The sequence below is a fragment of the Rhizobacter sp. LjRoot28 genome, from assembly GCF_964253025.1.
GTDB lineage: Bacteria > Pseudomonadota > Gammaproteobacteria > Burkholderiales > Burkholderiaceae_C > Rhizobacter.
Genome location: NZ_CAXUQC020000001.1, coordinates 2351995 through 2407252, shown reverse-complemented (window position 1 = coordinate 2407252; position 55258 = coordinate 2351995). Strand labels below are relative to the sequence as shown.

Sequence of the window (55258 nt, the reverse complement as noted above, 5' to 3'; positions counted from 1 at the left end):
GGTCGGCATCGAGATGACCCAGTTCCAGAACCAGTCGTCGGTGGTCGCGGGCTCGGTCAACGAGTTCATCAAGGTGCTGATCGAGGCCGTGGTCATCGTGCTGGCCGTGAGCTTCGTCAGCCTGGGTTTGCACTTCAGGAAGCCCGGGTCATGGCGCTTCACCATCGACTGGCGCCCGGGCCTGGTGGTGGGCATCACCATTCCGCTCGTGCTGGCGATCACCTTCGTCGCGATGCTGTACTGGGGCGTCGGTCTGCACAAGATCTCGCTGGGCTCGCTCATCATCGCGCTCGGCCTGCTCGTCGACGACGCGATCATCGCGGTCGAAATGATGGTGCGCAAGCTGGAGGAGGGCTACGACAAGATGCGGGCCGCCACCTTCGCCTACGAGGCAACGGCGATGCCGATGCTCACGGGCACCTTGATCACCGCCGTGGGCTTCCTGCCCATCGGCCTGGCCAACTCGGCGGTCGGCGAGTACACCTTCGCCATCTTCGCGGTGACGACGGTCGCGCTGTTGATCTCCTGGATCGTCTCGGTCTTCTTCGTCCCCTACCTGGGCACGCTGCTGCTCAAGCGTCCACCGCATGCGGGTGAGGCAGGTGCGCCTCACGAGCTGTTCGACACGCCGTTCTACGAGCGATTCCGGCGCCTGGTGCACTGGTGCGTCGCCCACCGCTGGATCACCATCGGCCTGACCGTCGCCGCCATGGGCCTGGGCGTGTTCGGCATGAGCCGGGTGCAGAACCAGTTCTTCCCGGACTCCAGCCGCCTCGATCTTCTCGTCGACCTCTGGTACCCGGAGGGGACGAGCTTCGCGGCCAACGAGGAGACCACCCGCAAGGTGGAAGCTCGCCTGCTGAAGATGGAAGGCGTGTCACAGGTTGCCACGTGGGTGGGTAGCGGCGTGCCGCGCTTCGCCCTCGTGCTGGACCAGATCTTCCCCCAGAGCAACGTGAGCCAGCTCGTCGTGCTGCCCACGGACATCGCGGCGCGCGAGCGCCTGCGCGCCGCACTGCCCGAGGTGCTGGCGACCGAATTCCCTGAGGTTCGTGCCCGGCCGAAGCTGCTGCCCAACGGACCGCCGGTGCCGTATCCGGTGCAGTTCCGCGTCGTCGGGCCGGACGCCGCCAAGGTGCGCGCGTATGCCGACGAGGTCAAGGAGGCCATGCGCCCGAACACGCTGCTGCGCGGCCTCAACGACAACTGGAACGAATCGGTCAAGGTGCTGCGTCTCGATGTCGACCAGGACAAGGCACGCGCCCTCGGCGTGTCCAGCCAGTCGATCGCCCAGGCGGCTCGATCGGTCAGCAGTGGCACCACCATCGGTCAGTACCGCGACGGCGACAAGCTGATCGACATCGTCCTGCGCACGCCGAACGAGGAGCGGCTCGCCCTGACGGACCTGGCCAATGCATACGTGCCTTCCAATTCCGGTCGCAGCATCCCGCTGGGCCAGATCGCCCAGGCGTCTTTCATGTGGGAACCGGGGGTGATGTGGCGCGAGGGTCGGGACTATGCCGTCACCGTGCAGGCCGACATCGTGGACGGCGTGCAGGGCGCCACGGTCAGCGCGCAGCTCGACCCCCTCTTCGAGCCCATCCGGGCCAAGTTGCCGCCGGGTTACCGCATCGAGGTGGCAGGTGCGGTGGAGGAGAGCAGCAAGGGGCAGGGCTCCATCGCGGCCGGCGCACCCTTGATGCTCTTCATCATGTTCACCTTGCTCATGCTGCAGCTGCACAGCTTCAGCCGGGCGGTGCTCGTGTTCCTCACCGGGCCGCTCGGCCTGCCGGGCGTCGCTGCGGCGCTGCTGCTGCTGAACCGGCCCTTCGGGTTCGTCGCGCTGCTCGGCGTCATCGCGCTGATGGGCATGATCATGCGCAACTCCGTCATCCTCATCGACCAGATCGAGCAGGACCGGGCTGCAGGTGTCGCGACCTGGGATGCGATCGTCGAATCGGCGGTGCGACGCTGTCGCCCGATCGTGCTCACGGCAGCAGCAGCCGTGCTCGCCATGATTCCGCTGTCGCGCAGCGTCTTCTGGGGCCCGATGGCCGTGGCGATCATGGGCGGACTGATCGTCGCCACGGCCCTGACATTGCTGTCGTTGCCGGCGATGTACGCGGCCTGGTTCAGGGTCAAGCGGCCCGAGGATGAGGTCCGGGCGAGTGCCGATGGACCGGTGCCCGCGACTACCGGCTAAAATGTCGGGCTGACCGAATCGCGATAGGGGAAGTCCAGGCTTCCCCTTGTTATTTTCCAGGTGCTTGGCGCGGGTGGCGAAATTGGTAGACGCACCAGGTTTAGGTCCTGACGCCAGCAATGGTGTGGGGGTTCGAGTCCCCCCCCGCGCACCAGCAAACGAACGAAACCAGAGAGTCCGAACCATGGCTGTGAACGTAGAAACCCTCGAGAAGCTCGAACGCCGCATCACGCTGACGCTCGCCGCCGATACCATCAACAACGAGGTGACGAACCGCCTCAAGCGCCTGGCCCGCACGGTCAAGGCCGACGGCTTCCGCCCGGGCAAGGTGCCCATGAGCGTCGTGTCGCAGCGCTACGGCTACTCGGTGCAGTACGAAGTGATGAACGACAAGGTCGGCCAGGCGTTTGCCGAAGCCACGGCCGAGGCCAAGCTGCGTGTCGCTGGCGCTCCCCGCATCACGGAAAAGGAAAATCCGCCCGAGGGCCAGCTGGCGTTCGACGCCACCTTCGAGGTCTACCCCGAAGTGAAGCTGGGCGACCTGTCGACCGCTGAAGTGGAGCGCGTCTCCACTGACGTCACCGAAGCCGCGATCGACAAGACCGTCGAGATCCTGCGCAAGCAGCGCCGCACCTTCGCCCAGCGCCCGGCCGGCGAGCCCGCCAGCGAAGGCGACCGCGTGACCATCGACTTCGAAGGCAAGATCGACGGCGTGCCGTTCGACGGCGGCAAGGCCGAGGGCTTCCAGTTCCTGATCGGCGAAGGCCAGATGCTCGAGGCCTTCGAAAAGGCCGTGCGCGGCATGAAGACCGGCGAGTCGAAGACCTTCCCGCTGCAGTTCCCCGAGGACTACCAGGGCAAGGACGTCGCCGGCAAGGAAGCCGACTTCCTCGTCACGGTCAACAAGATCGAGTCGCAGAACCTGCCCGTGGTCGACGAGGCGTTCGCCAAGTCGCTCGGCATTGCGGACGGCACGGTGGAAGCCCTGCGCGCCGACATCAAGAAGAACCTCGAGCGCGAAGTGAAGTTCCGCGTGCTGGCCCGCAACAAGGCCGCCGTCATGGACGCCCTGGTGAAGGTGGCCGAGCTCGACCTGCCGACCGCCCTGGTGAACGGCGAGGTCGAGCGCATGGTCGAAGCGGCTCGCGCCGACCTGAAGAAGCGTGGCGTCAAGGACGCCGAATCGGCGCCGATCCCGGCCGAGGTCTTCAAGGACCAGGCCGAGCGCCGTGTGCGCCTGGGCCTGGTGGTGGGTGAACTGGTGCGTGCCAACAACCTGTCGGCCAAGCCCGAGCAGCTGCAGGCCCACATCGAGGAAATCGCCCAGAGCTACGAGAAGCCGGCCGACGTCGTTCGCTGGTACCTCAGCGATCGCCAGCGCATGGCCGAAGTCGAAGGCGTCGTCATCGAGAACAACGTCGCCGAGTTCGTCATGAGCAAGGCACGCGTGAGCGACAAGGCACTGCCGTTCGACGAGCTGATGGCCGGCTGACACCGCTTCGCCGCCACAGGAAAAGGGTGCCAGGCCGGAAGGTCGGCACCCTTTCTCGCTTCGATGTGTGGCCTCTCTCTTGTCGTTTCATAATCGACCCCAACCTGTCGCAACTAATCTCTCAAGGACACCACATGAGCGCGCTGGAAACTCAAGGTTTGGGCTTGGTGCCCATGGTCATCGAACAGTCGGGCCGCGGCGAACGGGCGTACGACATCTACAGCCGGCTGCTGCGCGAGCGGGTGATCTTCCTGGTGGGGCCGGTCAACGACCAATCGGCCAACCTCGTGGTGGCCCAGCTGCTGTTCCTGGAAAGCGAGAACCCCGACAAGGACATCTCGCTGTACATCAACTCCCCCGGGGGTTCGGTCAGCGCCGGCATGTCGATTTTCGACACGATGCAATTCATCAAGCCGGACGTCTCGACGCTCTGCATGGGCATCGCGGCCAGCATGGGTTCGTTCCTGCTGATGGCTGGTGCCAAGGGCAAGCGCTTTGCCTTGCCGAACTCGCGCGTCATGATCCACCAGCCGTCCGGCGGTGCGCAGGGCCAGGCCACGGACATCGAGATCCATGCCCGGGAGATCCTGAAGACCCGTGAGCAGCTCAACCGCATCTATGCCGAGCGCACCGGCCAGCCGCTGGAAAAGATCCGCAGCGACATGGAGCGCGACTTCTTCATGGACCCCGAGGAATCAAAGGCCTACGGCCTCATCGACAAGGTGATCAGCAAGCGTGATCACCCCATCAATCCCTGACTTGGTCGCCCGGACAAATAACCCTCCGAGGGTGTATCCGGGCCGGTAACTGCATCTGAAACGGGGCCTTATTCGATCCCAAGGCCCCGTTTTCTTTTGCTCTATCATTGACCTAGCCTTTCCCACCCCACAGCGCGTAGATCCATGGCCGACAAAAAAGGCTCCTCGAGCGAAAAAGTCCTCTATTGCTCCTTCTGCGGCAAGAGCCAGCACGAGGTCAAGAAACTGATCGCCGGGCCCTCCGTTTTCATCTGCGACGAGTGCATCGAGCTGTGCAACGACATCATCCGTGATGAAGTGCCCGCCGACACGGCCGAGTCCAAGGCTGCGAAGTCCGACCTGCCGGCACCCGCCGAAATCAAAGCCAGCCTCGACCAGTACGTGATCGGGCAGGACACCGCCAAGCGCACGCTGTCGGTGGCCGTGTACAACCACTACAAGCGGTTGAAGCACATGTCCACGTCGAAGGACGAGGTGGAGCTGGCCAAGAGCAACATCCTGCTGATCGGCCCGACGGGCTCGGGCAAGACGCTTCTCGCCCAGACGCTCGCCCGCTTGCTCAACGTGCCGTTCGTGATTGCCGACGCCACCACGCTCACCGAGGCGGGCTATGTGGGCGAGGACGTCGAGAACATCATCCAGAAGCTCCTGCAGAACTGCAACTACGACGTCGACAAGGCGCAGCGCGGCATCGTCTACATCGACGAGATCGACAAGATCTCGCGCAAGGCCGACAACCCGTCCATCACCCGCGACGTGTCGGGCGAGGGCGTGCAGCAGGCGCTGCTGAAGCTGGTCGAAGGCACGATGGCTTCGGTGCCGCCGCAGGGCGGGCGCAAGCACCCGAACCAGGATTTTCTGCAGATCGACACCACCAACATCCTCTTCATCTGCGGCGGTGCGTTCGACGGCCTGGAGAAGGTCATCCAGAACCGTTCCGAGAAGTCGGGCATCGGCTTCGGGGCGACCGTGCACACGAAGAGCGAACGTCGGGTGTCCGAGGTCTTCCGCGAAGTCGAGCCCGAAGACCTGATCAAGTTCGGTCTCATCCCCGAGCTGGTCGGTCGCTTGCCGGTCGTCGCGACCCTGGGTGAACTCACCGAGGACGCGCTGGTGCAGATCCTCACCGAGCCCAAGAACGCGCTGCTCAAGCAGTATCAGAAGCTCTTCGCCATGGATGCCGTGGAACTCGAGGTCCGTCCGTCGGCCCTGCAGGCGATCGCCCGCAAGGCACTGGCGCGCAAGACCGGCGCACGGGGGCTTCGCTCCATCATGGAGCTGTCGCTGAACGACACCATGTTCGACCTCCCCACGCTCGAGGGCGTGGCGAAGGTGGTGCTGGATGACCACACCATCGAAGAGAACGCGAAACCGCTGCTGGTCTATCACGAGACCAAGGCGAGTGCGTGACGCGCTCGACGGACCCAAGCCGGAGGCCGCGTGGCCGGGCCTCCAGGGGAGAGCCGTCGAGTGTTCTGAGTTGAGACAGGGATCCTGAGCGCCCGAGCGGCTCACGCCGCGACGGCTTCTTGCAATTGAACGCTCGAGCCCTACATGGGCTGGAGAAAGAGAGGTTCCAATGTCTGGACATCCTGTATTGCCCGCCGAACCGATCACGCTGCCGCTGCTGCCGCTGCGCGACGTGGTGGTCTTCCCCCACATGGTGATCCCGCTGTTCGTGGGACGCCCCAAGTCCATCAAGGCCCTCGAGGCCGCGATGGAAGCCGGCCGTCAGATCATGCTCGTGGCCCAGCGGGCCGCCGGCAAGGACGAGCCCAAGCCCGATGACATGTTCGAGGTGGGCTGCGTCTCGAGCATCCTGCAGATGCTCAAGCTGCCCGACGGCACGGTGAAGGTGCTGGTCGAAGGCATCCAGCGCGCCAACACGCATGGCATCACCGACAACGGCGAGCACTTCGTGGCCGAGGTCACGCCCGTGCCGCCCGAGGCCGACACCAAGCCCGAGATCGAGGCGCTGCGTCGCGCGGTCACGCAACAGTTCGACCAGTACGTCAAGCTCAACAAGAAGATCCCGCCGGAGATCCTCACCTCCATCGCCGGCATCGATGACGCCGGTCGCCTGGCCGACACAATCGCCGCCCATCTGCCGCTCAAGCTCGAGAACAAGCAGTCCGTGCTCGACCTGTTCGCGGTCGACAAGCGCCTGGAGAAGCTCCTCGAGCAGCTCGAGCACGAGGTCGACATCCTGCAGGTGGAAAAGCGCATCCGTGGCCGTGTCAAGCGCCAGATGGAAAAGAGCCAGCGCGAGTACTACCTGAACGAGCAGGTCAAGGCGATCCAGAAGGAGCTCGGCGACGGCGAGGACGGCGCCGACATGGAAGAGCTCGAGAAGAAGATCATTGCCGCGAAGATGCCGAAGGACGCGCGCAAGAAGGTCGATGCCGAGCTCAAGAAGCTGAAGCTGATGTCGCCCATGTCCGCCGAGGCGACCGTGGTGCGCAACTACATCGACACCCTGGTCAACCTGCCCTGGACCAAGAAGACGAAGATCCGGCACGACCTCCAGTACGCCGAGCAGGTGTTGAGCGAGGACCACTACGGCCTCGAGAAGGTCAAGGACCGCATCCTCGAGTACCTCGCGGTGCAGCAGCGCGTCGACAAGGTGAAGGCGCCGATCCTGTGCCTGGTCGGCCCTCCGGGCGTGGGCAAGACCTCGCTCGGCCAGAGCGTGGCGCGCGCCACGGGCCGCAAGTTCGTTCGCATGGCGCTGGGCGGCATGCGTGACGAGGCGGAGATCCGCGGGCACCGCCGCACCTACATCGGCTCGATGCCGGGCAAGGTGCTGCAAAGCCTGTCGAAGGTCGGCACGCGCAACCCGCTGTTCCTGCTGGACGAGATCGACAAGCTGGGCATGGACTTCCGTGGTGACCCTTCCAGCGCGCTGCTGGAAGTGCTCGACCCGGAGCAGAACCACACCTTCAGCGACCATTACGTCGAGGTCGACTTCGACCTGTCGGACACGATGTTCATCGCGACCTCCAACTCGATGAACATCCCGCCGGCGCTGCTGGACCGGATGGAAGTGATTCGCCTGTCGGGCTACACCGAGGACGAGAAGTTCCACATCGTCCAGAAGTACCTGCTGCCCAAGCAGGCGAAGAACAACGGCGTGAAGGACGAGGAGCTCGAGGTCACCGAGTCGGCGATCCGCGGGATCATCCGCTACTACACCCGTGAAGCCGGCGTGCGTTCGCTCGAGCGCGAGGTGTCGAAGATCTGCCGCAAGGTGGTCAAGGGCATCCAGCTCAAGCAGTACACCGAGAAGGTCATCGTCACCGAGGACAACCTCAACGACTTCCTGGGCGTGCGCAAGTACAACTACGGCCAGGCGGAAAAGCGCGACCAGGTCGGCCAGGTGGTGGGTCTCGCGTGGACCGAAGTCGGGGGCGATCTGCTCACGATCGAGGCCGCGGTCATGCCGGGCAAGGGCGTGATCATCCGCACGGGCTCGCTCGGCGACGTGATGAAGGAGTCCGTCGAGGCTGCACGCTCGGTGGTGCGCAGCCGCGCCGCTCGCCTGGGCATCAAGGACGAACTGTTCGAGAAGCGGGACATCCACATCCACGTGCCCGACGGTGCAACGCCGAAGGACGGGCCGAGCGCGGGCGCTGCGATGACGACGGCCTTCGTGTCGGCGCTCACCGGCATCCCGGTGCGTGCGGACGTGGCGATGACCGGCGAGATCACGCTGCGTGGCGAAGTCACGGCGATCGGCGGCCTGAAGGAAAAGCTGCTCGCGGCTCACCGCGGCGGCATCAAGACGGTGCTGATTCCCGAGGAGAACGCCAAGGACCTGCAGGACATCCCGGCGAACGTGAAGAACCAGCTCGAGATCGTGCCGGTGAAGTGGATCGACCAGGTGCTCGACGTGGCACTTGCGTCCAAGCCGCAACCGCTGGCCGATGAAGAGCCGCCGAAGGTGGAGCCCAAGGCCGAACCCGCGGCAGGGACGGGCGACTCGTTGAAGCACTGAGCGAGTCGGCAAAAAGTTGATGGGAATGTGAGTCGAAACGCTTGCGTGCCCGTCAACTTCCGTCATATACTCTTGTTCTCAGCTGATGTGACGCGAAAACGTTGATTCAGTCGAGACCATGCGGGAGTAGCTCAGTTGGTAGAGCGCAACCTTGCCAAGGTTGAGGTCGCGAGTTCGAGCCTCGTCTCCCGCTCCAAACAGTAAAAGGGAAGCTTCTAACAGGGCTTCCCTTTTTGCTAAGCTCTGCCGTCTCGCTCGACGATCGGCACGGCCCACGGCGCGATAGCAAAGCGGTTATGCAACGGATTGCAAATCCGTCTAGTCCGGTTCGACTCCGGATCGCGCCTCCAGACACACACGTCGCTCGACCTGAACGCCTCGGCCCTGCCGGGGCGTTTTCGTTCGTGCTGCACTTCCGCGCTCCGGGCCGCCCGGCGATCCCCTGCCAGCAGCTGCACTGGCTAGCCGGCACGCACAGCGAACACCGACACCGCTGAGTCGCGAGCGGTGCCGACGCTTGCCTGGCCTTCGGCCGGCTGCCACAGCCTGCCGGCCTTGGCTTACCCTTGCCGCAGTGCGACCGCCCTGACCAGCTCGCTCGCGGGCACCACCAGCGCTTCCAGCGAGTCGGGGCGCTCCTGCTCGATGGCCTCGAGCACCAACTCATGGATGCCGCCCACCACCGCCATCGCCAACGCTGGCGTGAAGGGCGCGCTGGCCGGCGTGGAGCTGGGGCGTGCCGCCACCTGCAGGATGAAGCCGGCGATCTCCTGGCTCATCGCACGGCGGATGGCGAGGCCCGGCGCGCCGAGGGCGAGGATGTCGATGAACAGGGTGCGCAGGAGTACCGGGCTCGATGCCAGGCAGCCGAGGTAGGCCCGCATCGCGCCTTCGAGCTGGCCTTGCCAGGACAGCGCCGGATCAATGGCGTCGGCAAGCACGCGCAGGGCTTGGTGGCTTGCCGCGTCGTAGAGGGCGATGAGGCAGTCGGACTTGGCCACGAAGTGCTCATAGAACGTGCGGCGCGACACGGCGGCCTCGCGGACGATGTCCGTGATGGTCGTGTCGGCGTAACCCTTTTGCGCGACGGCGCGGGCCATGCCCTCGAGCAGGCGGCGTCGGGCAGGCGAGTCGACGGAAGAGGGCGGCGCAGTCTCGGACATCGGGATGGCAGGGTTGACAGTGAGGTGGCTTGGCTGGAAGATCCGACTTCCTGGTACGAATCAGTACCATGCTTCATCCAGCAGGGAGTGAATGATGACCGATCTCGTGGTGCGACGGCTGTTGATCGACCTGGAACATCCGTTCTCGCGTCACTGGTGTGGCGGAGACGCGTTCCTGACTGCGTTCTTCAACGCCTTGTCGATGAGCTTTCCCGTGGGGGAGCAGTTCTTCATCGACTCGGTGCGCAACGCCCACAAGGCGCTTCCCCTCGACAAGCAAGAGGCCCTCAAGGCGGAGGTGCAAGGGTTCGTGGGCCAGGAGGCCACGCACCGTCGAATCCATGGGCTGTTCAACGATCACCTGGAGCGACAAGGCCTTGTGAATGCCTGGGGGCCGAAGGCGCTGGTTCGCAAGCAAGTGCTGGAGGGCCTCGATGTGCGGCACCCGCTTGCCATCACTGCGGCCAACGAGCATTTCACGGCCATCTTCGCCGACTGGCTTCTCGCGCATCCGGACGTGCTGGCGGGGGCCGAGCCCCGGCTGCGCACCCTGTGGCTCTGGCATGCGGCGGAGGAAACCGAGCACAAGAGCACCGCCTTCGACGTGTACCGCGCGCTCGGCGGTGACCACGCCTGGCGGGTGAAGTGGTTTCGCCGGGCCACGGTCGTCTTCCTCACCGATGCCATGGTTCAGACGGTGCGCAACCTGCGCCGTGACGGCACGCTGTGGCGCTGGTCCACCTGGCGAAGTGCCGCTCGGCACCTGCTGGGCAGGAACGGTCTGTTCCGGGAGAGCTTCGGCCCGTGGCGGGAGTACCTCCGGCGGGACTTTCATCCGTCGCAGTACGACAGCGGACGCGCGACGCGCTGGCTTGCGGAAAACAGCGCGCTGTTCCGCCCGGTCAGCGCCACCTGATCCGGCGCAGGACGTTGGTCAATTGAGCCCGTTCCGGTCGCTCGGTACCCTTCGGGCACCTCAGCAGACCGGAGCCGGCCCATGGGCACAAAGAAGTGGACCGCCGTCGAATACGACGCCGCCAAGTACCTGAAGTCGTCCATCGGGAGCAAGCTGCAGCGGGTCGAACTGCCGCGCACCATGCTTGTCCAGGTGATCATCGACCTGGACGACGCCCTCTACCTTCCGCTCTCGAAGAATCCGACCTGGCTCCAGAAGATCCAGACGGCGGCCGCCGCCAAGGCCCGCACTGCCATGGCGGACGTCGAGAAGAAGGTGCTCGATGCGGACGCCAAGGCGCAGAAGTTCGATCCCAAGGCCGCCGCCGCCTTCACCCGCGATGTGCAGGTGACGCTGGACAAGGGCGCGCAGGCCATCGGCGACGAAATGGCCGCCGCCTGCGACAAGCTCATCAAGGACTACCAGAAGGGGCAGAAGGAGCTTGCCAAGTTCCGCGCCCGTTGTGGCGCCAAGATCGCATTGACGGCGGTGGTGGTCACGGGCGGCGCAGTGGTGTCGGTGGTTTCGGCGGGCGCCTTGTCGCCCATCGGCATCTTCGGGGTTGTGAAGGGCGGTGCGGGCATCGTCCAGGAAATCCTGAAGCTCGCCCTCAAGGCCGACCAGGTCGCGAAGATCATCCAGGGAGAGCTCTGGGCGCTCAAGAAGCTCATGAGCGAAGAGAACGCGAAGGCGAAGAAGTCGGGGCGCGTGCTGCAGGGGAGCAAGGAGGTGGGGTTGAACCTCTTCAGCAAGGCGCTCGGCGTCGAGACGCCCAGCCTGCGCAACTGCGAAACGCACATCGGGGTGCACAAGGTCGACATCGCCAAGATCGAGAAGGAGTCGAAGAAGCTTTCCGAGAAGATCTACGAGGCGCTGGACGAGCAGACCAAGGTCGCCAAGGCGCTGGCCGTGGCGAAGAAGACGCTCCCGGCTCAGAAGGTCGGCAAGATCTCGATGTCCCTGGACAAGGTCGAGAAGGCACTCGACGCCGTCTTGAAGGCCACGGTGAAAGTCAATGAGTCGATCGACGCGGCCCAGGCGCGTCAGGTGCACTTCGAGAAGGCGCTCAAGGGCATGCAGGAGGGCATTCCGGGGTGGACCAAGTGGGTGGAGATTGCCGGTGGCGTGGCCCTGGACCTCGGCCTCGGCATCCACGACGCGGCCAGCACGCTGGAGAAAGCCGTGACCATCACTGGCACCGCGGTGCAGACCATCGGCAGCGAGTTGGTCGACGTGACGGCAAAGAAGTAATCCGCCGGGTAGTCAGCTCGAAGTTGCGCCCAGCAACTGGTGCAGTCGGGTGCTGGTGGTGGTGTACTGCAGCTGGATGCGCTGGTCCGGGTAGAGGCGGGCAGCGACGCCGAACGAAGCCAGTGCGGCTTCGTGGAAGGCCGACAGGATGAGGCGCTTCTTGCCGGGATAGGTGACCAGGTCGCCGATGGCGAAGACGCCAGGCACGTTCGTCTCGAAGGTACCGGGGTCGACGTTCACCTGCTTGCGTTCCATGGCGATGCCCCAATCGGCGATGGGCCCGAGCTTCGGGCTCAGGCCAAGGCACACCGCGAGGGCATCGAGAGGAAGGCGCATCGACTGCGCGTCGCCATGGGCGACCTGCAGGGCGCAGAGGTGGCCATCGTCGCTTGTCTCGAATCCGGTGGGTTGACCCGCGACGAAGGCGAGCCGGCCATCCGCCATGCGGGCCCGGACGGCGTCCACCGTCGCGGCCTCTGCCTGGAACACATCGCGTCGGTGCAGCAACGTCACCTGGCGCGGTTGTCCGATGCCTGGTTCGGTGAGGGCCAGTGCGGCCTCCAGGGCCTGGTCGATTCCCCCCGCCACAACGACCGCTCGTCCCGAGAATGCGCCAGCGCGTGGCATGCCGTGCACGAGGTCGGACGCGGGAAGACGATCGAGTCCTTCCAAAGGCAGGCGACGTGGCTGGAAGGCGCCGACACCGGCCGCGACGATCACGGCCTTCGCAGTGAAGACGGTGCCCGTGGAGGTCTCCACGCGCAGCCGGCCGTCGTCCAGGCGTGACAGGCCGTTCACCTCCTGACCGAGATGAAATGCCGGCTTGAAGGGCGCAGCCTGTCGAAGCAGGTTGTCGACAAGTTCACGCGCCGTGCAGCGGGGCACACCGGGAATGTCGTAGATGGGTTTGTCGGGGTACAGCTCGATGAGCTGACCGCCGGGAGCTGGCAAGGCGTCGACAACGTGCGCGCCAATTTCCAGCAGACCGAGCTCGAACACCTGGAACAGGCCGGCCGGGCCGGCCCCGATCACGACGGTGTCGGTCTCGATCACTGCGACGTCACTTGACGAGTTCGGACAGCTTTCCGGTGCGGTCTTTCCACTCGTCGGCGTCGGGCAGCGCCGCCTTGCGCTTGGTGATGCTGGGCCAGCCCTTGGCGAGGTCGGCGTTGATCTTGATCATGTGCTGCTGATCGCCAGGCACGTCTTCCTCCGGCATGATCGCGTTGACCGGGCACTCGGGAATGCACACGGCGCAGTCGATGCACTCGTCCGGGTCGATCGACAGGAAGTTGGGGCCCTCGCGGAAGCAGTCGACGGGGCACACGTCCACACAGTCGGTGTATTTGCAGCGGATGCAGGCTTCGGTGACGACGTGGGTCATGGCTGGAATGCAGAAGTTGGGTCTGTTGAGGTCCACCCCGAGGGTGAACCTGGAGATTTTAGCGGGTGCCCCCGGGGGTGGCACCTTGAGGGACGTCACGGGAAGGGTCGATCGCTCCGGCGCCTGCACCGACCACGACCACCGCAGGGCGGTCCGCATGCAGCGGCGTGGCGTCGTCGAGCGTGGCGACGGTGTGTTCGGTGTGCAAGCTGTCGGGCCAGCCCGCGCGCGACACCACGCTCACCGGCGTCGCGGCCGACCATCCCGCCGCAAGCAGACGGGCCGACAAGGCCGCCAGTTGCTTGGCCGCCATGTAGAACACCTCGGTGTCGGCGGTGCGGCTGCTGAGCACTTCTCCGGTGCGGGTCATGGCGGTGGTCAGGCTCAGGCTGCGACCGTTGCCGCGCCGGGTGAGCGGGCGACGCGTGGCCGCCGCCGCCGCGAGTGCCGACGTGACGCCTGGTACCACTTCGCTCGAGATGCCGGCGTGCGCCAGCGCTTCGAGTTCTTCCTCGAGCCGGCCGAAGATGCTGGGGTCGCCGCCTTTCAGCCGGACGACGACCGCATGCGCCAGGGCGTTCTCGACCAGAAGGCGGTTGATCTCGTCCTGGCCCATGCTGTCCGGCCTGAAGCCGCGCTTGCCGACGTGAATCCATCGGGCGTCGGGGGCCATCTCCTTCAGTGCCGGATCCGTGAGGGCGTCGTAAAGCACCACGTCGGCCTGCGCGAGGCGGGCCGCCCCGCGCAGCGTGATGAGGTCGGCTGCGCCAGGTCCGGCACCGATGAAGACGACGTGGCCCATGCGGCGTGCCGGGTCAGGCGGCGGCCTTGACGAGCAGGGCACCGCTCGTGCGGTTGCTGGCCGGGTCCACGATGATCAGCGCACCGCCCACGCGGTTCTGGCCGTAGGCTTCCACCGGCAGCGCCTGCTGGGTCTCGATGACCACGTGGCCGATTTCGTTGACCGCCAGTTCGTGCGCTTCAGTGGCCTCGAGCGTGTGAATGTCCAAGCGGCTTTCGATGCTGGCGATGCGGGCCTGAACCCAACGGTTGCCATGGCGCACCCAGTACTTGCGGCCCACGACCGCCGGCTCGGTGTCGAGCCAGGCCAGGGTCGCGGCGAAGCGCTGGGTTTCCTTGATGGTGCCCGGCGTGCCGATCCAGTCGCCACGCGAGACGTCGAGCTGCCGGTCGAGCACCACGCCGGCGGACTGGCCGGCCGACACGACGTCGACGGTGGAACCGGCCAGGCGCACTTCAGCAACGGTGGCCTGCTGGCCGCTCGGGAACAGCTGGATCGCGTCGCCTGCCTTCACCTGGCCGTGGGCGATGCGCCCCCAGAGCGTGCGCGGCTGGTTGCCGGTGCCTTCACCTTCGCGCGCGACGTATTGCACGGGCATGAGCAAGTCGCCGTCCTTGCGTTCCTGCAATGCCGGCAGGCTCTCGAGCACCTGCAGCAGCGACGGGCCGTCGTACCAGTCGGCGTCGAGCGGCTGGGTGACGTTGTCGCCGCGGAGGGCGGACACGGGAATGACACCGGCCACGGTGATGCCGGCATGTCTCGCGAAGGCCAGCAGGGCTTCGCGCACCGTCTCGAAGGCGAGCGCCGGATCGGCGACCGCGTCGAGCTTGTTGACCGCGAAGACGATGCTCGGCACACGCAGCAGGTGGGCGAGCAGCGCATGGCGGCGCGTCTGCGGCAGGAGGGCTACCGGCCGTGCGGCAATGTCGATCTTCGTGATGTCGACCAGTACCACGGCTGCATCGCTGCCCGCCGCGGCTGTGACCATGTTGCGCGTGTACTGCTCGTGGCCGGGCGCGTCGGCGATGATGAACTTGCGCTGCTTGGTCGCGAAGTAGCGGTAGGCCACGTCGATGGTGATGCCTTGCTCGCGCTCGGCTTCGAGCCCGTCCGTCAGCAGGGACAGGTCGATCGGTGCGCCGGCGGCACGCTTCTCCAGCGTGTCGAGCTGATCGGCGAGGATGGCGCGGCTGTCGTACAGCAGGCGGCCGATCAGGGTGCTCTTGCCGTCGTCCACGCTGCCCGCGGTGAGGAAGCGCAGGGCGCGGTGGTCCTTGACCACAGGGGCGGCGGAGCCGGAAACGGGGGCGGTCATCAGAAATATCCTTCTTTCTTGCGGCGTTCCATCGAGGCGTCGGAGGTGCGATCGTCCATGCGGGTCGCGCCGCGCTCGCTCACGGTCACCTTCAGGGTTTCGGCCACGATGTCGGTCGCGTTCGAGGCGGGGCTTTCCACCGGGCAGGTGCAGGTCATGTCGCCCACGGTGCGGAAGCGCACCAGGGCCGATTCGACGGTTTCGCCGGCCTCGGGCGGCGTCACGTCGGTGAGCGGGACCAGCAGGCCCTTGCGGCGGATCACCTGGCGCTCGTGCGCGAAGTACAAGCTCGGCAGGGGAATGTTCTCCCGGGCGAGGTACAGCCAGACGTCGAGCTCCGTCCAGTTGCTGATCGGGAAGGCACGCATGTGCTCGCCCGGCTTGATGCGCGTGTTGAAAAGCGTCCACAGTTCGGGGCGCTGCTCCTTGGGCTGCCATTGGCCGAAGCTGTCGCGGTGCGAGAAGATGCGCTCTTTCGCCCGCGCCTTTTCCTCGTCGCGGCGGGCGCCGCCAAGCAGCACGTCGAAGCGGTGCTCCTCGATCGCCTCGAGCAGCGCGACCGTCTGGTGACCGTTGCGCGACTCGAGCGGGTGCGACAGGCGAACGGTGCCACGACGAATGGAGTCCTCCAGGTGCCCGACGACCAGGCGCTCGCCCATCTCGGCGACGCGGCGGTCACGGAACTCGATCACCTCGGGAAAGTTGTGGCCGGTGTCCACGTGCAGCAACGGGAAGGGCAGGCGCCCCTTGAACTCGCCGTCGGCGCCGCGTGTCTTGAAGGCCTTCTCGGCCAGGCGCAACACCACGCAGGAGTCCTTGCCGCCGGAGAAGAGCAGGGCAGGGCGCTCGAAGGCCGCGACGGTCTCGCGCAGGATGAAGATGGCTTCCTCCTCGAGCCAGTCGAGGTGCGTGTGGTCGAGCTCGGGGAGCAGCTGCTCCACGGTCAGCGGGGCGTTCATGAACGGTCTCCAATCAGGGAAGAGACGGGCTCTGCAGCCGCGTCTTCGTGGACGTGCAGGCCGCACTCCTTGGCTTTCTCATCCTCCCACCACCACCGGCCTGCGCGGAAGTCCTCGCCGACGGCAATGGCACGGGTGCACGGCTCGCAGCCGATGCTGGGCATGAATTCGTCGTGCAGCGGGTTGTAGGGCACCTGGTGCAGCGCGATGTAGTGCCAGATGTCGTTCCAGGTCCAGTCCGCGAGCGGGTTGTATTTCGTGCGGCCCTTGTCATCGGCCTCGACGAAGGGAACGTCGCCACGGTTGTTCGACTGCTCACGGCGCAGGCCCGTCACCCAGGCGCTGCGGTCGGCCAGCATGCGGGACAGGGGCTCGAGCTTGCGGATGCCGCAGCAGCCCTTGCGCAGGTCGATGCTCTCGTACATTGCCCGTTCGCCGTGGGTCTTGACGAAGTGGATGACGGCATCGGCCTCGGGCCGGTACACCTCGACCGTCAAGCCGTAGCGCTGCTCGATGCGCGGAATGAGTGCGACGGTCTGCTCGTGCAGCTTGCCGGTCTCGAGCGTGCCGATGGCGATGGCGACGCCGTGCCGGGCAATGAGGTCGGTCAGCACCATGTCCTCGGCGCCGAGGCTCGTGGCCTGGACGACGCGGCCCGCATGGTCGCGCGCCGCCTCCTGCAACACGCTGACGGCGTGGGCGACGCGGCTGTCGAAGTCGGGCGTCAGCCGATCGTAGAGGGCGATGGCGGTCATGGTCAGCTCCGTGCGAAGACCGGGTGGTTGTCCTCGACGTCCCCTTGATAGTGGCCGGGGAAGAAGGACATGGCGCGTTCGGCGTCGGCGCGGATCTGGTCGCCGCGCAGCACCACCGCATCGAAGCCGGTGCGCTTGAGCAGGGGCATCATGTCGACCAGGACCTCGCCGGTCGCGCGGACTTCGCCCTGGAACCGGTAGCGCGAGCGCAGCAGGCGTGCCTGGCTGTAGGCGCGGCCGTCGACCCACTTCGGGAAGTGCAGCGCCACCAGCGAGAGCCGGGACAGGTCGGCCGCCAGCGATTCGATCTCGTCGTCATTCCCGATGGACACGCCGACGGGCATGCCTTCGGGCCAGTGGGCACGAACCGCATGCCACTGCATCAGCGTCAGCAGGCTGAACGGCGCAGGGGTGAGCGTTACCATGGGGCCGTCCTCGCCCGTGATGGTGTGCCATTGGTCGTGGTGGGTGTCGATGAACTTCATGGTCAGGCGGCCTTGGCGGTGCTGCGGCGGGCGGCGTTGGCGGCCGCCTTGAACGGGTCGAGCCCGACACGCTTGACCGTGTCGATGAACAGCTCGTTGGCGGCGCGCTGGTGGCGGTAGGTCTCGATGACGGCCTCGATCACATCGGGCACTTCGTCCGCGGCGAACGACGGCCCGATCACCTTGCCCGGTGCGGCATCGCCACTGATGCGTGAGCCGTCGGAGCCGCCGAGCGACACCTGGTACCACTCCATGCCGTCCTTGTCGACGCCGAGGATGCCGATGTGGCCGCTGTGGTGGTGGCCGCAGGAGTTGATGCAGCCGCTCATGTGCAGGTCGATGTCGCCGATGTCGTAGAGCTCGTCGAGGTCGGCGAAGCGCTCCGCGATGGCGGCCGCGATGGGAATGGAGCGGGCGTTCGCCAGCGCGCAGAAGTCACCGCCCGGGCAGTTGATCATGTCCGTCAGCAGGCCGATGTTCGGGGCGGCAAAGCTGGCGGCGCGAGCGGCCTCCCAGACGGCGAAGAGGTCTTCCTCGCGGATCCAGGGCAGGACGAGGTTCTGATCGTGCGAGACGCGGATCTCTCCGTGGCTGAAGCGGTCCGCCAGATCGGCGGCCTGGTCCAGCTGCGTGTCGGTGGCATCGCCGGGGGCCTGGCCGGGGCGCTTGAGCGACAGGGTGACGGCACGGTAGCCGCTCAGCCGATGGGCATGCACGTTGCGCTCGAGCCAGCGCTTGAACGACACGGGGGCATCGGCCGGCACGTAGAAGTCGGACGGGCGCGCTGCCACGCCTTCCGGGACGACAAAGCTGCGGGCTACGCGGTCGAGTTCGGCCTGGGGAATGAGGTGCGCCGGACCGTCGACATCGTGCTCCATGATGTTGAGGAACTCGCGCTCGACGTCGTCGACGAACTTCTGGCCCTCGGCCTTGACGAGAATCTTGATCCGCGCCTTGTACATGTTGTCGCGGCGGCCGTGCTGGTTGTACACGCGAACGATGGCTTCGATGTACACGAGGATCTGCTGCCAGGGCAGGAACTCCCGGATGACGGTGCCGACCACGGGGGTGCGCCCCATGCCACCGCCCACGAGGACCTTGAAGCCGACCTCACCCGCCTCGTTCTTCAGCAGGTGCAGGCCGATGTCATGCCAGGCCGTGGCCGCGCGGTCTTCCGCCGCGCCGGAGACGGCGATCTTGAACTTGCGCGGCAGGAAGGCGAACTCCGGGTGCAGCGTGCTCCACTGGCGGAGCACTTCGCAGTACGGGCGCGGATCGACGATCTCGTCGGGCGCGATGCCGGCGAAGCAGTCCGTGGTGGTGTTGCGGATGCAGTTGCCGCTCGTCTGGATGCCATGCATGTCCACCTCGGCCAGCGCGTCCATCACGTCCGCGCTGCGGTCGAGCGGAATCCAGTTGTACTGGACGTTCTGCCGGGTGGTCAGGTGGGCGTAGCCGCGGTCGTATTCCCGCGCGATGCGGGCGAGGCCCCGGATCTGACGGGACGTCAGGTCGCCATAGGGAACGGCCACGCGCAACATCGGCGCATGGCGCTGGATGTACCAGCCGTTCTGCAGCCGCAGGGGGCGGAACTCGTCGTCGCCAAGCGTGCCCGCCTGGTTGCGCTCGAGCTGGTCCCGATACTGGGCCGCTCGCTGCTTGACGAACTGGCGGTCGAAGGAGGTGTACTGGTACATCGTCTAGAAGTGCGTTGGTGTCAGGTGATGACCTTGAGGCCTGCGGTGACGAGCGAGATGCAGAGCAGGGCTCGCACCAGGCCGTCGGGCATTTTCTTCGTGAGCTGGGCTCCGATCCAGATGCCGGGCAGGGAGCCGACCAGCAGCGCGGCCAGCAGGCCCCAGTTCACATGCCCCATTGTCGCGTGTCCGATGCCCGCCACGAGCGTCAGCGGTACGGCATGTGCAATGTCGGTTCCCACCAGTCGCCTGGCATCGAGCCGCGGATACAGCAGAAGGATCAAGGTGGCGCCCACGGCGCCCGCCCCGATGGAGCTCAGCGTGACGAGCACCCCGAGCAGGACACCGGAGACGACCGTAAAGAACGGTTTGCGCGACGGCGGAATCCACCGCTCCAGCCGGAGGCCCACGCCATGCCAGACCCCGCGGAAGGCCACAGTCACCGCGGTGAGCAGCAAGGCGATGCCCAGCGAGAAGGTGAGGGCGCTTGCCCACCCCTTGGTGATGCCCGTGAAGTGCATCAATGCCAGCGTGGCCATGGCGGCCGGCAGGCTGCCCGCCAGAAGCAGCAGGGTGATGCGGCCGTCGACGTGCCCATGGCGCTGGTGCGCCACGGCACCCGACACCTTGGTGATCGCCGCGAACCAGAGGTCCGTACCGATCGCCACCGCCGGATTGAGCCGGAACACGGTGAGCAGCAGCGGCGTCATCAGTGAGCCGCCGCCCACGCCGGTCATCCCGACGATGGCGCCCACGCCGAACCCACTCAAGATTGCAATCGGATCCATCTGGTACTTTGTTCATCGCCAAGCCCGCCCACGGCATGCAGCAGCCCATGAACCAGTGGAGCAATGTAGCGAGCGCGCTTATGTCGAGGAAGTACTTTTTGGTTGATTGTTAATTCCTGTGGGGAATGAAGAGCCTGGACCCCGCCTTTTACAATCGCCCCATGATCCGATTCGTTACCCGCCATTGCCGTGCATGGCGATCCCTCGCTGCGCTCCTGCTTGCCATCTCGCTGGTCGCCTGCCAGACCGCACCGGTCGTGCCTCCGCCCGTGGAGCCGGCGGCGCCGGTGATTCCCGTGCCGGACCCTCTCGCCGTGCCGAAAGTGCCCAAGCCGCCCCGGATCGGCTTGGCGCTCGGCGGCGGTGCAGCTCGTGGCTTCGCCCACATCGGCATCATTCAGGTGCTGGAAGAAAACGGCATCAAGCCGGACCTCGTCGTCGGCACCTCGGCCGGCAGTTTGGTGGCGGCCCTCTATGCATCGGGCAAGGGCGGCGCCGCACTCGCTTCCACGGCGCAAACCATGGACGAATCGACGTTTGCCGACTGGGCCTTCCCGGGGCGCGGCCTGATCCGAGGTGAGGCGCTGGCCCGCTTCGTTCGGGACCAGACGGGCGGGCGCACCATCGAGGGCATGAAGCTGCCGCTGGGCATCGTGGCCACCGACCTCGACAGCGGGCAGCCCATCCTCTTCCAGCGCGGCGATCCGGGTGTCGCCGTCCGGGCGTCGAGTGCTGTGCCGGCCGTGTTCCAGCCGGTGCGGATCGGCGCTCGCGAGTACGTCGACGGTGGGCTCGTGTCGCCCGTGCCGGTGCGGTTCGCGCGGCAAATGGGTGCGGAGCTCATCATCGCGGTCGACATCTCGGCCGTGCCGGACGGCAACCCGACCAGCGACCCGATGCGCATGCTGCTGCAGACCTTCGCGATCATGGGACGCAGCATCAACCACTTCGAGCTTCGGGAGGCGGACGTCGTCATGCGGCCCAAGCTGGCCGGCGTGTCGGGGGCCGACTTCACCTCGCGCGCAAAGTCCATCCAGGCCGGGCGCGCGGCGGCCACGGCCGCCCTCGGTGACCTTCGCGCCCGGATCGCCGCCAAGACGCACTGACCGTCACCGTTCCGCCCAACGCGGTACAGCGGCCGGCATGGGCGGCGGCGGCGCCGCAGATCGCCGACGCGCTTCGCCGTCGTGCTGGTGGCGACGGATTCCATCGAGCGAAGGCGCAAGGCCCAAACAAAAAGGGCCCGGCGTTGCCGCCGGGCCCCAAGATACCGATCAGGTACCGAGAAGACAACCTTCAAAACACCCGCGAGGAGTCACCCGCGGCAATGGTGTGACAGGCCGCCTCGTGAAAAGTTCACTCTCGGCACCTTCAGCCCTCAGGCCGCGCGCTTGGGCTTGACCGTCGCGCTTTGGGAAGCCTTGACCGCGCTGGTGGTCATGGCCTGCAAGTTGGCTTCCGCGACATCGGCGGCCTGCTTGGCTGCCTTGTGCACGCTCTCGTAAGCGTTGTTGGCGGCGGCCACGGCCGACTTCACCAGGGCGACGGCGTTCTCGGTGCCGGCCGGCGCGTTCTTGACGGCGTTGTCGACGACGGACAGGAACTTCTGCTGGGCTTCGCTGGCTTGCACTTCGGCCGTCTTGCTCAGGTCGGCGTTCGTGGCGGCGGCGATGTCATAGAGGTGACGGCTGTAGGCAGCGGCTTTTTCGGCGGCGGGCTGCAGCAGGCTGGCTTGCAGAGCGAGCAGTTCCTGCGCGTCCTTGACCGACATGGCGGCCTTGGTCGTCTCGGCGACTTCGCCCAGCGCGGCCTTGGCCACTTGCAGGTTCAGTTCGACGAGCTTCTCGATGCCTTCGAATGCCTTGCCGGTGAGGCCGAAAAGGGTGTCGATGTTGGCCTTGTGAGCGGCAACCAGTTGTTCAGGGGTCAGCATGTTCAAAATCTCCATTGGTTCAGGGACTTGATACAGCCTTTGCTGCGCTGCACCATGACCGAAGTATTGCGCACTGCAGCGTGCATTTCAACCCCTAATTGCTGCGGCGCAGCACATTAGAGGCTGCGGTCTAATGGGCGCCTCGCAAACCGTCCCGCCCCATGTCTGAACGCCCCGCTCCCCAGCCTCGATCCGACTATCGCCAGTTCAGCACGCTGGACACCCGCTGGATGGACAACGACGCCTACGGTCACCTGAACAACGTCGTCTACTACAGCCTCTTCGACACGGCGGTGAACCGCTACCTCATCGAGGCCGGTGCGCTCGACATCCACCGGGGGGAGGTCATCGGCCTGGTGGTCGAGACGCACTGCAACTATTTCGCGCCGATCGAGTTTCCGCAGCGGGTGGACGCCGGCCTGCGGGTAGCCCATCGCGGCAGCTCGAGCGTGCGCTACGAGATCGGCCTGTTCGCCGCCGGGGAGCCGCTCACGGCGGCCCGCGGGCACTTCATTCACGTGTACGTCGACCGCGCGACGCGCCGGCCGACATCCCTTCCCGCCGCGCTCGTGCGCGCTCTCGAAGCCCTGGAAACGCCATGACCATTCGCCCCTCCGTCCTCGTGACCCGCGCCGTCTTCGACGATGTCCTCGAACGCCTCAGAGCCCATTTCGACGTCGAAACGAATGACCGCGACGAGGTGTATCCGCGTGCGGAACTCATCGCCCGGCTCGCCGGGAAGGACGGCGCCCTCACAACCGGCAGCGAGCGCATCGACGAGGAGGTGCTGGCCGCCAGCCCGCGCTTGCGTGTCGTGAGCAACATCGCCGTCGGCTACAACAACTTCGACATGGCCGCCTTCGACAAGCGGGGCGTGCTCGGCACCAATACGCCCGACGTGCTGACCGAAACCACGGCTGATTTCGGGTTCGCGCTGATGATGTCGGCAGCGCGCCGCATGGCCGAGTCGGAACACTTCCTGCGTCGCGGCGAATGGACCAAGTGGTCGCTGACCATGTTCGCCGGCACCGATGTCCACGGCGCCACGCTCGGCATCCTCGGCATGGGACGCATCGGGCAAGCCATCGCGAGGCGAGGGGCGCTCGGCTTCGGCATGCCCGTGATCTATCACAACCGCTCGCGGCTCGACCCGTCGATCGAAAAGGCGCTGAACGCCCGCTATGTCAGCAAGACCGAGCTGCTGCAGCAGGCCGACCACCTGGTGCTGGTGGTGCCGTACTCCCCGGCTTCGCACCATGCGATCGGTGCTCCCGAGCTCGGCCTGATGAAGCCGTCCGCCACCCTGACCAACATCGCGCGGGGCGGCGTGGTCGACGATGCGGCGCTCGCCCGGGCGTTGGCCGCCGGCCAGCTGGCGGCCGCGGGGCTGGACGTCTTCGAAGGCGAGCCGTCGGTCAATCCGGCCCTGCTGGGCCTTCCCAATGTGGTCCTGACACCGCACATCGCGAGCGCGACGCTGGCCACCCGGCGTGCCATGGCGCACCTGGCTTGCGACAACCTGATCGCCGGACTCGGCTGCGGACCCCATGCCGGACAGCCGCCGACGCCGATCAACCCGAGGGTGTTGTCACCCCGGCCGGACTGATACCGGGATCGTCCCGGCGCCGTTCAAACCAGCGCCGTGTCCATCACCATCATCAGACAGAAGCCGAGTGCGAGGCCCAGTGTGGCATCGGTCTCGTGGCCGTTGCGGTGCGATTCGGGAATCACCTCGTGGCTGACGGCGAAGAGCATCGCTCCGCCAGCGAGAGCCAATCCCCAGGGCAGGAGCGAACCGAAGGTGCCCACCGCCAATGCGGCGACTAGGGCGGCGGCGGGTTCCACGAGGCCTGACGCCATGCCCACGACGGCCGCCTTGCCGCGCCCGACCCCGGCACCGACCAGCGCCAAGGCGACCACGAGGCCCTCCGGTATGTCCTGGATGGCGATTCCCATGGCAAGGCCGCTCGCGCCAGGAGCGTGCGCCCCGGCCGCCACGCCAACGGCCATGCCTTCAGGAATGTTGTGAAGGACGATCGCGATCACGAAGAGGAACAGGCGGCCGGGCGACCGTCCTCGGGTGCTCTGCCCCGCGGCGTCGAAGTGGGCGTGCGGCCAGGCGCGGTCGAGCCAGAGCATGGCCAGCACGCCGCCGATCACGGCCGTACTGACCAACGCACCGGCTCCCCACTTCGTGTGGCCCAGGTCGCCGGCTGCCGAAAGCGCCGGGATGATGAGCGAGAAGGCCGTGGCCGCCAGCATCACCCCGGCCCCGAAGCCGAGCAGGGCGTCCGAGACGCGCTCCGGGATTCGTCGGGTGACGAGCACGGGCAGTGCTCCAAGCGCAGTGGCCAACGCGCCCAGCATGCCGCCCTCGAAGGCGCGGATCGCCTCCGGAGACAGGGCTTGGGTGAACCCGTCGAGCGCCTGCAGACCAAGGAGCGCGGCACCGAAGAGCACGACGATCGATCCCAGCACGCGACGGGGCGCGCGGGTGTCGAGGCGACGGACAGAGGCGATCAGTGTGGTCATCGTTGCTCCTTGGAACGGGTGCTTGGTCCATTCTCGATGCGAATCGTTCTCGTTTGTGGCGATTCTCGCTATGGGTGTCATAGCCGCGCCGCGCACGTCGGCTTTCTTGCTGGCAGACTGGCTTCATCGCAACCCTGGAGCCGCTGATGCACCGACTGCCTGCCCGCTACCTCGTGATGATCGACGCCGACGGCGCCCGCACGGCTCTGCTCTTCACCGAGCACCGCAAACCTGCAGGTGAGTTCGACGCGTCCTCGGAGGAGGTCTCCGTGATGATCAAGGGCCTGCGTCCGGAGCGCACGGCGGCCTCGGCGGAGTGGGATCAGGCGCTGGCCGGCAGCAGTCGCTCCGACCGGCTCGCCGCGGAGGTGTTCACGCTGGACGTCTGACAGGGGTCGCGGCGACGGGCAGTCCGGATGGGTCACAATGAGACCGTTTCCAACGCGGGCGATCCCTGTGCCGGGCGCGGCCGCGACGTCTTCAATCCGTCCCCCGGGAGATCCTTTGAGCTCGAACCTGCCGTCCCCCACCATCCTTGGCGAACCGCGCTGCTTGTGGGCCGCTGGCGCCACGCTGGGCGAAGGAACCCTGTGGTCCCCCAGCGAGCAAGCCCTCTACTGGGTCGACATCCTTGGTTGCACGCTCTACCGCTACGCACCGGCCAGCGGGGCCCGGGCACAGTGGCAGTTCGACGAGGAGATCTCGTCCCTTGCCGAGCGTCGCCATGCGCCCGGCTTGACCGTGACCTTGCGCAGCGGCTTTGCCCACTTCGACCCGGCCAGCGGCGCGCTCACGCGCCTGCATGACCCCGAAGCCGACCAGCCCGGCAACCGGTTCAATGACGGCAAGTGCGATGCGCTCGGCCGCTACTGGGCCGGCACCATGGATTTCGGCGCGACGCGACCCACCGGGGCGCTGTATCGCTTCGCGCCGGACGGCGGATGCGAGCGCATGGACACCGGCTACGCCGTATCGAACGGCCCGACCTGGTCGGCCGATGGCCGCACGCTGTTCTTCAACGATACCGTTCATCAGCGCGTCAACGCCTTCGACTTCGACCTGGCTTCGGGCACCCTTTCGAACAAGCGCCTGTGGCTGAAGCTTGCTTCCGGTGACGGGTACCCGGACGGCATGACCACCGACGCAGCCGGTCGGCTGTGGATCTGCCATTGGGGCGGCGCTTGCGTGACGTGCCACGATCCGCAGACGGGCGAGGAACTGGCCCGGGTGAAACTGCCGACGGCCCACATCACCAACGTGGCCTTCGGTGGCGAGGACATGCGCACCCTGTTCATCACCAGCGCACGCTACGAACTGAGTGCCGAGCAGCTCGCAGCCCAACCCTTGGCGGGCTCCCTGTTCGCTGTGCAGACCGACAGTCCGGGCGTCGCGGCGCATCAATTCGCCGGCTGAGCGGCCGGTCTCCGTGCGCTCGCTCGGGAAGGATGCACGCTATGGCCGGCCGTTCGGTGCACCGAACGGCCAAGGGCCGGGGAGACCTGCGAAAATGGCGGGTTCGACGACGGAAACCCATGCACGACTCTTCCTCCCGCGCGCCCGCCAGCCCTTCGATGCATCGCCTCAGTGTCGCCCCGATGCTCGACTGGACCGATCGGCATTGCCGCTATTTCCACCGGCAGCTGACGCGCCACGCACTCCTCTACACCGAGATGGTGACGACGGGCGCGCTCATTCACGGCAACCAGGCGCGCCACCTCGACTTCGATGCGGAAGAGCATCCGGTGGCCTTGCAGCTCGGCGGCAGCGAGCCAGCGGATCTGGCGCACTGCGCACGGCTGGCCGAGCGATGGGGCTATGACGAAGTCAACCTGAACTGCGGTTGTCCCAGCGAACGCGTGCAGCGCGGTGCCTTCGGCGCCTGCCTGATGGCCGAGCCGACCCTGGTGGCCGATGGCGTCAAGGCGATGCGTGACGCGGTGTCGATCCCGGTGACGGTGAAGCACCGGATCGGCATCGACCGCACGGAGGACTACGCCTTCGTGCGCGACTTCGTCGGCACCGTCGCGGAGGCCGGCTGCAACACCTTCATCGTGCACGCCCGCAACGCCTGGCTCAAGGGGCTCAGCCCCAAGGAGAACCGCGAGGTCCCGCCGCTGCGCTACGAGTTCGCCTACCGCCTCAAACACGATTTCCCCCTACTCACGATCGTCATCAACGGCGGGGTGACCACGAACGAACAGATCGCGGCGCACCTGGAGCAGGTGGACGGCGTGATGGTGGGCCGCGAGGCGTATCACAACCCATGGTTGATGCAGGCGTGGGATGCCCGCTTCTTTGGCGATGCCGAGAGCGAACTCACCCGCGAGGTGGTCGAGGACGCCATGCTCGAGTACATGGAGCGGGTGGCCGCCACCGGAGAGCCGTGGCAACACGTGTCCCGCCACATGCTCGGTCTCTGGAACGGCCTGCCCGGGGCGCGCCGCAGGCGCCAACTGTGGTCCGATCCGGTGCACCGCGCGGCAGGGCCGCGGGGCATCGCGGCCATGTCGCGCGGGCCCTTGACGGTCTAGCCGGTCGGGTTTCCCGCGGCATCCCCTTCAATCCGGAACCACGTCGTCTTGAGGTCGGTGTACTTGTCGAACGCGTGAAGTGACTTGTCACGGCCGTTGCCGCTCTGCTTCACGCCGCCGAAGGGCACCGTGATGTCGTCCTCGTCGTACTGGTTCACATGAACGGTGCCGGCACGCAGGGCGCGAGCCACACGGTGCGCGCGGTCGATGTGGCTCGTCCACACACTGGCCTGCAACCCGTAGGGGCTGTCGTTGGCGATCGCGATGGCGTCACGCTCGGTGTTGAACCGAATGACGCCGAGCACGGGCCCGAAGATCTCTTCCCGCGCGATGCGCATGTGGTTCTCGACCCCGTCGAACACGGTCGGCTCCACGAAGCAGCCACCACTGTCCACCCTTGCGGCATGGCCGCCCGCCAGCAGTCGTGCGCCCTCGTCCTCGCCAGCCTGCACATAGCTCAGCACCGTCTCCAGTTGTGAACGGTCGACGATGGCGCCCATCTCCGTCGCCGTGTCCAACGGATCGCCCGGTTGGAAAGAAGGCGCCTGGCGCACGACCTCGGCAGTGAATTCGGCAGCGACGCTTTCGTGGACGAGCACGCGCGTCGGGGCATTGCAGGACTCGCCCTGATTAAAGAACACGGAGGCGGCCACGGTACGGGCCGCCCGTGGCAGGTCGTCGGAGTCGGGGAAGACGACGAAGGCGGACTTGCCGCCCAGTTCGTTGAAGACGCGCTTGAGGTTGCTGCGTCCGGCGTATTCGAGCATCCTGCGGCCCACGCGAGTGGAGCCCGTGAAGCCGAGTGCGTCCACGTCCATGTGCAGCGCGAGCGCCTCACCCGCTTCAGTGCCGTGACCCGGGACCACGTTGAACACGCCCTCCGGCAGGCCGGCTTCCATCGCGAGTTCGGCCAGGCGCAGCGCGCTCAGCGGAGACTTCTCGCTCGGCTTGAGGACGACGCTGTTCCCCGCCGCCAAGGCCGGCCCCAGCTTCCAGGCCGACATGATCATCGGGTAGTTCCACGGAACGATGGCGGCCACGACGCCCACGGGCTCGCGCGTGATCAAGGCCACCGCGTCCGGACCGGTCGGCGCAATTTCCCCATAGACCTTGTCCACCGCTTCCGCATACCAGGCGATGCACCGGGCGGTGGCCGGTACGTCGACGCCGAGGCTGTGGCGAATGGGTTTGCCCATGTCGAGGGTTTCCGTGAGCGCCAGTTCGTCACCCGCGCCCAGGATGCCTTCTGCAAAGCGCTGCAGCACGCGCTTGCGGGCCGCGGGCGACTGGCGCGCCCATCGGCCGTCCTCGAAGGCGGCCCGCGCGGCCTGCACGGCAAGGTCGACGTCCGCGGCCTGACAGCGGGCCACTTGCGTGAGCACCCGCCCATTGAGCGGTGACGTGCAATCGAAGGTGCCGCCGTCGCGTGCTGCGACCCGGCGCCCACCGATGAAGGCGCGACCGTCGTGGCCCTGGAGCGCTGCGCGTGCGTGCCAGTCGATGGCGATGTCGTTCATGGCAAGGTCCTCCTCAAAGCCAGCCGCGGCCCTGCAGATCGCCGAGCGTGAGATCGAGACACCGGCGGATCAGCGCGCCCATCTCGTCGAGTTGATCGATGGTCATCACCAAGGGGGGCGCGACGATCATCCGGTCGCCCACGGCGCGCATGACCAGACCGTTGGCGAAGCAATGCGCCCGGCACACCATGCCCACCTCGTGCCGCGAGGGAAAGCGTTCATCGGTGGCCTTGTCGCGAACCAGGTGGAGAGCGCCCATCATTCCGCAGGTCTGCACCTCGCCCACCAGCGGATGGTCGGCCAGTTCGCCGAAGTGCCAGGCGAGGTGAGGGCCGAGCTCGTCGCGCACGCGTTCGACGATGCCCTCGCGCTGCAGCAGGCGGATGTTGGCGATGCCGACGGCGCAGCCCACCGGGTGGCCCGAGTAGGTGTAGCCGTGCTGGAACTCGCCGCCCTGGTCGATCATGACGCGCGCGATGCGCTCGCCGACCATGACGCCGCCGAGCGGGATGTAGCCCGAGGTCACGCCCTTGGCAAACGTCATCAGGTCCGGGCGGAAACCGAAGGTTTCGCAACCGAACCAGTTGCCCGTTCTCCCGAAGCCGCAGATCACCTCGTCGGAGACGAGCAGGATGCCGTGCCGGTCGCAGATGCGCTGCACCTCGGGCCAGTAGGTGGCGGGGGGAACGATGACCCCGCCGGCGCCCTGCACTGGCTCCCCGATGAAGGCGGCCACCTTGTCCGGACCGAGCGCCTGGATCTTGTCCTCGAGCCAACGCGCGGCCATCAGGCCGAACTCGTCGCGCGTGTAGCCCTGGCCATGGTCGAACCAGAACGGTTGCTCGATGTGGGCGATGCCCGGAATGGGCAGGCCGCCCTGCTCGTGCATGCCCCACATGCCGCCCAGTGACGCGCCCGCCATGGTGGAGCCGTGATACGCATTGTGTCGACTGATGATGATCTGCCGTTCGGGCTGCCCCATGAGGTCCCAGTAGCGGCGGACCAGGCGCACCACCGTGTCGTTGCCTTCGGATCCCGAGCCCGAGAAGAACACGTGGTTGAACTGCGGTGGCGTGACTTCCGCGAGCAGTTCGGCCAGTTCGATGGCCGGTTGGGTGGTCGTCTGGAAGAAGGAGTTGTAGAACGGCAGCGTTTCCAGCTGGTGCGTCGCAGCCTGCACGAGTTCCTTGCGGCCGTAGCCCACGTTGACACACCACAGTCCGGACATGCCGTCGAGGATGCGATGGCCTTCGCTGTCCCACAGGTAGATGTTGTCGCCGCGCACGATGATGCGGGAGCCGCGCTCGGCCAGCGACTTGAAGTCGGTGAAGGGGTGCAGGTGGTGAGCAGCGTCCGCTGCCTGCCATTGCCGGGTGGTTCTCGTCATGGGGTTGCTCCGGTCAGACATGCAGCAGCAGGTGTTCCCGCTCCCAGGGCGAGATGACCTGCATGAACTCGTTGTGCTCGATCTCCTTGACCTCCGAGTACACCGTGATGAAGTCCCGGCCGAGCACCTCGTGCAGGTCGGTCTCGTCCGCGAGCCACCCCAGCGCTTCACTCAGCGAGCGGGGCAGCTGGTATTCGGAGAGATAGGCGTCGCCGCGGCATTCAGCCGAGGGCTCGATCCGGTTCTTGATGCCGAGATAACCGCAGGCGAGCGTGGCGGCCAGGGCGACGTACGGGTTGGCATCGGCACCGATGACGCGGTTCTCGATGCGGCGCGCCGCCGGCGTGGCCACTGGGGAGCGGATGCCGACGGTCCGGTTGTCCGTGCCCCACTGGATGTTGATGGGGGCGGCGGTGGAGCGCGCCAGCCGCCGGTAGGAGTTCACATAGGGCGCAAAGAGCGCCATGGCCGCAGGCGTGTATTTCTGGAGGCCACCGATGTACCAGTAGAACTCCTGAGAAGGTGATCCGTCGGCGTTGCTGAAGAGGTTGCGCCCCGTCCTGGTGTCGATCACGCTCTGATGCACATGCATGGCACTGCCCGGCTCGTGGGCCATGGGCTTGGCCATGAACGTGGCGTACATCTCGTGCCGAAGCGCCGCCTCGCGGATGGTCCGCTTGAAGAAGAAGACCTCGTCCGCGAGGCCGAGCGGGTGGTCGTGGAAGAAGTTGATCTCCATCTGGCCCGCGCCCACCTCGTGGATCAGCGTGTCGACGTTGAGCTCCATCTTCTGGCAGTAGTCGTAGATGTCCTCGAACAGTGGGTCGAACTCGTTGACCGCGTCGATCGAATAGGCCTGCCGCGAGGTCTCGGCCCGGCCGCTCCGGCCGCGTGGGGGACGCAGCGGCTGGTTCGGATCGGTGCTGCGCTCGATGAGGTAGAACTCCAGTTCGGGTGCGACCACCGGCGACCACCCCTCGGCGTCGAAGAGCTCGCACACGTGACGCAGCACGGAGCGCGGCGCATAGGGAATGAGCGTGCCGTGTCGGTCGAAGCAATCGTGAATCACCTGCGCCGTCGGGTCGGTGGCCCACGGCACGATGCGAACCGTGCTCGGGTCGGGGCGCAGGTGCATGTCCCGGTCGGTGGCGTGGATCACGTCGTAGTACGGGCCGGCGGAAGGAAATTCCCCGGTGACGCCGATCGCCACGATGGCCTCGGGAAGCCGCATGCCGCGGTCCTCGGTGAATTTCTCGCGTGGAAGAATCTTGCCCCGGGCGACGCCCGTGAGGTCGGGCACGAGGCACTCGATCTCGGTCACGTGGCGATCATTGAGCCACTGCTCGAGGTCGCTGAAGGAGAAGCTGTTGTCGTGGGCCACCATGGTTCACCTGTTGTCGTTCGTGGACCGGGGAGCCGTCCCCGGTTGCATTCGGCCGAGACAGGTGACGCTAGCGGTCGGGGACGGGCTGGTGGCGACGGTCGTGATAGGCGCGACAGGCGTCGCCGAAGGCCTCGAAAAGCTTGCGGGAGATGGGGTTCTGCGCGGCCTGCCATTCGGGGTGCCATTGCACGCACAGGTTGAAGGTGTCGCCAGGCAGCGAAAACGCCTCGATCAGTCCGTCAGGTGCGCGCGCCTCGACGCGAAGCCCGGGTGCAAGGCGGTTGACGCCCTGCCCGTGGACCGAATTCACGCGGAACCCACCCACCTGGACGATGGATTCGAGGCGGCCGCCGGGGATCACTTCGACCTCGTGGGCGAAGTCGTACTGGATCTCTGCAGGCCCGTCCACCTGGCCGCGGTGGTCGTGCTGGCCGGGGACCTCCTGTACGGCCTGGTAGAGGCTCCCGCCCAATGCGACGTTGGCCTCCTGGAAGCCGCGGCAGATGGCGAACAAGGGAATGCCCCGGGCGAGGGCACGGGGAATCAGCGGAAGGGTCCAGCCGTCCCGGACCGGGTCGAGCGGCAGGCTCTCGTCGTGCACCGTTTCACCGAAGTGGCTGGGGTGAACGTTCGAGGGCGAACCGGTCAGCAGGACGCCGTCGGCCATGTCGAGCAGGGAATCGATTTCCTCCACGCCCACGGAGGGCACGACCAGCGCAATCGCGCCGGCGAGCCGGGCGGCATCGACATACTTCTGCCCGGCAACGAAGAAGGGGTGGTAGCCCAGCATCCGGCTGCACGCCGGGATCAGCACGAGGGGCTTGCGTCGGCCCGTGAGGGCCAGGGAGTGGGGAAGGGGGGCTTTCATTGGGCTTGCTGTGACGCCGTTATTGGCGGTGCCACGTTGGGCTTGCTGTTCACCGAGTCATGCAACCAGTGTGCCGACCTCATTGCATAAGTCAAATCACGCTGTCGATCTGATTGCCTGGCTCAGGGTCTTGAAGATCCTCTCGATGTGCTCCGGCTCGATGATCAGCGGCGGCGACAGCGCCACGGTGTCGCCCGTGGTGCGCACCAGTACGCCGTCCTCCCAGCACTTCAGGAAGACCTGGAAGGCGCGCTGACCCGGTTGCCCGGGAATCGGTCGCAACTCGATGCCGGCCACGAGGCCGAGCGTGCGCACGTCCACCACATTGGGCAGTTCGCGCATCGCGTGCGCCGCGGCGCCGAAGGGTTCCGACAGCGCCGAGCCACGCGTGAGCAGGCCCTCCTCGGCGTAGGTGTCCAGCGTGGCGATCGCCGCGGCGCACGCCAGCGGGTGCCCGGAGTAGGTATAGCCGTGGAAGAACTCGATCATGTGCTCCGGGCCGCTCATGAAGGTGTCGTACACCTCCTGGCGAGCCAGCACCGCGCCCATCGGCACGCAGCCGTTGGTGAGTCCCTTGGCAAGGGTCATCAGGTCGGGCGTGACGCCGAAGCGGGTCGCCGCGAAGGGGGCGCCCAGGCGACCGAATCCGGTGATGACTTCGTCGAAGATGAGGAGGATGCCGTGCCGGTCGCAGATGGCGCGCAAGCGCTCGAGGTACCCCTTCGGCGGCAGCAGCACGCCGGTCGAGCCGGCGACGGGTTCCACGATGACGGCCGCGATGGTCGAGGCGTCGTGCAGGGCGACCAGCCGCTCGAGGTCGTCCGCCAGTTCTGCCCCGTGTTCGGGCTGTCCCATGGAGAAGAGGTTGCGCGGATCGTGCGTGTGGCGCAGGTGGTCGACGCCGGCGAGCAGCGTGCCGAACATTTTGCGGTTGGCGACGATGCCGCCCACGGAGATGCCGCCGAAGTTGACGCCGTGGTAGCCGCGCTCACGGCCGATGAGGCGGGTTCGCTGGCCCTCGCCGCGGGCCCGGTGGTAGGCGATGGCGATCTTGAGCGCCGTCTCCACCGATTCAGAGCCGGAGTTGGTATAGAACACCTTGTCCAGGCCGGGGGGTGCAATGCCCACCAGGCGCTCGGCCAGTTCGAACGCCTTGGGGTGGGCCATGTTGAACGGGGGCGCAAAGTCGAGTTCGGCCGCCTGCTCCTGGATGGCCTTCACGATGCGTGGCCGCGCGTGGCCCGCGTTCACGCACCAGAGTCCGGCAATGCCGTCGAGCACCTCGCGCCCTTCGGGCGTCCAGAAGCGCATGCCTTCGGCGCGGTCGATCAGCCGCGGCGCCTGCTTGAACTGCCGGTTGGCGGTGAAGGGCATCCAGTACGCATCGAGGGCCGCCTGGGTGAGGGGGTTCGTCGTCATCGGGTTCTCTCCTGGAGTCAGGGAGTACCAGTCTAGGCGCAGGAAACCAAGCAGGCTTGCCTGCGCTCAATGCCCGTCAGCGGGGCCCTGACCGGATTCCACATGCAGAAACAACCATTTCACTTCATGAAATCAGCGGCTGTTGCGGTGCGTCATTTTTTGCCTGATGGTGAGTTCGCATTTCGCATACAGAAAACATTCTTCTAAGTCATTGTTTTTGCTCATAGTTGCTTATGGTCTTATATAAGACATAAGTCTTCCGTCTTCCCTGCATCTTCTCTATGCTTGAGGCACTGGATTGCTCTTCATCTGTCTTTGCCACCTCTGGAGGTCTTCATGACGAATCTGACTCGCGAACAACAAATCGCTGCCCTCGAAAAAGACTGGGCCGAAAATCCCCGCTGGAAGGGCATCAAGCGCGGCTACACCGCCGCCGACGTGGTTCGCCTGCGCGGTTCTCTCCAAGTCGAGCACACGCTGGCCAAGCGCGGCGCTGAAAAGCTCTGGAACCTGATCAACACCGAGCCCTTCGTCAACTCGCTCGGCGCCCTGACCGGCAACCAGGCCATGCAGCAAGTCAAGGCCGGCCTGAAGGCCATCTACCTGTCCGGCTGGCAAGTTGCAGGCGACGCCAACAGCAATGGCGAGATGTACCCGGACCAGTCCCTGTACTCGGTGGACTCGGTGCCCAAGGTCGTCAAGCGCATCAATGCCACCTTCGCCCGTGCTGACCAGATCCAGTGGTCCGAAGGCAAGAACGACATCGACTACTTCGCCCCCATCGTCGCCGACGCGGAAGCCGGCTTCGGCGGCGTGCTGAACGCCTTCGAACTGATGAAGTCGATGATCGACGCCGGCGCCGCTGGCGTCCACTTCGAAGACCAACTTGCCTCGGCCAAGAAGTGCGGCCACATGGGCGGCAAGGTGCTGGTGCCGACGCGTGAAGCCGTTGCCAAGCTCGTCGCTGCCCGTCTGGCAGCCGACGTGTCCGGCGTGCCGACCGTGCTGCTGGCCCGTACCGACGCAGAAGCCGGTGACCTCGTCACCACCGACGTGGACGACAACGACAAGCCGTTCCTGACGGGCGAGCGCACTGTCGAAGGCTTCTTCCGCACCCGCAACGGCCTCGAGCAAGCCATCAGCCGCGGCCTGGCCTACGCACCGTATGCCGACCTGATCTGGTGCGAAACCGGCAAGCCGGACCTGGCATTCGCCAAGGCGTTCGCCGACGCGATCCACGCCAAGTTCCCGGGCAAGCTGCTGTCGTACAACTGCTCGCCGTCGTTCAACTGGAAGAAGAACCTCGACGACGCCACGATCGCCAAGTTCCAGCGCGAGCTGGGCGCCATGGGTTACAAGTACCAGTTCATCACGCTGGCCGGCTTCCACAGCCTGAACTACTCGATGTTCGATCTGGCCTACGGCTACGCTCGCAACAACATGAGCGCGTTCGTCGAGCTGCAGGAAAAGGAATTCGCCGCTGCCGAGAAGGGCTTCACCGCCGTCAAGCACCAGCGCGAAGTGGGCACGGGTTACTTCGATGCCGTGACGACGACGATCGAGCGCGACGCGTCCACCGCTGCACTGAAGGGTTCGACCGAAGACGAACAGTTCTTCGACAACCACTGATCCTCACGAGGGACCGCGCGGTCGACAGGCCGCGCGTGCGAGGAGACAGGGCCCGGGGCAACAGCCGCCGGGCCTTTTTCATGGGCGCGCCGCCGAGTCACATCGACGCGGCCAGCATCTCGCGGTAGTCGTCACGGCTGGCCAGGCGTGGATTGGTCTTGTGGCAGTGGTCGGCCATCGCGCCATCGATCACGCGTTCGAACACGCCGGGCGTCACCCCCATCTCCGCCAGGCCGGTCGGCAAGCCGAGCCGGGCGTTCAATGACTGGATGGCTTCAGCGACGGCGTGCCCCGCCGCGTCGCAGGAGTCGAGTCCGATCGCGCGCGCGATGCGCTGGAGTCGGCGCTCCTTCACCATCGACTCGGCTGGCGCGTTGAAGCGAATGACGGCCGGCAGGAAGACGGCGTTGAGCGTGCCGTGGTGCAGCCGAGGGTCGACGCCGCCCAGGCTGTGGCTGAGCGAATGCACGCACCCGAGACCTTTCTGAAAAGCGAGGGCGCCTTGCAGGCTGGCGCTCATCATGTTCCACCGGGCCTCGCGGTCCTGGCCGTCACGGGTGGCGCGTTCGATGTGGGCCCAGCCCCGTTCCAGGCCGTCGAGGGCGATGCCATCGGCCGGCGGATTGGCCGCGGCCGACATGAAGGTCTCCAGGCAGTGGGCCAGCGCATCCATGCCCGTCGCCGCCGTGAGCGAGGGCGGCAGGCCGAGCGTCAGTTCCGGGTCGCAGATGGCGGCGCGCGGCATCAGCAGCCAGTTGTGGAATCCGAGCTTGCGACCATCGTCGACGATGACGATGGCACCTCGGGCCACTTCGCTGCCGGTGCCGGCCGTGGTCGGCACGGCGATGACCGGTGCCACCGCATCGGTGATCCGCGGGCTACCACCTTCGATGGTCGCGTATGTCTTGAGCGGCCCGGGATGCGTGGCCGCGATGGCCACGCCCTTGGCCAGGTCCATGCTGGAGCCACCCCCGACGGCCACCAGTCCGTCGCAGCCGTGCGCGCGGTAGACCTCCACCGCCGCGCGGACGGCGGCTTCCGTCGGGTTGGACGGTGTGTCGTCGAACACGGCGTGGGGCAGGGCGCCGAGCGCGCGCAGGGCCGGTTCGAGCACGCCGGCCGCCCGCACACCGCGGTCCGTCACGACCAGCGGTCGGCGGATGCCGGCCCGCTCGCACTCCTCGGGCAGCAGGCGGATCGCACCGAAATCGAGCTGGATCTGGGTCAGGTAAAGAATGGTGGCCATGGCTTGCATCAGCAGGGAATGGAACAGCAAGTATGCTCTGCCTCACGTCAGCTGCAGCCCCAGCAGAACCCTGTGCCTCCCGCCTCCCGCCCCGATCCCCTGACCTCCACCATGCGAGGTCTGCTCGACCGCATCCAGCGCGCCGGCCAGCCTCCCTTCCACACCTTGTCCGTGGCCGAGGCCCGGGCGATCTATGCGCGTGGCGCCGAGGTGCTCGATCTGCCTCGCGCGCCCCTTGCCCGCATCGAGGACGTCGACGTTCCCGGCGGCGACGGTGCCATGCTTCGCGCCCGCTTGTACGCACCGTCCCTCGCCAGGCTCCCCGTGCTCCTTTACCTCCATGGCGGGGGCTTCACGATCGGCAGCATCGAGACGCACGACAGCCTGTGCCGCCAACTCGCCCACCGCAGCGGTGCGGCCGTGGTGTCACTCGACTATCGCCTCGCACCCGAGCACCCGTTTCCCGCGGCGGTGGACGACAGCTGGCTGGCCCTGCGTTGGCTGGCCGACCGAGGCGGGGCAGCGCTCGGTCTTGACGCGAGCCGCCTAGCCGTCGGCGGCGACAGCGCTGGTGGCACCTTGGCCGCCGTTTCCGCTCTCCTGGCGCGCGACGCGGGCCTGCCCCTGCGCCTGCAGCTGCTCATCACGCCAGGCACCGCAACCGGTCCCGCATTCCCGTCGCGCCGCGAGTTCGCCCGCGGCTTCCTGCTCGACGCACCGACCATCGACTGGTTCTTTGCCAACTACATTGCACCCGCAGCCCGCAGCGACTGGCGATTCGCGCCCCTGGAGGCCGAGGACGTGGAGGGTGTTGCGCCGGCGTGCCTCGTGCTCGCGGAATGTGATCCACTCGTGGATGAAGGCGTCGCCTACGCAGACCGGCTGCGCATGGCCGGCGTGCCGGTCGAGCTGGACATCCACCGCGGCGTGACCCACGACTTCATCAAGATGGGCCGCGCCTTGCGCGAGGCCTCTACGGCGCAGGCGATTGCAGCCGGCGCATTGCAACGGGCTTTCGAGACACCATGAAGCGAAGCGATTTCCGATTTTCCGAGCGACTGAGGGTCCGATGGGCCGAGGTCGACATGCAGAAGGTCGTCTTCAACGGCCACTACCTGATGTACATCGACACCGCGGTCTCAGGCTACTGGCGCGCCATGGCGGCGCCGTACGAAGACACGCTCAAGTACCTGGGCGGTGACCTCTTCGTGCGCAAGTCCACGCTCGAGTACCAGGGTTCGGCCCGGTTCGACGACGTGCTGGACATCGGCGTGCGCTGCGGCCGCATCGGCAACTCGTCGATGGTCTTCAATGCGGCGGTGTTCCGGCAGGATGAACCGCTGGTCACGGGCGAACTGGTGTACGTGTTCGCCGACCCTGCGGCCCAGGCGCCTCTGCCCGTGCCGCAACAGTTGCGCGAGTTGCTCCAGAACTTCGAAGCGGGCCGACCGATGACCACGGTGCGGGTTGGCGAATGGGCCGAGCTCGGCGAGGATGCCCGGGCGATCCGCTCGAAGGTCTTCATCGAGGAGCAAGGCATCCCGGCCGAGATGGAATGGGATGACGCCGATGCCGCCTGCGTGCATGCGGTGGCGTACAACCATTTCGGCGCGCCGCTCGCGACCGGCCGGCTCCTGGAGCACGTGCCCGGTGTCGCGAAGATCGGGCGCATGGCGGTCACCCAGGCGATGCGGGGCAGCGGGGTGGGGCGCGGCGTGCTGGACGCCCTCATGAAGGCCGCTCGCGAACGCGGCTACCGGGAGGCCGTGCTGCACGCCCAGTTGTCGGCGGCGCCGTTCTACATGCGGACCGGCTTCATCACCCGCGGATCCGTCTTCGACGAAGTCGGCATTCCGCACGTCGAGATGGTGTGCGCCCTTTGATCAGGCGGCGCGTCGCCGCCGGGTCGGGTCGGGCTTGAGCAGCGTGCGCACGCGAGTGCGCCGCAGCGGCATCTCGAGGGTCTGCGCTTCGTCGGTCGTCTCGAGCACGGCTTCCTGGGCGCTTGCGTTCACCGGTGGTGCCTCGGTGTAGCGGGGCGGCCAATCCTTGAGGAGCGAGCGGCGCAGCAAAGCCATGCCACCGGCGGGCGTGAAGGTGCGCTCCAGCACGTGCGTCACCAGCCGCTTGTTCACGCGTTCGGTGATGACCAGGGTGGAGCAGCGCGTGCCATAGGCCTGGTCCGCCGTGCGGATGAAGGTGGACGACAAGGTCCGTTCCCAGTCCAGCGGCACGCCGGTGCTGGGCAGCTCCTCGTCGGGAAAGACGGAGCGGTCGGCGAGTGCCTCGAAGAGCCGGCCCGCCAGCGCATCCACCGTCTCGCTGCCGGTCAGGGCTTCGAGCGTCGCTTCTTTCAGCTGCGTCACCTTGGGCCAGGGGCTGTCAAGCGTGCCGTTGGACAGGCCGTACAGGCCGCGCTCCAGCCGGGACGGATGCGTGTGCTGGTTGCTGGCGAAGAAGCAGTCGCCGCGCTGGAAGTCGGCCGCGATCAGATTGAACCCGTTGTAGCCACTCAGGGCGGTGCGCATCCAGAAGCGATCGGTTGCGTCGTCACCCGCAAGCCAGCGCTGGACGATCTCGCCGCGCGACGGTGCATCGGGGTCCCGGCGTGCGGCGGGTGCTCGCACGTTGGTGACGAGGGCGAGGCGGCCCGCCGCGGTCAGCCCGAGCCAGGTGCCGCCGGCTTCGAGATCACGGCCGCCCAGGATGTCGGGCAGGCCCGGTCCCGGCGACCACCACGACAAGCGCGCGGCCGGGCGGTTGAAGAACTCATCACGGTTCGTTGCGATGACCAGCGGGAAACGCCGCGACTGGTCGATCGCGAGGGTCACGAGGCACATGCGCGGAACACCTCCACATGGCGGGCGGCGCCCGTCAACGCGCCGGCCGTCGCGGCCAGGCGTGCGATGTCTTGTTCGATCGCCTCGGACACCCCTTCAGGGTGCGCGGGCCGGGCGTAGGTTTCCATCCAGGTCTGCCATCCATCAACCGTTTCAGGGCGGCGCAGCAGTCGCGTGACGAGGCCAGGATGAAGGGCCGCGAGACGCTGCTGAAACGCGAGCACCTGCGCCTGCAACGCGGACGCGTCGGCAGGCTTCGCTCGATAGTAGATGAACAACTCTCGCGCGGCGGTCATGGCGGGCACCCGGGGATGTGAACTATCAACGCGGATCACCGGCTTATTTGCCGGCGCGCCGCATTGTCGCCGCCACCCGTGCAACTCGTCACGGTGCGGGTCTCCCGGCCCGGGCAGTGGCTTCAGGCTGTGCGCCGCAGTGCGTGGGCCACGCTGCGCCCCGTCCGCCAGGCGCCGGCCTTCAAGCCGTCGCGCCAACGCGCCGTTCCCACGCCGGCAGGCTGCAGCTTCAGGCGCTCGCGGAGATGGTGGTTGAACACCATCGCGTCGGTCAGCAGGCGGGTCTCGTCGGTCTGGAAGAACAGCGACAGGGAGATCGACACGTCCTCCGGCCCGTTGCGGACGTGGTGGCCGGCGATGAAAGGGATGTGGAGTGCATCGCCCGGCTTGAACTGGAACGTGGTCGCCAGCGCCTGGGTCTCGGGCCGCCACAGCGGACGGTGGCGGCCACGCGATACATGGCTCTCGCGTTCGACGACCGTCATCACGCGCGGATCCCATTGCGGAAAGACGGAGATCTCCTTGCTCCCCTGGAACTGCATCAGGAAGTTCGTCGCGCGGTCGATGTGGAACGGCGTGACGCTGTTCGGGGACGACAGGAAGAGGTACATCTTGGGCTCATGCGCTCGGCCGCCGTCGCGGCGACCCAGCACGCCGTTGACGTCCTCGACCAGCTCGCGAAACAGCGGATGGAAGGACTCGTCCTCCTGAGGCTCGCGGATCATGATGTAGGAGTTCGACGTGCGCAGCGTCGCGATCGTCTCCTCGATGCACATGCCGTTGCCATGTTCCTCTTGGGCGCGCTCGAAGTTGTCGCTGGTCTGCAGCCGACCGCTCGAGTAGTGCACCTGCCGCTCCGGCAGCGCCGGGATCATCCGCCCCAGGTTCTCCATCGAGAGCGCCGGATGGCCGAGCAGCTGGTGGGTGAAGAGAAACGGTTCCCGGTCGAACAGTTCAGGTCGGACGTCGTTGGCGAAACAGCGCTGGGTTGGGCTCACGAAGTACGGCTCGGAGTGGCGGATGGGGGCGGAGTGTGCAGGATGCGACACAATTTCGAAGCCGCGCATTCGTGGGGTGCCAAGGCCGGTTCACCGCACCGATCCGTGAACCAGTCCACGGTCAGTGGAGTGCTGGCCGTGGCGCCCCCGGGTTTGGGGGGCGTCCGCCGAAGACAGTCGGGTGCATCCGCGGGCGGGATGACGTTCGCCTCAAGGCGCTCGGGGCCGCCGACCTGGCCGCCCCCAGGCTCCGCGGCAACGCGATGGATTTCGAAGCCGGATCAGTCCGCCGCTTCGGTCGTCACCTCGTAAGGCATGTCCGTGGCGGACAGCATCGGTCCATCGGCGGCGCCCAGGTGCAGGCTGCCGTCGCCCATCGCGGCCAACTTCATCTCGGCCAGCAGGGCGCTCCCGCCGGCCGGGTCGGGCAGGGCAGCGGCATTGACCACCATGCCGGCCGGCTGGCCCGGGTCGGCGCTGTGGAAGATCTCCTGTCCAGGGCGGACGGGCGCGCCGGCAAGGAACAGGTATGTCCGCCGCTTGATGGTGCCGCGGTACTGGCTGCGCGCCACGACCTCCTGGCCGGGGTAGCAGCCCTTCTTGAAATCGACGCCGCCCAGCAACTCGTAGTTGAGCATCTGAGGCACGAACTGGTCGACCGTGGGGGCCTCGATCACCGCGATGCCGCTCTGCACTTCGCCCCAGCGCCAGGCTGCCGTGGACAGCGGCGGGAGCTCGGGCGTCGCGACACCTGCGGGCGCCACCCACAGGTAGCGGGTCGCGCCTGCAACGTCGGGCAGACGCACCACGCTTGCGCCATCGCGTTCCGTGCGGCCCCAGATCGTTTGCGGCGCCGCGTCGGCGAGCCAGGTCGAGGCGCTGGGCCCGGCCAACCCACGCAGCTGCACATCCGGTGTGGCGTCGCTCAACTTGCACTTCGCGCGCAGCACGAACATTGAAAGCCGCTTGAGCGTGGCCGGCAGCACGTCGGCGCTGCACAGGAGCATCACCTCGTCCGGCGAGTTCTTCCACAGCACGAAGCTGGCGAGCAGCCGGCCCTTCGGGGAGCAGTAGCCCGCCAACCGGGCGCGCTGCGTGTCGAGGAGGGCCAGGTCGTTGGTGAGTTGCCCGTGCAGGAAGGTGGCGGCGTCGGGGCCGCTGGCGCGGATGACGCCCAGGTGGTCGAGGGGCGCGGCGCCGTCGAGGGTGAAGTGGCTGGTCATGTGCCGATTATGATCATGCCTTCCACCCCGTCCCGGGCCTGGGGGCTTGGCCCCCGACGACCAGTCGATTGCCTCCTTGAAGTTCCTGCGCCGCTGCCTTGTCCTGCTCGTTCTTGTTGCCGCCGCACTCGTCGGTGGCGCCGTCTGGTGGCTGCAGGCGCCGCTTGCTCTGGCGGCCGACTCCGTCGAAGTCTCGATCGAGCCCGGCACGTCGCCGCGCAAGGTGGCCAACCTGTGGTCGCAGGCCGGCGTGCAGTCGAATGCCTTCCTGCTGTACGAGTGGTTCCGCTGGTCCGGGCAGGCGAACAAGATCAGGGCCGGCAGCTATCAGATCGGCCGGGGCACGACGCCACGCGCGCTGCTGGCGAAGATGGTGCGCGGCGACGAGGTCCTTGCCACGGTTCGGCTCATCGATGGCTGGACCTTCCGGCAGTTCCGTGCCGAGCTGGCCCGAGCGCCGCACCTGAAGCAGGCGACCGCGGGCATGTCCGAGGCCCAGCTCATGACCGCCATCGGGGCACCCGGCCAGCGTGCCGAAGGGCGCTTCTATCCCGATACCTACGCCTACAGCAAGGGCGCGAGCGATCTCATCGTGCTCAAGCGGGCCCACCGCACCATGCAGCGCCAGCTTGAGGCCGCCTGGGCCGAGCGCGCGTCTGATACGCCGATCAAGTCGATGGACGAAGCGCTGGTGCTGGCGTCCATCGTCGAGAAGGAAACCGGGGCGGCCGCCGAGCGTGGCCTCGTGGCTGGTGTGTTCGTGAACCGCCTTCGCATCGGCATGCCCTTGCAGACCGACCCGACCGTCATCTACGGCCTCGGTGAGTCCTTCGATGGCAACCTGCGCCGGCGCGATCTCGTCACGGACGGCCCCTACAACAGCTACATGCGGGCGGGCCTGCCGCCCACCCCGATCGCCATGCCGGGCAAGGCCGCATTGCTCGCAGCCGTCCGGCCGGAGCGGACCAAGGCCCTGTACTTCGTCGCAAGGGGCAACGGGACCAGCCAGTTCAGCGACAACCTCGCCGACCACAACCGCGCCGTGAACCAGTACCAGCGCTGACCGGAGACTCACGTGGCGGGACGATTCATCACCTTCGAAGGCATTGACGGGGCCGGCAAGTCGACTCACATCGACGCGCTGGCCCAGCGATGGCGCGACCATGGCCAGCATGTCGTGCTGACGCGCGAACCCGGTGGAACCCCGCTCGCGGAATCGCTGCGTGAACAACTGCTCCACACGGCCATGGACCCGCTGACCGAGGCGCTCCTCGTGTTCGCCGCGCGCCGCGACCATCTGCGGCAGGTCGTGCAGCCCGCGCTGGCCGCGGGCCACACGGTGCTGTGCGACCGGTTCACTGATGCCACCTTCGCTTACCAGGGCGGGGGCAGGGGGTTCGACCCGCACGTGCTCGCCACGCTCGAGCAGTGGGTGCAGGAAGGCCTGCAACCCGAACTCACCGTCTGGTTCGACCTCCCAGCTGCGGTGGCGGCGGAGCGTCGTGCCGCCGCCCGGTCGCCCGACCGCTTCGAGCAGCAGGAGACGGCATTCTTCGAACGGGTTCGTGCCGGCTACCAGGCGCGCTGTGAGCAGCATCCGGCGCGCTTCATGCGCATCGACGCATCGGGCACGCGCGAAGCGGTGTGGGCCGAACTGGCGGCCCGCTTGGAGGCACGAGGATGGTAGGCCCCGACGGCGCGCTGCCGTTGCCATGGTTGGCCGGTCCGCTGGCCCGGGCGCTGCGCACCCAGCACGGCCACGCGCTGCTGGTGCATGGTCCGCAAGGCATAGGCCAGTTCGAACTGGCGCTGTCGCTCGCCCAGAGTTGGCTCTGCGAATCGCCCGGCGCCGATGCGGCTTGCGGCCGGTGTGCCGCCTGCCACCTGGTTCAGGCGCGAGCCCATCCCGACCTGCTGGTGCTGGTGCCCGAAGCGCTCGCGGAGGCGCTCGGATGGCAGGGCGACGAAGCCGCCTCCGACAAGGCCTCCAAGGCCAAGCCCAGCAAGGAGCTCAAGGTCGAGGCGATCCGTGCGGCGGTGCTCTTCGCGCAGACCACCTCGGCACGCGGGCGCGGCAAGGTCGTGCTCGTGCACCCGGCGGAGCGGATGAACGTCATTGCGAGCAACACCTTGCTCAAGACACTCGAGGAGCCGCCCGGCGAGGCGCGCTTCATCCTCAGTTGCGGGGCGCCACAGGATTTGTTGCCCACGATTCGCAGCCGCTGCCAGGCCGTGCCCCTCGCCTTGCCGGACCCCGAACTGGCGCGAACCTGGCTTGCCAGCCAGCAGGTGGCCCAACCGGAGGTATTGCTGGCCGCAGCCGGCGGACAACCGCTGGAGGCGCTGGCGTGGTCACGGGACGGGTTGGATGCCGTCGCCTGGACCCGGCTGCCCCGCCAGGTGGCACAGGGCGACGCCGGCACCCTGGCGACCTGGCCGCTGCCGCGGCTTCTCGACGCCTTGCACAAGCTTTGCCACGACGCGCTCTGCGTGGCCTGCGGCGCCTCCCCCCGCTATTTCCCTGCCGCATCGCTCCCCAGGCCCGGCTCGGTGGCGGCGCTCAACGCATGGTCTCGAGAACTGGGCACCACCCTGCGACATGCGGAGCACCCCTGGAGCGGTCCGCTGATGGTCGAATCCCTGGTGCTGCAGGCCAAGCGTGCGCTTGTGCCGGCCGCGGCGTGAAGTCGGCACAGCCCGTGCCAGCAGCCCCTCGGCTTTAAGTACACTCAACGTCATGAGCGACCCTACCGCCTCCCCCCGCCCGCTGGGCAGCCCGTTGGCCGCCGTGGCCAATTCGCCGCGGCCGAGCGTGATCCAGCTCGTCTTCCGCGAGAAGGGGGCGCTCTACGCGGCGTACATCCCGGCCTTCACCGACGGCGGCCTGTTCGTTCCCACCACGCGCGACTATCGCCTGGGCGAGGACATCTACCTGCTGCTGTCCCTGCCCGACGACCCCCAGCGCTATCCGGTGGCGGGCAAGGTCGCCTGGATCACGCCGGCCAACGCCTCCGGCGGCCGCACCCAGGGTGTCGGGGTGCGATTCCCCGGCGACGAGAAGACGCGCCTGCTGCGTGCGAAGATCGAAGAGATCCTGGGCACCTCCGTGGCCTCGGCCAAGCCCACCCAGACCCTCTGACTCACCGGCGCAGCGGCCCTGCGCCGCGTTGCTGCCGATGTTCGTCGATTCCCATTGCCACCTCGCCTTTCCCGAGCTGAAGGCGCGCCTTCCCGAAATCCGCGCGGCCATGGCCGAGGCGCAGGTCGACCGCGCCCTGTGCATCTGCACGACGCTCGAGGAGTTCGATGAGGTCCAGGGGCTCGCCGCCGCCCATGACAACTTCTGGGCCTCCGTCGGGGTCCATCCGGACAACGAGGACGTCCGCGAACCCGATGTCGCCACGCTTGTCGACTTGGCCGCGCGCCCGCGGGTGGTCGCCATCGGTGAGACCGGCCTCGACTACTACCGCCTCGACGGCCGCTCGGTGGCCGACATGGAGTGGCAGCGGGAGCGGTTCCGGGTGCACATCCGGGCTTCCCGGGCGACCGGACTGCCGCTCATCATCCACACTCGCAGCGCCTCGGACGATACGGTGCGGCTGTTGGGCGAGGAGGGGGCCGAGGCCGGAGTGTTCCATTGCTTCACGGAGTCCATGGAGGTCGCCCGGGCGGCCCTCGACCTCGGCTTCTACATCTCGTTCTCGGGCATCCTGACCTTCAAGAACGCCGCCGACCTGCGCGAGGTGGCCGCCTGGGTGCCCCTCGATCGCTGCCTGATCGAGACCGACAGCCCCTACCTTGCCCCGGTGCCCTACCGGGGCAAGACCAACAACCCCTCCTACGTGCCGTTCGTGGCGCGGCAGATCGCCGAGCTCAAGGGCCTGGCGGTTGAGGCGGTCGCCGAAGCAACGTCCGAGAATTTCGAGCGCTTGTTTCCGGTGGCCGACCGCCGCTGACCGCGCGGCGCGGGGGCTGCGCGCCGGGCCCCGGCGGGTGGCGCTGACATCCGCGGCCGCCGCTCTGTCAGTGCGCTTCTGACACGCGCCATGGCGACGGGACGACTTATCGCGGCCCCGCCTGATCCCTACAGTCCATGCATCGACTTTTCCTTCTTCACCGGAGAATTCACATGCAGACCGAAGAGATCATCGCCAACCCGTTCGCCCTCATGCTGAACCCGGCAGAAGTCTTCCAGGCCATGGAGCGCTCCCACCGGCTCGAGCGGCTTCAGCGCCGGGTGTGCCGCCCGCTGGACAAGCCGCTGATTGCCCGTCCGACGGCGAACTTCAACGACTTCGACCTGGCCATCGACGCCGAAGCCGACGAGTGAAGGCCCGGGCAGAGGACTGAGCCTCGGGCGGCTCTGCCACGGTGCCTTCGCGCCGTGTTGCAGAATCCAGGCCGCCATGCTCATCCTTCACGACCTCGCCTGCTCCAAAGGTGAACGCCTCCTCTTCCGGGGCGTGCACTGCTCACTTGCCCGTGGCGCCTGGCTGCACGTTGCCGGGGCCAACGGCATCGGCAAGACCAGCCTGTTGCGCATGCTGTGCGGCCTGGCGCCTGCGGCCCGCGGCGAAATCCGCTGGGACGGCCAGCCCATCGCGGCGCTCGGCGACAGCTGGCGTCGAGAGCTGCTCTACATCGGCCACGACAGCGGCCTTCAAGGCATGCTCAGCGCCCGCGAGAACCTGCGGGTGGCGTGTGCGCTCGGGGGACAGCGTCCGGACGACACTGCGCTGGCCGAGGCCCTGCAGCGCATCGGCCTGGGCAACCGGCTCGACCTCCCGACGCGATTCCTCTCGCAAGGCCAGAAGCGCCGCGCCGCGCTCGCGCGGCTGGTCCTCAGCCGCGCCACCGTGTGGGTCCTGGACGAACCCTTCGTCGCCATCGACGGCCAGGCCCTGCAACTCCTGTCCGGCCTGATCGCCGAGCACCTCGCGCGTGGTGGTCTGGCGGTCCTGACCAGCCATCAGCCCGTCGACATTCCGGGCCAGCCTGGCCAGATGCTGGAGCTGACCCGATGACCGAACCCCGAAACGCCGGCGACCTGTCCGTCTTCACCACCGTCCTCCAGCGCGACCTGCGCATCGCCATGCGGCAGAAGAGCGACGTGCTCATGTCGCTCGTCTTCTTCGTCATCGTGGCGAGCCTGTTCCCCTTGGCCATCGGCCCGGAAACCGCCTTGCTGCAGCGAATCGCCCCGGGCATCCTGTGGGTCGGGGCCTTGCTCGCGGCCGTGTTGTCCTTGCAGCGCATGTTTGCCAGCGACCACGCCGACGGCAGCCTGGAGCAGATGCTGCTGTCGCCGACCCCGCTCTACGTCACCGTGGTGGCCAAGACACTCGGTCACTGGCTGCTGGCCGGTCTTCCCCTGGTGCTGGTCGGCCCGGTGCTCGGACTGCAGTTCAACCTCGACGGCCGTGGGTTGATGCTGCTCACCGCCTCGCTGCTGCTTGGAACGCCGGTGTTGAGCCTCGTCGGCAGCGTCGGCGCCGCACTCACCCTGGGCGTGCGTGGCGGCGGTGTGCTGCTAGCGCTGCTCATCCTGCCCCTGTACGTGCCGGTGCTCATCTTCGGTGCCGGTGCAGTTGAAGCGGATGCCGCGGGCCTCGATGCCTCGGGCCACTTGTTGCTGCTGGGCGCGATGTTCGTGCTCGGCGCCTTTTTTGCGCCCTGGGCCACCACCGCCGCCCTGCGAATTTCCCTCGAATAGCCTGGGTCAGCCGCTGCGCCTGCTATAAGGTGCATCCCCAGCGTTTCCACCCACTGATCTGGCGGGCCGCCGCCGGTACAGTGCGCGGTCCAGGACGTTCCACCGCCCCACGGGCCCACGAATGACGAACAAAACGAAGATCAACTGGTTCAGGTATGCCTCGCCCCAGAGCTTCTATCCTCTGGCCGCCCGGCTGTGGACACTGTTCGCGGTCCTCGCGCTGGGGTTCGCGGCCGTGGGACTGTGGGTGTCCTTCTTCGTCGCGCCCACGGATGCCCAGCAGGGCGAGGGCTACCGCATCATCTTCATTCACGTGCCCACCGCCTGGATGGCGATGTTCATCTACGTCGTGATGGCGGGCTGGGCCGCAGTGGGCCTGGTGTTCAACGCGCGGCTGGCCAGCATGATGGCCTCGGCCATGGCCCCGACCGGCGCCCTGTTCGCGTTCCTGTCGCTATGGACCGGCGCGCTCTGGGGCAAGCCCATGTGGGGCGCCTGGTGGGTGTGGGACGCGCGGCTCACCTCCACGCTGATCCTGTTCTTCCTGTACCTCGGCTTCCTGGCGCTCCAGGCCGCCATCGACGATCCCCGGCGAGCCGACCGCGCCGGTGCGCTGCTGGCGCTGGTCGGGGTGGTGAACGTGCCGATCATCTATTTCTCGGTCAAGTGGTGGAATACGCTTCACCAGGGCGCCTCCGTGTCCGTGACACGATCTCCGTCAATGGCCAGCCTCATGCTCTGGGGCATGCTGCTGATGGTGATGGCGTGCTGGATGTACGCGGTGGCTGCGACCCTGTCCCGGGTGCGCAGCATCATTCTCGAACGCGAACGGCATGCGGAGTGGGTCAAAGATGCAGTGGCACAGTCTCGGTGAGTTCCTCTCCATGGGGGGCTACGCCACCTACGTATGGGGCAGTTTCGGCGTGACCGCCGGGGCCCTTCTGGTCGAGGCCTGGCTCTTGCGCGTGCGACGCGCCAGGGCCTTGCGCTCGGCCTCCCGTCAACAAGCGGAGGATTCGCTGTCATGAAACCTCGTCACAAGCGCCTGGCGCTCATCGTCGGTGGCGTTGCGAGCCTCGGCATCGCGACCGCCCTGGTGCTCAATGCCTTCCAGAGCAACCTGGTGTTCTTCTTCACCCCTTCGCAGATTGCCGCGGGTGAAGCCCCCAAGGACCGCACCTTCCGCATCGGCGGCATGGTGAAGGAGGGCAGCGTCAAGCGCCAGGACCTCACGGTTCAGTTCGTCGTCACCGACACCGCGCGCGAAACCGCCGTCACCTACACCGGCATCCTGCCCGACCTCTTCCGTGAGACCAAGGGCGTGGTGGCCCAGGGTCGACTCGACGCGAGCGGGCTCTTCGTCGCAAGCGAAGTCCTCGCCAAGCACGACGAGAACTACATGCCCCCCGAGGCGCAGCATGCGGTGGACGCCGCGCAAAAGACCGCCAGGACGCTCAAGCCATGATCCCCGAGATCGGTCATTTCGCGCTGGTGCTGGCGCTGCTCGTGTCGCTCGTCCAGGGCGTGTTGCCACTGCTCGGCGCCCATCGCGGGCGAGCCGAATGGATCGGGCTGGCGCGGCCGTCCGCTCAGCTGGTTTTCCTGCTGATCGCGGTGTCGTTCGGCTGCCTGGCCCATGCCTTCCTGGTCAACGACTTCTCGGTGCTGTATGTCGCTCAGCATTCGAACACCCGCCTGCCAGACATGTACCGCTTCTCGGCGGTGTGGGGCGGCCACGAGGGTTCGCTGCTGTTGTGGATGCTGATGAGCGCCGTGTGGGCGCTGGGCGTCGCCACGTTCTCGCGCCAACTGCCCGACGAGATGGTGGCGCGGGTGCTCGGTGTGCTCGGCCTGCTGTCGGTGGGTTTTCTGCTGTTCATCCTCACCACGTCCAATCCGTTCACGCGCCTGATGCCGGCGCCGGTCGAAGGACGCGACCTGAACCCGCTGCTGCAGGATCCGGGCCTCGTGTTCCACCCGCCCATGCTGTACATGGGCTACGTCGGCTTCTCGGTGGCCTTCGCGTTCGCCATCTCGGCGCTGCTTTCCGGGCGCCTGGACGCCGCGTGGGCGCGCTGGTCGCGGCCCTGGACCACGGCTGCCTGGATCTTCCTCACCTTCGGCATCGCCCTCGGTTCCTGGTGGGCCTATTACGAACTGGGCTGGGGCGGTTGGTGGTTCTGGGACCCGGTCGAGAACGCCTCCTTCATGCCCTGGCTGATCGGCACCGCGCTCATCCACTCGCTGGCGGTGACCGAGAAGCGTGGCACGTTCAAGAACTGGACCATCGTCCTGGCCATCAGCGCGTTTTCACTCTCGCTGCTCGGCACCTTCCTGGTCCGGTCGGGCGTTCTCACGTCGGTGCACGCCTTCGCGACCGACCCCAAGCGCGGCATCTTCATCCTCGGCTTCCTCACCGTGGTGGTGGGTGGCTCGCTGGCGCTCTTTGCCTGGCGCGCCCCGAAGGTGACCACGGGCGGGCACTTCGCCGTGGTCTCCCGCGAGGCCCTGCTGCTGCTCAACAACGTGCTGCTGCTGGCGGCCGCGGGCAGCGTGCTGCTCGGTACCCTGTACCCGCTCATCGTCGACGCGCTCAACCTCGGCAAGATCTCCGTCGGCCCGCCGTACTTCAACAGCGTCTTCGGGCCGTTGATGGTGCCGCTGCTGATGCTCATGCCCTTCGGACCGCTGGCCCGCTGGAAGGCCGCCGACTGGCGCGAGATGCTCAAGCTGCTGAGGCCGGCGGTCATCGTGTCGGTGCTTGCGGCCGTCGCCGTGCCGTTCTCCATGGGCGCCTGGTCCTGGCTGGCTTCGCTGGGCGCCTTGATCGCCGCCTGGATCATCTGCAGCTCGGTGGTCCACATCCTCCGGCAGACCCGCCGCGGCACCGTGAGTGCGCCGTTGTCCTTCTGGGGCATGCACCTGGCGCACTGCGGCATTGCCGTGTTCGTCGTCGGCGCCACCATGGTGTCGGCCTACCAGACCGAGCGCGATGTGCGCATGGCCCCCGGCGACACCCTCACCGTGAGCGGCTACACCTTCCGCCTGCTCGGCGTGAGCGAGGTGCCGGGGCCGAACTACATCGCCCAGCGCGGCGAGGTGGAACTCTCCCGCGACGGCGAGGTCCTGCGCAGCCTGTACCCCGAAAAGCGCAAGTACCTGTCGTCCACCATGCCCATGACCGAAGCCGCCATCGACGCCAGTCTCACCGGTGACATCTACGTCGCCCTCGGCGAGGCGCTCGACGGCGCCGGGACCCAGGCGGCCTGGAGCCTGCGCGTGTACCACAAGCCCTTCGTCGACTGGATCTGGGGCGGCTGCCTGCTCATGGGCATGGGCGGCATCCTCGCCGCGGCCGACCGCCGCTATCGCCTCGGCAAGGCGCGCTCTGCCGCCTTGGCAGCCCAGGGAGCCGCGGCATGAAGAAGCGCTTCCTGTGGCCGCTCGTCATCTTCGTGGTGCTGGTCGGCTTCCTGGCGGTCGGGCTGAACCGCAACCCGAGCGAGGTGCCGTCGCCCCTCATCGGCAAGCCGGCCCCGGCCTTCGAGCTGGCCCGCCTGGAGGGCGATCAACGATTCACCCCCAAGGACATGCTCGGCCAGGTGTGGATGCTCAACGTCTGGGCCTCGTGGTGCGTGGCCTGCCGCGAGGAGCACCCGGTGCTGGTCGCACTTTCCAAGGACAAGCTCCTGCCCATCGTCGGCCTGAATTACAAGGACCAGGCGCCGGACGCCAAGCAATGGCTGCAGCGCCACGGTGATCCCTATGCCTTGTCGGCGGTCGACGCGGATGGCCGCGTGGGCATCGATTACGGCGTGTACGGCGTGCCCGAGACCTACGTCATCGACAAGGCCGGGGTGATCCGCTTCAAGCAGATCGGCCCCGTCACCCGCGAAGTGCTGGACCAGACGATTCGTCCGCTGGTGAAGGAGCTGCAATGAGCAGCCGGTCGGCCGGCGCGCTGCTGCGCGTCTTCATGCTGGGCGTGTCCCTGGCATTGTTCTCGACAACGGGCGCCCGTGCGGCCGAGGCCGTTCCGACGGCCGAGGATCCCGTGGTCGAGCAGCGCCTGCTCCGGATTTCCGAGGACGTGCGCTGCCTCGTGTGCCAGAACGAATCCCTGGCCGGGTCCCGGGCCGATCTGGCCAACGACCTGAGGCGCGAGATCCGCAAGATGATCCGCGAGGGCCGCACCGACGCCGAGATCCGGGAGTTCCTGGTCAGCCGCTACGGTGACTTCGTCCTCTACAAGCCGCCGCTCAAGCCCGTCACCTGGTTGCTCTGGTTCGGGCCGTTCGTGCTCCTGCTGTCGGCGGTGCTGTTCCTCGTGATGTTCCTGCGCCGTCGCCAGCGCGACCGCGTCGAGCACGCCGAGCCTGGGCTCTCCGAGGCGGAACGCCGCCAGGCCCAGCAACTGCTCGATTCCCCGGACCTTCGCTCATGAGCACCTTTCTCGCCGTTGCCGCCGTCCTGACGCTCGTGGTGCTGCTGCGCCTGCTCTGGCCCCTGTGGAAGGGTGGCCGCCGTGGCGGCGCGCTCAGCATCAGGCAACTGAACTCCAAGGTGTACCGCGACCAGCTCCAGGAGCTCGAGCGCGACCTGGCGCGCGGCCAGCTCACCGCCGCGGGCTACCAGGAATCCCGCGACGAGCTGCAGCGCCGACTGCTGCAGGACGTCGAGGCGGCGCCCGAAGCGGTGGCGGCCTCGGCCGGAAACCCGCGCGCCGGCCGCTGGACCGCCATTGCGCTCATGCTGCTCGTGCCGCTGGGCGCCGCAGGCCTTTACAGCCGCGTGGGCAACACCGGCGCCATCGATGCCCCGGTGCAAGGTGCCACGCCCGAGCACATCCTGAAGGCGGTGGAGCGGTTGGCTGCCACCCTCGAGAAGTCCCCGGAGAACCTCGAGGGCTGGGTGCTGCTGGCCCGCGCCTACCGGTCCATGGAGCGCTTCACCGACTCGGCCGCCGCCTTCGAGCGGGCAGCACCGCTCGTGGCCCAGCATGCCGACCTGCTGATCGAGAATGCGGATGTGCTGGCCGCCGCCTCCGGCGACCAGCTCGAAGGCAAACCCATGGACATGGTTCGCCGTGCGCTCGCACTCGAACCCGAGAACCCGATGGGTCTCATGCTGATGGGCACTTCGGCATACCGACGCGGCGACATGCAGGGTGCGGTGCTGCAGTGGGAACGCTTGCTGGCGGTGCTGCCGCCCGAGTCGGACGAGTCGCGCCAGGTGCAGGCCAACATCGACCAGGCACGTCGCCAGGGTGGCGAGGCGATGTCGGCCACTGCGCCAGCAGCGACCGCCCCGGGCGCGGCGACGCCGAGCAATGCGTCGGCGTCGGCTTCGGCGTCGACCGCGTCCGGCGAGTCGAGCGCCAGCAAGGCTTCAGGCGGCGCGACCGTCTCGGGCGAAGTGGTGCTCGCGCCCGCACTGGCGGCGCAGCTCAAGCCGGATGACGTGCTCTTCATCGTCGCGCGTCCGGACGACGGCTCGCGGGTCCCGCTTGCCGTGCTGCGCAAGCGCGCTGGCGACCTGCCGCTCAAGTTCACCCTCGACGACTCCCTCGCCATGGTGCCCGATCGCACGGTATCCAAAGCGCGCGCCGTGGTGCTCGTGGCTCGCATCTCCCGTTCCGGCCAGCCGATCCCTCAGGCGGGCGACCTGACGAGCGCGGCCACCGAGCCCGTCGCCCCGGGCACGTCCACGGTCCGCTTGGTCATCGACCGACAGATGTGAACTGTTTCACGTTTCCTTAGCACAGCCCGGTGAGCGTGAGTAGCTCCGCTGACTAGGGAAATCCGCCAATGCTGGAAATGAACGATGGTGCAACCATCGCGGCGCCAGTGATTGGCGGCATGGACGGGGCCTCCTCGGACCCAGCCGGCAACGCATGGTAGTCACTCGCAAGCTCGGGCCCGTCCCGGCCTCGCGAGTGACACCCACAACACACGTTGCAGGACAACGAGGAGACAAACCATGAAGCACCCCAGAGGAGCCGCCATCAGGCGGCTCGTCGGCATGATCTCGTGCGCCGGACTGACGCTGTGCGCGTTCAGCGCACCCGCCCACGCCGCCACCATCTTTCAACAGAATTTCTCGAGCGGCCTCGGCAGCTTCACGTCGGCGGGCACCGTCGCCACGAGCTCGGCCGGCGCGCGCATGACGGCGGCCGCGCTCAGCACCGATGGCGCCATCACCTCGGCGCCCATCAGCACGGTGGGTTTCACCGCCGTCACCGTGGCGTTCGACCGCTTCACCGCGGGCCTGGACCTGGGTGAGGGCGGCATTGCGGAGTTCTCGGTCAACGGGGGCACGTTCAGCCAGCTCGAGTCCACCCGAGTCACCAGCAACGCACGCATCAGCTACGCGTTGCCCGCTTCGGCGTGGGGCCAGGCCAACGTCCGCCTTCGCTTCCGCGTCAACGCGAGCAGCTCCACCGAGTCGTACACCGTCAATGCGGTGTCCGTGGACGGGACGGGCGGGCCGACGGGGAACCCCGGCAGCACGCCGCCGGTGGGCGACTTCGTCACCTTCGAGAGCGGCCACGTGCGTCCGATGGCGCTGTCGAGCAACGGGCTGCGGCTGTTCGTGGTGAATACGCCCGACAACCGGGTCGAGGTCTACAACACGGCGTCCGGCACGCCGGTCCTCACGGAGTCCATCCCGGTGGGCCTGGAGCCGGTGTCCGTAGCGCTGGCCAATGACAACCAACTGTGGGTCGTGAACCACCTGTCGGACAGCGTCAGCGTCGTCGACGTGTCGGTCAGCCCGGCGCGGGTGGTCAACACGCTGCTTGTCGGTGACGAGCCGCGCGACATCGTCTTTGCCGGCACCGGCAACAAGTGGGCCTTCATCACCGCCGCCCACCGCGGCCAGAATGCCAAGTTCGATCCGCAGCTGACGACCGAAGGCGTCGGCCGCGCGGACGTGTGGGTGTTCAACACCACCGCCCCGGGCACGACACTCGGCGGCACACCGGTCACGGTGCTCAACATGTTCGGCGACACCCTGCGTGGCCTGGCCCGGAATGCCGCTGGCACGCGCGTGTACGCAGCCGTCTTCAACTCCGGCAACCGCACCACCGGGCTGACCGACGACATCGGTGAGGGCGGCATCGCCAAGCCGCCGCCCACCACGGCGGCCGACGGCACCACGCAACCGCAAACCGGTCTCATCGTCCAGAAGAATGCGGCGGGTGATTGGGTGGACGGCGGCGACCCGCGCACCGGCACGGCGCCGCGCGTTTGGAACTCGCGGGTGAAGCTCAATCTGCCCGACTACGACGTCTTCACGATCGACACCAGCGGCACCACGCCGACGGTCACGTCGACCCGCGTGACAGGCGTGGGCACCACCTTGTTCAACATCGCAGTGAACCCGCAGTCCGGCAAGCTGTACGTGAGCAACCTCGAGGCGCTGAACCTGACGCGCTTCGAAGGGCCGGGGAGCCGCTCCACCACTGTGCGAGGCCACTTCGTCGAGAGCCGGATCACCGTGATCGACGGGACCACCGCCTCGCCGCGGCACCTGAACAAGCACATCAACTACTCGTCCTCGCTGGGGACCGCGGCCGAAAAGGCGGCGGCGCTGGCCACGCCGCTCGAGATGGCGGTGACGCCGGACGGTGGCACGATGTACGTGGCGGCCATGGGCAGCAACAAGCTCGGCCGGTTCAGCACCGCTCAGCTCGAAGGCAACTCGTTCACCCCTTCGGCCAGCAGCCAACTCGCGCTCACCG

The 55258-nt window shown here is 67.2% G+C and carries 54 protein-coding genes and 3 tRNA genes (2 of these 57 running past the window's edge); 35 read left to right on the top strand and 22 right to left on the bottom strand.

All coding sequences use genetic code 11. The features are described from left to right. The 8 genes from ACSQ2F_RS11115 to ACSQ2F_RS11080 form a co-directional block, all read left to right on the top strand. Positions 1-2203 carry the 3' portion of an efflux RND transporter permease subunit gene (locus tag ACSQ2F_RS11115; RefSeq protein WP_436022706.1) on the top strand. Its footprint begins 971 nt before the window's first position, so only the last 2203 of its 3174 coding nucleotides appear in the window; the start codon falls outside the window, past its left edge; its stop codon occupies positions 2201-2203. Between the two features lie 67 nt (positions 2204-2270). After that, positions 2271-2357, top strand: a tRNA-Leu gene (locus ACSQ2F_RS11110). 30 nt (positions 2358-2387) lie between these two features. Beyond that, positions 2388-3695 carry a trigger factor gene (gene tig, locus ACSQ2F_RS11105; protein WP_436022704.1) on the top strand — a complete coding sequence of 436 codons (1308 nt, stop codon included), beginning with the start codon at positions 2388-2390 and terminating at the stop codon, positions 3693-3695. Positions 3696-3829: 134 nt separating this feature from the next. After that, entirely contained in the window at positions 3830-4453 is a 624-nt protein-coding gene (gene clpP / locus ACSQ2F_RS11100; protein ID WP_436022702.1) for an ATP-dependent Clp endopeptidase proteolytic subunit ClpP, read from the top strand. 144 nt (positions 4454-4597) lie between these two features. Beyond that, positions 4598-5863, top strand: coding sequence for an ATP-dependent Clp protease ATP-binding subunit ClpX (clpX, locus tag ACSQ2F_RS11095; protein ID WP_436022700.1), 1266 nt, complete (start codon positions 4598-4600; stop codon positions 5861-5863). Between the two features lie 169 nt (positions 5864-6032). Continuing rightward, on the top strand, positions 6033-8447 hold the full coding sequence (gene lon, locus ACSQ2F_RS11090) for an endopeptidase La (RefSeq protein WP_436022698.1): 2415 nt from the start codon (positions 6033-6035) through the stop codon (positions 8445-8447). A gap of 120 nt (positions 8448-8567) precedes the next feature. Then, positions 8568-8643: transfer RNA gene (locus tag ACSQ2F_RS11085), tRNA-Gly, on the top strand. Positions 8644-8723: 80 nt separating this feature from the next. Next, a tRNA-Cys gene (locus ACSQ2F_RS11080) sits at positions 8724-8797 on the top strand. Positions 8798-9007: 210 nt separating this feature from the next. On the opposite strand, the gene ACSQ2F_RS11075 is transcribed toward ACSQ2F_RS11080, so the two are convergent. Next, a complete protein-coding gene (locus ACSQ2F_RS11075; RefSeq protein ID WP_436022696.1) occupies positions 9008-9610 on the bottom strand; it encodes a TetR/AcrR family transcriptional regulator in 603 nt (200 codons plus the stop codon). Between the two features lie 94 nt (positions 9611-9704). Between ACSQ2F_RS11075 and ACSQ2F_RS11070 the strand changes: the two genes are divergently transcribed. Beyond that, complete coding sequence (locus ACSQ2F_RS11070) at positions 9705-10526, top strand: metal-dependent hydrolase (protein ID WP_436022694.1); 822 nt, start codon at positions 9705-9707, stop codon at positions 10524-10526. 81 nt (positions 10527-10607) lie between these two features. Next, positions 10608-11816, top strand: a complete 1209-nt coding sequence (locus tag ACSQ2F_RS11065; RefSeq protein WP_436022692.1) for a hypothetical protein — start codon at positions 10608-10610, stop codon at positions 11814-11816. Positions 11817-11828: 12 nt separating this feature from the next. Here the strand turns inward: ACSQ2F_RS11065 and ACSQ2F_RS11060 are convergent, their stop codons facing one another. Genes ACSQ2F_RS11060 through ACSQ2F_RS11020 form a run of 9 tightly spaced genes read right to left on the bottom strand, consistent with a single transcriptional unit; the run spans position 11829 to position 20001 of the window. Next, positions 11829-12869, bottom strand: a complete 1041-nt coding sequence (locus ACSQ2F_RS11060) for an NAD(P)/FAD-dependent oxidoreductase (RefSeq protein ID WP_436022690.1) — start codon at positions 12867-12869, stop codon at positions 11829-11831. A gap of 7 nt (positions 12870-12876) precedes the next feature. After that, positions 12877-13200 (bottom strand): ferredoxin FdxA, encoded by a 324-nt coding sequence (gene fdxA, locus ACSQ2F_RS11055; RefSeq protein WP_436022688.1) that lies wholly within the window; start codon positions 13198-13200, stop codon positions 12877-12879. 58 nt (positions 13201-13258) lie between these two features. Then, positions 13259-14002, bottom strand: a complete 744-nt coding sequence (gene cobA, locus ACSQ2F_RS11050) for a uroporphyrinogen-III C-methyltransferase (protein WP_436022686.1) — start codon at positions 14000-14002, stop codon at positions 13259-13261. A gap of 13 nt (positions 14003-14015) precedes the next feature. Then, entirely contained in the window at positions 14016-15317 is a 1302-nt protein-coding gene (locus ACSQ2F_RS11045) for a sulfate adenylyltransferase subunit 1 (RefSeq protein ID WP_436022685.1), read from the bottom strand. After that, positions 15317-16276: a sulfate adenylyltransferase subunit CysD gene (cysD, locus tag ACSQ2F_RS11040; protein ID WP_436022683.1), complete on the bottom strand. Its 960-nt coding sequence runs from the start codon at positions 16274-16276 to the stop codon at positions 15317-15319. Before cysD ends, ACSQ2F_RS11045 begins: the two co-directional genes overlap by 1 nt. Further along, positions 16273-17031: a phosphoadenylyl-sulfate reductase gene (locus ACSQ2F_RS11035; RefSeq protein WP_436022681.1), complete on the bottom strand. Its 759-nt coding sequence runs from the start codon at positions 17029-17031 to the stop codon at positions 16273-16275. Before ACSQ2F_RS11035 ends, cysD begins: the two co-directional genes overlap by 4 nt. Positions 17032-17033: 2 nt before the next feature. Beyond that, positions 17034-17516: a DUF934 domain-containing protein gene (locus tag ACSQ2F_RS11030; RefSeq protein ID WP_436022679.1), complete on the bottom strand. Its 483-nt coding sequence runs from the start codon at positions 17514-17516 to the stop codon at positions 17034-17036. Positions 17517-17518: 2 nt separating this feature from the next. Further along, positions 17519-19213, bottom strand: coding sequence for a nitrite/sulfite reductase (locus ACSQ2F_RS11025; protein ID WP_436022677.1), 1695 nt, complete (start codon positions 19211-19213; stop codon positions 17519-17521). 20 nt (positions 19214-19233) lie between these two features. Then, positions 19234-20001, bottom strand: a complete 768-nt coding sequence (locus ACSQ2F_RS11020; protein ID WP_436022675.1) for a sulfite exporter TauE/SafE family protein — start codon at positions 19999-20001, stop codon at positions 19234-19236. 161 nt (positions 20002-20162) lie between these two features. On the opposite strand from ACSQ2F_RS11020, the gene ACSQ2F_RS11015 reads away from it, so the two are divergent. Continuing rightward, a complete protein-coding gene (locus tag ACSQ2F_RS11015) occupies positions 20163-21107 on the top strand; it encodes a patatin-like phospholipase family protein (protein ID WP_436022673.1) in 945 nt (314 codons plus the stop codon). A gap of 272 nt (positions 21108-21379) precedes the next feature. Here ACSQ2F_RS11015 and phaP read toward each other — a convergent pair whose 3' ends face one another. Continuing rightward, positions 21380-21934, bottom strand: a complete 555-nt coding sequence (gene phaP / locus ACSQ2F_RS11010) for a TIGR01841 family phasin (protein WP_436022671.1) — start codon at positions 21932-21934, stop codon at positions 21380-21382. A 161-nt stretch (positions 21935-22095) separates the two neighbouring features. Here phaP and ACSQ2F_RS11005 point away from each other — a divergent pair, with 161 nt between their 5' ends. Together ACSQ2F_RS11005 and ACSQ2F_RS11000 are read left to right on the top strand one after the other, a co-directional pair. Continuing rightward, complete coding sequence (locus tag ACSQ2F_RS11005; RefSeq protein ID WP_436022669.1) at positions 22096-22536, top strand: acyl-CoA thioesterase; 441 nt, start codon at positions 22096-22098, stop codon at positions 22534-22536. Continuing rightward, positions 22533-23540, top strand: a complete 1008-nt coding sequence (locus ACSQ2F_RS11000) for a 2-hydroxyacid dehydrogenase (protein ID WP_436022667.1) — start codon at positions 22533-22535, stop codon at positions 23538-23540. Before ACSQ2F_RS11005 ends, ACSQ2F_RS11000 begins: the two co-directional genes overlap by 4 nt. Before the next feature lie 23 nt (positions 23541-23563). Here the strand turns inward: ACSQ2F_RS11000 and ACSQ2F_RS10995 are convergent, their stop codons facing one another. Continuing rightward, positions 23564-24466, bottom strand: a complete 903-nt coding sequence (locus tag ACSQ2F_RS10995; protein ID WP_436022665.1) for a ZIP family metal transporter — start codon at positions 24464-24466, stop codon at positions 23564-23566. A gap of 146 nt (positions 24467-24612) precedes the next feature. Between ACSQ2F_RS10995 and ACSQ2F_RS10990 the strand changes: the two genes are divergently transcribed. The 3 genes from ACSQ2F_RS10990 (at position 24613) to dusA (ending at position 26997) form a co-directional block, all read left to right on the top strand. After that, entirely contained in the window at positions 24613-24855 is a 243-nt protein-coding gene (locus ACSQ2F_RS10990; protein ID WP_436022663.1) for a hypothetical protein, read from the top strand. Positions 24856-24970: 115 nt separating this feature from the next. Then, entirely contained in the window at positions 24971-25879 is a 909-nt protein-coding gene (locus ACSQ2F_RS10985) for an SMP-30/gluconolactonase/LRE family protein (protein WP_436022661.1), read from the top strand. A gap of 119 nt (positions 25880-25998) precedes the next feature. Then, positions 25999-26997, top strand: a complete 999-nt coding sequence (dusA, locus tag ACSQ2F_RS10980) for a tRNA dihydrouridine(20/20a) synthase DusA (RefSeq protein WP_436022659.1) — start codon at positions 25999-26001, stop codon at positions 26995-26997. On the opposite strand, the gene ACSQ2F_RS10975 is transcribed toward dusA, so the two are convergent. The 5 genes from ACSQ2F_RS10975 to ACSQ2F_RS10955 all read right to left on the bottom strand — a co-directional run bounded on the left by ACSQ2F_RS10975 (position 26994) and on the right by ACSQ2F_RS10955 (position 33572). Further along, positions 26994-28514, bottom strand: coding sequence for an aldehyde dehydrogenase (locus ACSQ2F_RS10975; RefSeq protein ID WP_436022657.1), 1521 nt, complete (start codon positions 28512-28514; stop codon positions 26994-26996). The genes dusA and ACSQ2F_RS10975 overlap by 4 nt on opposite strands. Before the next feature lie 13 nt (positions 28515-28527). After that, positions 28528-29901: an aspartate aminotransferase family protein gene (locus ACSQ2F_RS10970; RefSeq protein ID WP_436022655.1), complete on the bottom strand. Its 1374-nt coding sequence runs from the start codon at positions 29899-29901 to the stop codon at positions 28528-28530. 13 nt (positions 29902-29914) lie between these two features. After that, a complete protein-coding gene (locus ACSQ2F_RS10965) occupies positions 29915-31285 on the bottom strand; it encodes a glutamine synthetase family protein (RefSeq protein ID WP_436022653.1) in 1371 nt (456 codons plus the stop codon). Positions 31286-31352: 67 nt separating this feature from the next. Further along, positions 31353-32153 carry a gamma-glutamyl-gamma-aminobutyrate hydrolase family protein gene (locus tag ACSQ2F_RS10960; RefSeq protein ID WP_436022651.1) on the bottom strand — a complete coding sequence of 267 codons (801 nt, stop codon included), beginning with the start codon at positions 32151-32153 and terminating at the stop codon, positions 31353-31355. A gap of 96 nt (positions 32154-32249) precedes the next feature. Beyond that, positions 32250-33572: an aspartate aminotransferase family protein gene (locus ACSQ2F_RS10955; RefSeq protein WP_436022649.1), complete on the bottom strand. Its 1323-nt coding sequence runs from the start codon at positions 33570-33572 to the stop codon at positions 32250-32252. A 336-nt stretch (positions 33573-33908) separates the two neighbouring features. Between ACSQ2F_RS10955 and aceA the strand changes: the two genes are divergently transcribed. Next, positions 33909-35201, top strand: a complete 1293-nt coding sequence (gene aceA, locus ACSQ2F_RS10950) for an isocitrate lyase (RefSeq protein WP_436022647.1) — start codon at positions 33909-33911, stop codon at positions 35199-35201. 97 nt (positions 35202-35298) lie between these two features. Here the strand turns inward: aceA and ACSQ2F_RS10945 are convergent, their stop codons facing one another. After that, on the bottom strand, positions 35299-36447 hold the full coding sequence (locus ACSQ2F_RS10945) for an iron-containing alcohol dehydrogenase (protein ID WP_436022645.1): 1149 nt from the start codon (positions 36445-36447) through the stop codon (positions 35299-35301). 111 nt (positions 36448-36558) lie between these two features. On the opposite strand from ACSQ2F_RS10945, the gene ACSQ2F_RS10940 reads away from it, so the two are divergent. Both ACSQ2F_RS10940 and ACSQ2F_RS10935 read left to right on the top strand, forming a co-directional pair. Next, entirely contained in the window at positions 36559-37476 is a 918-nt protein-coding gene (locus ACSQ2F_RS10940; protein WP_436022643.1) for an alpha/beta hydrolase, read from the top strand. Continuing rightward, positions 37473-38330, top strand: coding sequence for a YbgC/FadM family acyl-CoA thioesterase (locus ACSQ2F_RS10935; protein ID WP_436022641.1), 858 nt, complete (start codon positions 37473-37475; stop codon positions 38328-38330). The genes ACSQ2F_RS10940 and ACSQ2F_RS10935 overlap by 4 nt, the downstream gene beginning before the upstream one ends. Here ACSQ2F_RS10935 and ACSQ2F_RS10930 read toward each other — a convergent pair whose 3' ends face one another. The 4 genes from ACSQ2F_RS10930 to ygfZ form a co-directional block, all read right to left on the bottom strand. Beyond that, a complete protein-coding gene (locus tag ACSQ2F_RS10930; RefSeq protein ID WP_436022639.1) occupies positions 38331-39287 on the bottom strand; it encodes an NRDE family protein in 957 nt (318 codons plus the stop codon). Beyond that, positions 39275-39583 (bottom strand): DUF4936 family protein, encoded by a 309-nt coding sequence (locus ACSQ2F_RS10925; protein WP_436022637.1) that lies wholly within the window; start codon positions 39581-39583, stop codon positions 39275-39277. Before ACSQ2F_RS10925 ends, ACSQ2F_RS10930 begins: the two co-directional genes overlap by 13 nt. Positions 39584-39705: 122 nt before the next feature. Beyond that, positions 39706-40581 carry a cupin-like domain-containing protein gene (locus ACSQ2F_RS10920; protein WP_436022635.1) on the bottom strand — a complete coding sequence of 292 codons (876 nt, stop codon included), beginning with the start codon at positions 40579-40581 and terminating at the stop codon, positions 39706-39708. Positions 40582-40862: 281 nt separating this feature from the next. Beyond that, a complete protein-coding gene (ygfZ, locus tag ACSQ2F_RS10915; protein WP_436022633.1) occupies positions 40863-41804 on the bottom strand; it encodes a CAF17-like 4Fe-4S cluster assembly/insertion protein YgfZ in 942 nt (313 codons plus the stop codon). A 76-nt stretch (positions 41805-41880) separates the two neighbouring features. On the opposite strand from ygfZ, the gene mltG reads away from it, so the two are divergent. The 16 genes from mltG to ACSQ2F_RS10835 form a co-directional block, all read left to right on the top strand. Beyond that, a complete protein-coding gene (mltG, locus tag ACSQ2F_RS10910; RefSeq protein WP_436022631.1) occupies positions 41881-42867 on the top strand; it encodes an endolytic transglycosylase MltG in 987 nt (328 codons plus the stop codon). A gap of 12 nt (positions 42868-42879) precedes the next feature. Then, a complete protein-coding gene (gene tmk, locus ACSQ2F_RS10905) occupies positions 42880-43491 on the top strand; it encodes a dTMP kinase (RefSeq protein WP_436022629.1) in 612 nt (203 codons plus the stop codon). Continuing rightward, positions 43485-44489: a DNA polymerase III subunit delta' gene (holB, locus tag ACSQ2F_RS10900; protein WP_436022627.1), complete on the top strand. Its 1005-nt coding sequence runs from the start codon at positions 43485-43487 to the stop codon at positions 44487-44489. Before tmk ends, holB begins: the two co-directional genes overlap by 7 nt. Positions 44490-44541: 52 nt before the next feature. Beyond that, on the top strand, positions 44542-44943 hold the full coding sequence (locus tag ACSQ2F_RS10895; RefSeq protein ID WP_436022625.1) for a PilZ domain-containing protein: 402 nt from the start codon (positions 44542-44544) through the stop codon (positions 44941-44943). A gap of 37 nt (positions 44944-44980) precedes the next feature. Beyond that, positions 44981-45760 (top strand): TatD family hydrolase, encoded by a 780-nt coding sequence (locus ACSQ2F_RS10890; RefSeq protein WP_436022623.1) that lies wholly within the window; start codon positions 44981-44983, stop codon positions 45758-45760. A 173-nt stretch (positions 45761-45933) separates the two neighbouring features. Further along, positions 45934-46134: a hypothetical protein gene (locus ACSQ2F_RS10885; protein ID WP_436022621.1), complete on the top strand. Its 201-nt coding sequence runs from the start codon at positions 45934-45936 to the stop codon at positions 46132-46134. Positions 46135-46210: 76 nt separating this feature from the next. Further along, positions 46211-46828 (top strand): cytochrome c biogenesis heme-transporting ATPase CcmA, encoded by a 618-nt coding sequence (gene ccmA, locus ACSQ2F_RS10880; RefSeq protein ID WP_436022619.1) that lies wholly within the window; start codon positions 46211-46213, stop codon positions 46826-46828. Continuing rightward, positions 46825-47517 carry a heme exporter protein CcmB gene (gene ccmB / locus ACSQ2F_RS10875; protein WP_436022617.1) on the top strand — a complete coding sequence of 231 codons (693 nt, stop codon included), beginning with the start codon at positions 46825-46827 and terminating at the stop codon, positions 47515-47517. The genes ccmA and ccmB overlap by 4 nt, the downstream gene beginning before the upstream one ends. 121 nt (positions 47518-47638) lie before the next feature. Then, positions 47639-48391 (top strand): heme ABC transporter permease CcmC, encoded by a 753-nt coding sequence (ccmC, locus tag ACSQ2F_RS10870; RefSeq protein WP_436022615.1) that lies wholly within the window; start codon positions 47639-47641, stop codon positions 48389-48391. Next, the gene (ccmD, locus tag ACSQ2F_RS10865; RefSeq protein ID WP_436022613.1) at positions 48369-48545 is read left to right on the top strand and encodes a heme exporter protein CcmD; all 177 of its coding nucleotides are present in this window, start codon (positions 48369-48371) and stop codon (positions 48543-48545) included. Before ccmC ends, ccmD begins: the two co-directional genes overlap by 23 nt. Beyond that, complete coding sequence (gene ccmE, locus ACSQ2F_RS10860) at positions 48542-48982, top strand: cytochrome c maturation protein CcmE (RefSeq protein ID WP_436022611.1); 441 nt, start codon at positions 48542-48544, stop codon at positions 48980-48982. The genes ccmD and ccmE overlap by 4 nt, the downstream gene beginning before the upstream one ends. After that, a complete protein-coding gene (locus tag ACSQ2F_RS10855) occupies positions 48979-50940 on the top strand; it encodes a heme lyase CcmF/NrfE family subunit (RefSeq protein ID WP_436022609.1) in 1962 nt (653 codons plus the stop codon). Before ccmE ends, ACSQ2F_RS10855 begins: the two co-directional genes overlap by 4 nt. Then, positions 50937-51458, top strand: coding sequence for a DsbE family thiol:disulfide interchange protein (locus ACSQ2F_RS10850; protein WP_436022607.1), 522 nt, complete (start codon positions 50937-50939; stop codon positions 51456-51458). The genes ACSQ2F_RS10855 and ACSQ2F_RS10850 overlap by 4 nt, the downstream gene beginning before the upstream one ends. Next, positions 51455-51961, top strand: coding sequence for a cytochrome c-type biogenesis protein (locus ACSQ2F_RS10845; protein ID WP_436022605.1), 507 nt, complete (start codon positions 51455-51457; stop codon positions 51959-51961). Before ACSQ2F_RS10850 ends, ACSQ2F_RS10845 begins: the two co-directional genes overlap by 4 nt. Then, positions 51958-53256: a c-type cytochrome biogenesis protein CcmI gene (ccmI, locus tag ACSQ2F_RS10840; RefSeq protein ID WP_436022603.1), complete on the top strand. Its 1299-nt coding sequence runs from the start codon at positions 51958-51960 to the stop codon at positions 53254-53256. Before ACSQ2F_RS10845 ends, ccmI begins: the two co-directional genes overlap by 4 nt. 240 nt (positions 53257-53496) lie before the next feature. Then, positions 53497-55258, top strand: partial view of a YncE family protein gene (locus ACSQ2F_RS10835; protein ID WP_436022601.1) — the 5' portion only. It continues 1337 nt past the right edge of the window; 1762 of the gene's 3099 nt are visible here — the first part of the coding sequence; it begins with the start codon at positions 53497-53499; the stop codon falls past the right edge of the window.

Coding starts and splice junctions, on each gene's coding strand:
- tig (WP_436022704.1), top strand. CDS start 2,388: ATGGCTGTGAACGTAGAAACCCTCGAGAAGCTCGAACGCCGCATCACG.
- clpP (WP_436022702.1), top strand. CDS start 3,830: ATGAGCGCGCTGGAAACTCAAGGTTTGGGCTTGGTGCCCATGGTCATC.
- clpX (WP_436022700.1), top strand. CDS start 4,598: ATGGCCGACAAAAAAGGCTCCTCGAGCGAAAAAGTCCTCTATTGCTCC.
- lon (WP_436022698.1), top strand. CDS start 6,033: ATGTCTGGACATCCTGTATTGCCCGCCGAACCGATCACGCTGCCGCTG.
- ACSQ2F_RS11075 (WP_436022696.1), bottom strand. CDS start 9,610: ATGTCCGAGACTGCGCCGCCCTCTTCCGTCGACTCGCCTGCCCGACGC.
- ACSQ2F_RS11070 (WP_436022694.1), top strand. CDS start 9,705: ATGACCGATCTCGTGGTGCGACGGCTGTTGATCGACCTGGAACATCCG.
- ACSQ2F_RS11065 (WP_436022692.1), top strand. CDS start 10,608: ATGGGCACAAAGAAGTGGACCGCCGTCGAATACGACGCCGCCAAGTAC.
- fdxA (WP_436022688.1), bottom strand. CDS start 13,200: ATGACCCACGTCGTCACCGAAGCCTGCATCCGCTGCAAATACACCGAC.
- cobA (WP_436022686.1), bottom strand. CDS start 14,002: ATGGGCCACGTCGTCTTCATCGGTGCCGGACCTGGCGCAGCCGACCTC.
- ACSQ2F_RS11045 (WP_436022685.1), bottom strand. CDS start 15,317: ATGACCGCCCCCGTTTCCGGCTCCGCCGCCCCTGTGGTCAAGGACCAC.
- cysD (WP_436022683.1), bottom strand. CDS start 16,276: ATGAACGCCCCGCTGACCGTGGAGCAGCTGCTCCCCGAGCTCGACCAC.
- ACSQ2F_RS11035 (WP_436022681.1), bottom strand. CDS start 17,031: ATGACCGCCATCGCCCTCTACGATCGGCTGACGCCCGACTTCGACAGC.
- ACSQ2F_RS11030 (WP_436022679.1), bottom strand. CDS start 17,516: ATGAAGTTCATCGACACCCACCACGACCAATGGCACACCATCACGGGC.
- ACSQ2F_RS11025 (WP_436022677.1), bottom strand. CDS start 19,213: ATGTACCAGTACACCTCCTTCGACCGCCAGTTCGTCAAGCAGCGAGCG.
- ACSQ2F_RS11020 (WP_436022675.1), bottom strand. CDS start 20,001: ATGGATCCGATTGCAATCTTGAGTGGGTTCGGCGTGGGCGCCATCGTC.
- ACSQ2F_RS11015 (WP_436022673.1), top strand. CDS start 20,163: ATGATCCGATTCGTTACCCGCCATTGCCGTGCATGGCGATCCCTCGCT.
- phaP (WP_436022671.1), bottom strand. CDS start 21,934: ATGCTGACCCCTGAACAACTGGTTGCCGCTCACAAGGCCAACATCGAC.
- ACSQ2F_RS11005 (WP_436022669.1), top strand. CDS start 22,096: ATGTCTGAACGCCCCGCTCCCCAGCCTCGATCCGACTATCGCCAGTTC.
- ACSQ2F_RS11000 (WP_436022667.1), top strand. CDS start 22,533: ATGACCATTCGCCCCTCCGTCCTCGTGACCCGCGCCGTCTTCGACGAT.
- ACSQ2F_RS10995 (WP_436022665.1), bottom strand. CDS start 24,466: ATGACCACACTGATCGCCTCTGTCCGTCGCCTCGACACCCGCGCGCCC.
- ACSQ2F_RS10990 (WP_436022663.1), top strand. CDS start 24,613: ATGCACCGACTGCCTGCCCGCTACCTCGTGATGATCGACGCCGACGGC.
- dusA (WP_436022659.1), top strand. CDS start 25,999: ATGCACGACTCTTCCTCCCGCGCGCCCGCCAGCCCTTCGATGCATCGC.
- ACSQ2F_RS10975 (WP_436022657.1), bottom strand. CDS start 28,514: ATGAACGACATCGCCATCGACTGGCACGCACGCGCAGCGCTCCAGGGC.
- ACSQ2F_RS10970 (WP_436022655.1), bottom strand. CDS start 29,901: ATGACGAGAACCACCCGGCAATGGCAGGCAGCGGACGCTGCTCACCAC.
- ACSQ2F_RS10965 (WP_436022653.1), bottom strand. CDS start 31,285: ATGGTGGCCCACGACAACAGCTTCTCCTTCAGCGACCTCGAGCAGTGG.
- ACSQ2F_RS10960 (WP_436022651.1), bottom strand. CDS start 32,153: ATGAAAGCCCCCCTTCCCCACTCCCTGGCCCTCACGGGCCGACGCAAG.
- ACSQ2F_RS10955 (WP_436022649.1), bottom strand. CDS start 33,572: ATGACGACGAACCCCCTCACCCAGGCGGCCCTCGATGCGTACTGGATG.
- aceA (WP_436022647.1), top strand. CDS start 33,909: ATGACGAATCTGACTCGCGAACAACAAATCGCTGCCCTCGAAAAAGAC.
- ACSQ2F_RS10945 (WP_436022645.1), bottom strand. CDS start 36,447: ATGGCCACCATTCTTTACCTGACCCAGATCCAGCTCGATTTCGGTGCG.
- ACSQ2F_RS10940 (WP_436022643.1), top strand. CDS start 36,559: ATGCGAGGTCTGCTCGACCGCATCCAGCGCGCCGGCCAGCCTCCCTTC.
- ACSQ2F_RS10935 (WP_436022641.1), top strand. CDS start 37,473: ATGAAGCGAAGCGATTTCCGATTTTCCGAGCGACTGAGGGTCCGATGG.
- ACSQ2F_RS10930 (WP_436022639.1), bottom strand. CDS start 39,287: ATGTGCCTCGTGACCCTCGCGATCGACCAGTCGCGGCGTTTCCCGCTG.
- ACSQ2F_RS10925 (WP_436022637.1), bottom strand. CDS start 39,583: ATGACCGCCGCGCGAGAGTTGTTCATCTACTATCGAGCGAAGCCTGCC.
- ygfZ (WP_436022633.1), bottom strand. CDS start 41,804: ATGACCAGCCACTTCACCCTCGACGGCGCCGCGCCCCTCGACCACCTG.
- holB (WP_436022627.1), top strand. CDS start 43,485: ATGGTAGGCCCCGACGGCGCGCTGCCGTTGCCATGGTTGGCCGGTCCG.
- ACSQ2F_RS10895 (WP_436022625.1), top strand. CDS start 44,542: ATGAGCGACCCTACCGCCTCCCCCCGCCCGCTGGGCAGCCCGTTGGCC.
- ACSQ2F_RS10890 (WP_436022623.1), top strand. CDS start 44,981: ATGTTCGTCGATTCCCATTGCCACCTCGCCTTTCCCGAGCTGAAGGCG.
- ACSQ2F_RS10885 (WP_436022621.1), top strand. CDS start 45,934: ATGCAGACCGAAGAGATCATCGCCAACCCGTTCGCCCTCATGCTGAAC.
- ccmA (WP_436022619.1), top strand. CDS start 46,211: ATGCTCATCCTTCACGACCTCGCCTGCTCCAAAGGTGAACGCCTCCTC.
- ccmB (WP_436022617.1), top strand. CDS start 46,825: ATGACCGAACCCCGAAACGCCGGCGACCTGTCCGTCTTCACCACCGTC.
- ccmC (WP_436022615.1), top strand. CDS start 47,639: ATGACGAACAAAACGAAGATCAACTGGTTCAGGTATGCCTCGCCCCAG.
- ccmD (WP_436022613.1), top strand. CDS start 48,369: ATGCAGTGGCACAGTCTCGGTGAGTTCCTCTCCATGGGGGGCTACGCC.
- ccmE (WP_436022611.1), top strand. CDS start 48,542: ATGAAACCTCGTCACAAGCGCCTGGCGCTCATCGTCGGTGGCGTTGCG.
- ACSQ2F_RS10855 (WP_436022609.1), top strand. CDS start 48,979: ATGATCCCCGAGATCGGTCATTTCGCGCTGGTGCTGGCGCTGCTCGTG.
- ACSQ2F_RS10850 (WP_436022607.1), top strand. CDS start 50,937: ATGAAGAAGCGCTTCCTGTGGCCGCTCGTCATCTTCGTGGTGCTGGTC.
- ACSQ2F_RS10845 (WP_436022605.1), top strand. CDS start 51,455: ATGAGCAGCCGGTCGGCCGGCGCGCTGCTGCGCGTCTTCATGCTGGGC.
- ccmI (WP_436022603.1), top strand. CDS start 51,958: ATGAGCACCTTTCTCGCCGTTGCCGCCGTCCTGACGCTCGTGGTGCTG.